At 70.6% G+C, this 44851-nt stretch carries 38 protein-coding genes and 1 pseudogene; 10 read left to right on the top strand and 29 right to left on the bottom strand.

Annotated features, from left to right (window positions below; translation table 11 throughout):
* Both EES43_RS25790 and EES43_RS25785 read left to right on the top strand, forming a co-directional pair.
* Positions 1 to 476, top strand: a 476-nt coding sequence (locus EES43_RS25790; protein ID WP_164493270.1) for a hypothetical protein, incomplete at its 5' end; no start/stop codon positions are given.
* 51 nt (positions 477 to 527) lie between these two features.
* Positions 528 to 1484, top strand: a pseudogene (locus EES43_RS25785) (CocE/NonD family hydrolase C-terminal non-catalytic domain-containing protein).
* Between the two features lie 32 nt (positions 1485 to 1516).
* On the opposite strand, the gene EES43_RS25780 reads toward EES43_RS25785, so the two are convergent.
* From EES43_RS25780 to EES43_RS25740, 9 genes are all read right to left on the bottom strand, one after another.
* Complete coding sequence (locus tag EES43_RS25780) at positions 1517 to 2386, bottom strand: amino acid ABC transporter permease (RefSeq protein WP_124270956.1); 870 nt, start codon at positions 2384 to 2386, stop codon at positions 1517 to 1519.
* On the bottom strand, positions 2383 to 3027 hold the full coding sequence (locus EES43_RS25775) for an amino acid ABC transporter permease (protein WP_124270955.1): 645 nt from the start codon (positions 3025 to 3027) through the stop codon (positions 2383 to 2385). Before EES43_RS25775 ends, EES43_RS25780 begins: the two co-directional genes overlap by 4 nt.
* Before the next feature lie 16 nt (positions 3028 to 3043).
* Positions 3044 to 4003 carry a glutamate ABC transporter substrate-binding protein gene (locus EES43_RS25770; protein WP_241192536.1) on the bottom strand — a complete coding sequence of 320 codons (960 nt, stop codon included), beginning with the start codon at positions 4001 to 4003 and terminating at the stop codon, positions 3044 to 3046.
* A gap of 13 nt (positions 4004 to 4016) precedes the next feature.
* Entirely contained in the window at positions 4017 to 4760 is a 744-nt protein-coding gene (locus EES43_RS25765; protein ID WP_124270954.1) for an amino acid ABC transporter ATP-binding protein, read from the bottom strand.
* 124 nt (positions 4761 to 4884) lie between these two features.
* Positions 4885 to 5325: a DUF6278 family protein gene (locus EES43_RS25760; RefSeq protein ID WP_124270953.1), complete on the bottom strand. Its 441-nt coding sequence runs from the start codon at positions 5323 to 5325 to the stop codon at positions 4885 to 4887.
* 177 nt (positions 5326 to 5502) lie between these two features.
* Entirely contained in the window at positions 5503 to 6255 is a 753-nt protein-coding gene (locus EES43_RS25755; RefSeq protein WP_124270952.1) for a Clp protease N-terminal domain-containing protein, read from the bottom strand.
* 71 nt (positions 6256 to 6326) lie between these two features.
* Entirely contained in the window at positions 6327 to 7106 is a 780-nt protein-coding gene (locus tag EES43_RS25750; protein WP_124270951.1) for an exodeoxyribonuclease III, read from the bottom strand.
* A 39-nt stretch (positions 7107 to 7145) separates the two neighbouring features.
* Entirely contained in the window at positions 7146 to 7793 is a 648-nt protein-coding gene (locus tag EES43_RS25745; protein WP_124270950.1) for an MBL fold metallo-hydrolase, read from the bottom strand.
* Positions 7794 to 7805: 12 nt separating this feature from the next.
* Positions 7806 to 9083, bottom strand: coding sequence for a bifunctional 3-oxoadipate enol-lactonase/4-carboxymuconolactone decarboxylase PcaDC (locus EES43_RS25740; protein ID WP_124270949.1), 1278 nt, complete (start codon positions 9081 to 9083; stop codon positions 7806 to 7808).
* 460 nt (positions 9084 to 9543) lie between these two features.
* On the opposite strand from EES43_RS25740, the gene EES43_RS25735 reads away from it, so the two are divergent.
* The gene (locus EES43_RS25735; protein ID WP_124270948.1) at positions 9544 to 9786 is read left to right on the top strand and encodes a DUF6411 family protein; all 243 of its coding nucleotides are present in this window, start codon (positions 9544 to 9546) and stop codon (positions 9784 to 9786) included.
* Between the two features lie 100 nt (positions 9787 to 9886).
* Here EES43_RS25735 and EES43_RS25730 read toward each other — a convergent pair whose 3' ends face one another.
* From EES43_RS25730 to EES43_RS25690, 8 genes are all read right to left on the bottom strand, one after another.
* Entirely contained in the window at positions 9887 to 10513 is a 627-nt protein-coding gene (locus EES43_RS25730; protein ID WP_124270947.1) for a class I SAM-dependent methyltransferase, read from the bottom strand.
* Between the two features lie 314 nt (positions 10514 to 10827).
* Positions 10828 to 15735 (bottom strand): RHS repeat domain-containing protein, encoded by a 4908-nt coding sequence (locus EES43_RS31780; protein WP_164493267.1) that lies wholly within the window; start codon positions 15733 to 15735, stop codon positions 10828 to 10830.
* Between the two features lie 568 nt (positions 15736 to 16303).
* Positions 16304 to 16900: a hypothetical protein gene (locus tag EES43_RS25715; protein ID WP_124270945.1), complete on the bottom strand. Its 597-nt coding sequence runs from the start codon at positions 16898 to 16900 to the stop codon at positions 16304 to 16306.
* Positions 16901 to 16970: 70 nt separating this feature from the next.
* Positions 16971 to 18137, bottom strand: a complete 1167-nt coding sequence (locus EES43_RS25710; protein ID WP_124270944.1) for an ROK family glucokinase — start codon at positions 18135 to 18137, stop codon at positions 16971 to 16973.
* A 142-nt stretch (positions 18138 to 18279) separates the two neighbouring features.
* The gene (locus EES43_RS25705; RefSeq protein WP_241192535.1) at positions 18280 to 19221 is read right to left on the bottom strand and encodes an ATP-binding cassette domain-containing protein; all 942 of its coding nucleotides are present in this window, start codon (positions 19219 to 19221) and stop codon (positions 18280 to 18282) included.
* Positions 19218 to 20261 (bottom strand): ABC transporter permease, encoded by a 1044-nt coding sequence (locus EES43_RS25700; protein WP_124270943.1) that lies wholly within the window; start codon positions 20259 to 20261, stop codon positions 19218 to 19220. The genes EES43_RS25705 and EES43_RS25700 overlap by 4 nt, the downstream gene beginning before the upstream one ends.
* A complete protein-coding gene (locus EES43_RS25695) occupies positions 20258 to 21238 on the bottom strand; it encodes a sugar ABC transporter substrate-binding protein (RefSeq protein ID WP_124270942.1) in 981 nt (326 codons plus the stop codon). Before EES43_RS25695 ends, EES43_RS25700 begins: the two co-directional genes overlap by 4 nt.
* Positions 21239 to 21556: 318 nt before the next feature.
* Positions 21557 to 22315 carry a GntR family transcriptional regulator gene (locus EES43_RS25690; RefSeq protein ID WP_124270941.1) on the bottom strand — a complete coding sequence of 253 codons (759 nt, stop codon included), beginning with the start codon at positions 22313 to 22315 and terminating at the stop codon, positions 21557 to 21559.
* A 150-nt stretch (positions 22316 to 22465) separates the two neighbouring features.
* Between EES43_RS25690 and EES43_RS25685 the strand changes: the two genes are divergently transcribed.
* On the top strand, positions 22466 to 23479 hold the full coding sequence (locus EES43_RS25685; protein ID WP_124270940.1) for a Gfo/Idh/MocA family protein: 1014 nt from the start codon (positions 22466 to 22468) through the stop codon (positions 23477 to 23479).
* Between the two features lie 112 nt (positions 23480 to 23591).
* Here the strand turns inward: EES43_RS25685 and EES43_RS25680 are convergent, their stop codons facing one another.
* From EES43_RS25680 to EES43_RS25655, 6 genes are all read right to left on the bottom strand, one after another.
* Complete coding sequence (locus EES43_RS25680) at positions 23592 to 24800, bottom strand: cytochrome P450 family protein (protein ID WP_124270939.1); 1209 nt, start codon at positions 24798 to 24800, stop codon at positions 23592 to 23594.
* 80 nt (positions 24801 to 24880) lie between these two features.
* On the bottom strand, positions 24881 to 26053 hold the full coding sequence (locus tag EES43_RS25675) for a cytochrome P450 family protein (RefSeq protein ID WP_124272154.1): 1173 nt from the start codon (positions 26051 to 26053) through the stop codon (positions 24881 to 24883).
* A 475-nt stretch (positions 26054 to 26528) separates the two neighbouring features.
* Entirely contained in the window at positions 26529 to 27839 is a 1311-nt protein-coding gene (locus tag EES43_RS25670) for a carotenoid oxygenase family protein (protein ID WP_124270938.1), read from the bottom strand.
* Positions 27840 to 28139: 300 nt separating this feature from the next.
* Positions 28140 to 29594 carry an MFS transporter gene (locus EES43_RS25665; protein WP_124270937.1) on the bottom strand — a complete coding sequence of 485 codons (1455 nt, stop codon included), beginning with the start codon at positions 29592 to 29594 and terminating at the stop codon, positions 28140 to 28142.
* Positions 29591 to 29857: a hypothetical protein gene (locus EES43_RS25660; protein ID WP_124270936.1), complete on the bottom strand. Its 267-nt coding sequence runs from the start codon at positions 29855 to 29857 to the stop codon at positions 29591 to 29593. The genes EES43_RS25665 and EES43_RS25660 overlap by 4 nt, the downstream gene beginning before the upstream one ends.
* Before the next feature lie 326 nt (positions 29858 to 30183).
* Entirely contained in the window at positions 30184 to 33102 is a 2919-nt protein-coding gene (locus EES43_RS25655; RefSeq protein ID WP_241192727.1) for a helix-turn-helix transcriptional regulator, read from the bottom strand.
* A gap of 149 nt (positions 33103 to 33251) precedes the next feature.
* Between EES43_RS25655 and EES43_RS25650 the strand changes: the two genes are divergently transcribed.
* Complete coding sequence (locus EES43_RS25650) at positions 33252 to 33893, top strand: TetR/AcrR family transcriptional regulator (protein WP_124270934.1); 642 nt, start codon at positions 33252 to 33254, stop codon at positions 33891 to 33893.
* A 63-nt stretch (positions 33894 to 33956) separates the two neighbouring features.
* On the opposite strand, the gene EES43_RS25645 is transcribed toward EES43_RS25650, so the two are convergent.
* Positions 33957 to 34574 carry a dihydrofolate reductase family protein gene (locus EES43_RS25645; RefSeq protein WP_124270933.1) on the bottom strand — a complete coding sequence of 206 codons (618 nt, stop codon included), beginning with the start codon at positions 34572 to 34574 and terminating at the stop codon, positions 33957 to 33959.
* Between the two features lie 290 nt (positions 34575 to 34864).
* Between EES43_RS25645 and EES43_RS25640 the strand changes: the two genes are divergently transcribed.
* The gene (locus tag EES43_RS25640) at positions 34865 to 35695 is read left to right on the top strand and encodes an aldo/keto reductase (RefSeq protein ID WP_124270932.1); all 831 of its coding nucleotides are present in this window, start codon (positions 34865 to 34867) and stop codon (positions 35693 to 35695) included.
* A gap of 40 nt (positions 35696 to 35735) precedes the next feature.
* Here the strand turns inward: EES43_RS25640 and EES43_RS25635 are convergent, their stop codons facing one another.
* From EES43_RS25635 to allB, 3 genes are all read right to left on the bottom strand, one after another.
* On the bottom strand, positions 35736 to 36065 hold the full coding sequence (locus tag EES43_RS25635) for a putative quinol monooxygenase (RefSeq protein WP_124270931.1): 330 nt from the start codon (positions 36063 to 36065) through the stop codon (positions 35736 to 35738).
* 182 nt (positions 36066 to 36247) lie between these two features.
* Positions 36248 to 37438, bottom strand: coding sequence for an allantoicase (alc, locus tag EES43_RS25630; protein ID WP_124270930.1), 1191 nt, complete (start codon positions 37436 to 37438; stop codon positions 36248 to 36250).
* Complete coding sequence (allB, locus tag EES43_RS25625) at positions 37435 to 38784, bottom strand: allantoinase AllB (protein ID WP_124270929.1); 1350 nt, start codon at positions 38782 to 38784, stop codon at positions 37435 to 37437. Before allB ends, alc begins: the two co-directional genes overlap by 4 nt.
* Positions 38785 to 39264: 480 nt before the next feature.
* On the opposite strand from allB, the gene EES43_RS25620 reads away from it, so the two are divergent.
* A complete protein-coding gene (locus EES43_RS25620) occupies positions 39265 to 40065 on the top strand; it encodes an IclR family transcriptional regulator (RefSeq protein ID WP_124270928.1) in 801 nt (266 codons plus the stop codon).
* Between the two features lie 75 nt (positions 40066 to 40140).
* On the opposite strand, the gene EES43_RS25615 is transcribed toward EES43_RS25620, so the two are convergent.
* Positions 40141 to 40443, bottom strand: coding sequence for a DUF5955 family protein (locus tag EES43_RS25615; RefSeq protein WP_124272153.1), 303 nt, complete (start codon positions 40441 to 40443; stop codon positions 40141 to 40143).
* 202 nt (positions 40444 to 40645) lie between these two features.
* Between EES43_RS25615 and EES43_RS25610 the strand changes: the two genes are divergently transcribed.
* On the top strand, positions 40646 to 41293 hold the full coding sequence (locus tag EES43_RS25610) for a nucleotidyltransferase family protein (protein WP_124270927.1): 648 nt from the start codon (positions 40646 to 40648) through the stop codon (positions 41291 to 41293).
* 262 nt (positions 41294 to 41555) lie between these two features.
* Complete coding sequence (gene aceB / locus EES43_RS25605) at positions 41556 to 43175, top strand: malate synthase A (protein WP_124270926.1); 1620 nt, start codon at positions 41556 to 41558, stop codon at positions 43173 to 43175.
* Between the two features lie 130 nt (positions 43176 to 43305).
* Here aceB and EES43_RS25600 read toward each other — a convergent pair whose 3' ends face one another.
* Entirely contained in the window at positions 43306 to 43785 is a 480-nt protein-coding gene (locus tag EES43_RS25600; protein WP_241192534.1) for an ATP-binding protein, read from the bottom strand.
* Between the two features lie 153 nt (positions 43786 to 43938).
* On the opposite strand from EES43_RS25600, the gene EES43_RS25595 reads away from it, so the two are divergent.
* Positions 43939 to 44772, top strand: coding sequence for a helix-turn-helix domain-containing protein (locus EES43_RS25595; protein ID WP_124270925.1), 834 nt, complete (start codon positions 43939 to 43941; stop codon positions 44770 to 44772).
* Positions 44773 to 44851 lie beyond the last annotated feature (79 nt).

Here is a 44851-nt window from a genome sequence, read left to right as displayed (position 1 = left end):
TCGCCCTCGCCGGAGGCATCACCGGAGCCGCCGTCGGCGCCAGGAAAGCACCCGAAGCAGCACGGAAGATCGGCGCGAAATACCAGACATGGAAAAATCCGAAGAAAATCGAGAGCGCTACGCCAGCAAACAAAGAGGAAACTGTGATGCCGGATGAGGTCAAAGTCAAAGACGTGCCACAGGAAGAGCTGCAAAAAGCTATCGACAGCGTCGACTACGATCTGCCCCCACTAGAGGCGGATCGGGACCTGAACCTGATGAGCATATTCAAGGTGCCGGTCCAGAAAGGCGATACAGTACATTGGATACCGCGCACTCAAAGGGACCAGATAGCCGTTGGCTCCAGATTGCTGCATAATTTGCCACCGGAGCCGAAAAGCACGAAGGCGATGATGAGGGAACATCAGCGGAACCTGGAACATTTCGATCCAAATCAAACCTTTACCTCTGATCAGCCTTCGTACGGCTATTTTTAAGGCATACGCGCGGGCGGCGAGCAGTTCGGGAAACCTGGCGGACCAGAGGCGGTGCTACGCACCGCGGCCCCGATCGGCAGCGCCGCCGGCCTGCCGGCCGGGACCGCCCTCGGTAAAGCCCCGGCGGCGACCGCCTCCTCCGTCCGGGGCCCGGCAGGCGTCAGCGCGACGGAACTGACCTTCCACGACATCCCAGGCTCCGGCGGGATCATGCTCAAGGGCAACGTGTTCGCTCCGGCCGGCGCGGCGGTCGGAGCGAAGCACCGTCCCATCGTCCTTCGGGCCGGTCGGGGCCTGCTGCGGGTCGAATATCTGGCGCAGGCGCAGAAATTCGCCGACTCCGGTTACATGCCGGTGAGTTACACCTCGCACGGCTTCTGACTGTCCGGCGGCAAGATCGGCACCGGCCCGCCCGCCCAGCTCAAGTCCCGTACGGAAAACGACTTCGAGGGCTATCCGGACGGGAAGTCGGTGGGCGCGGTGAAGAACCGGATCCCGCTCGACGGCACGAAGGCCCTCCGGGCGAACGTGGACTCCGGAGCGAACGGCGGCATCACGCTGCTGTCCAACGCGCCGGACCAGTTCCTGCTGCCGCCCATGGTTCTCGGTCCCGCTGCTGCCGCGCCCCTTCGCGCGTGTGTGGCAGTCGCCGAAGTAGGCGTCCGCGCAGCGCGTTCGGGGCACGACCTCCCCGCGCACCACGGTCACCAGCACGAAGCCGAGCGGCACCCTCGTCGCGTACCTCTACGACGTGGGGCCACTCGGCGTCGGCAAGCTGGTGAGCAACGCACCGTACACGTTCCACGGGCAGACGCCGGGCCGGCCGTTCGCCGTGGACCTGGAGCTGTACTCCACCGCCTACGACGTACCGGCCGGACACCGGCTCGCCCTGGTGATCGACACCGTCGATCCGCTGTGCATCGAGCACAACCCGACCGGCGCGCAGCTGACCTTCTCCTCGCCCGACACGGACCGAGTCATCTCCCGGTCCCGCTGCGCGAGAAGTGATCACCGGCTGCTGCCGGGCGGGCACTGCCCGGCTACTGCCCTCCCGGCAGCAGCGTCCCTGGTTCGGCCGGGGCCACTCCCACGGCCTTGGTCTTCGGGTTGCGCCGCTGCCTCTTCGCCACGTAGGTGGCGAACCACGAGAGCAGCATGCACATCCCGATGTAGATCGGGGAGATCACCATCACCACAGGGATGAAGGGGAGATCGTAGTCGAGATTCGACGCGATCAGCTTCCCGGCGTGGAGGAATTCCTCGTAGGTGATCAGATAGCCGAGCGAGGTGTCCTTCAGCGCGACCACCAACTGGCTGATGATGGTCGGCAGCATCGCGCGGACCGCCTGCGGGGCCAGGACGAAGGTCGTGACCTGTGTCTTGCGCATGCCCAGTGCGTACGCCGCCTCGCGCTGCCCGCGGTCGACGGAGTTGATGCCGGTCCGGAACACCTCCGCGAGGACCGATCCGTTGTAGAGGGTCAGCCCGGCGACGAGTGCGGGCAGCGGCTGCACCTTGAGCGCCACGAAGATGAAGAAGATCATCACCAGTACCGGCATGGCCCGGAAGAACTCCACCAGCATCGTGGAGATCCAGCGGACCGGCCGGTGCTCGGAGAGCCGGCCCACCGCGAGGACGGCGCCGAGCACGAGCGAGAGGACCGCCGCGTACGCGAACGCCTTGAGCGTGTTGCCGAGCCCGCGCAGCAGCAGTTCCTGGATGCCCTTGTACTCGAAGGGCCGCCACTTGTCCGCCGTGAACTGGTCGGTGTCGAAGAGCAGATAGACGATCCAGCCGACGAGCGCGAGGATCAGCGCCGTCGAGACGACGCCGTAGATCCGGTGACGTCTGCGGGCGACCGGCCCCGGGATGTCGTACAGGGCGTTGGCGGAGGGTGCGGAGCGGGTCATCGGGCGACACCCCAGCGCTTCTCCATCAGGTTGAACACCGCGCTGATGCTCAGCGTGATGATCAGGTAGCCGACGGCGATCCAGACGAAGGACCAGATGATGCTGTATCCCAGTTCGTTGAGCGTCTTGTAGGTGCCGAGCAGTTCGGTGACGCTGAACGCCCCGGCGATCGCGGAGTTCTTGGCGAGCGCGATCAGGGTGGAGCCGACCGGCGGGATCACCGAGCGGAACGCCTGCGGCAGGACGACGGTGCTCAAGGTCTGGCCGAAGTTCATCCCGAGGCTGCGGGCGGCCTCACCTTGGCCCCGGGGCACGGTGTTGATGCCGGAACGCAGGACCTCGCAGATGAACGCGGAGGTGTAGCAGCCCAGGGCGAGCACCGCGAACAGCTGGAAGGGCAGGACCAGTCCGAAGCGCGGCAGGCCGAGCAGGACCGCGAAGAACAGCAGTGTCAACGGGGTGTTGCGCAGGACGGTCACCCACACCGTGCCCAGCACCCGGAAGGAGGCGATGGGCGCGACCCGGAAGGACGCCATCAGGAAGCCGAGGGCGAGCGCCAGGGCCGAGGCGTACACGGTGAGTTCGACGGTGCCGAGGAATCCCTTGCCGTAGAGGGAGAAGTTGTCTGTCAGTACGTCCATGGGTGCGGCCGTCCCCTCAGGTCGCCGGGTAGCGGTCGATGGGCGGCGGCTTCGGCGCGGGCACTCCGGACAGGCCCAGCGTCGCTTCGAACGCCTTCTTCCAGTTGCCGTTCTTCTCGTCGGCCTCCAGTGCGTCGTCCAGGGCGAAGCGCAGCGCTTTGTCGGAGCGCGGCACGCCGATGCCGTACGGCTCCTCGGAGAAGGGCTTGCCGACGACCTTCAGCTCGTCCGGCGCTTTCGCGGCGAAGCCGAGCAGGATGGCGTCGTCCGTGGTCACGGCGTCGACCTGGTAGGTGAGGAGGTTGTCGACGCAGACCGAGTAGGTGTCGTACGCGACGAGCACGGCCTTGGGGTAGTCCGCGGCGATGCGCTGGTACGGGGTGGATCCGGCGGCCGAGCAGACCGTCCTGCCGGCCAGGTCCTGCGGGCCGTGGATGTCGTGTTCGTCGGTGCGCACCAGCAGCCCCTGGCCCGCCAGGTAGTAGGGCCCGGCGAATCCGACGAGCTTCTTGCGCATGTCGTTGATGGTGTAGGTGCCGACGTAGTAGTCGATCTGCCCGTTCTGGAGGGCCGTCTCGCGGTTGGCCGAGGCGATGGTGCGGAAGCGGATGGTGTCCGGCTCGAAGCCGAGCGAGGCCGCCATCATCCGGGCGATCTCGATGTCGAAGCCGGAGTAGACGCCGGTGGCCGGGTCCTTCTCGCCGAGGTAGGGCTGGTCCTCCTTCGCGCCGACCACCAGGTAGCCGCGCTTCTTCGCCTTCGTCCAGGTGCTGGAGGCGGGCAGGGAGAAGCCGGTGTCGACCCGGTAGACCGGCAGCGCCTCGGTCCGCGGGCCCTTGACCGGCGGGCTGCCGTCCTTGCCGCAGCCCGCGGCGAACACGGCGAGCAGGAGGCAGGTGAGGAGGGCGGCGCGGCCGGCCGTACGCCGTCCGCCCGGCCGCGCTCCGCCGGGGCGGCGGAAGATGCTGGTTCGCACGTGGAGCCCCCTGTCAATGCTTGAGGATCTTGGACAGGAAGTCCTTGGCGCGGTCGCTGGAGGGCGAGGTGAAGAAGTCCTCCGGGGTGCGGTCCTCGACGATGCGGCCGTCGGCCATGAAGACGACGCGGTTGGCGGCGGAGCGGGCGAAGCCCATCTCATGCGTGACCACCACCATGGTCATGCCGTCCCGGGCTAGTTGCTGCATGACTTCCAGCACCTCGTTGATCATCTCCGGGTCGAGCGCCGAGGTGGGCTCGTCGAAGAGCAGCGCCTTGGGGTCCATGGCCAGGGCCCGGGCGATCGCCACCCGCTGCTGCTGGCCGCCGGAGAGCTGCGCGGGGTACTTGTCGGCGTGGGCGGAGAGGCCGACCCGCTCCAGCAGTTCCCGGGAGCGCCGGTCGGACTCGTCCCTCCTGCGCTTGCGGACCTTGAGCTGGGCCAGGGAGACGTTCTCCAGCACGGTCTTGTGGGCGAAGAGGTTGAACGACTGGAAGACCATGCCGACTTCGGCGCGAAGCTGAGCCAGGCCCTTGCCCTCCTCCGGGAGGGGCCGGCCGTCGATCGTGATGCGGCCGGACTCGATGGTCTCCAACCGGTTGATCGCCCGGCAGAGAGTCGACTTCCCGGAGCCGGAGGGGCCGATGACCACGACCACCTCGCCGCGGCCGACGGTGAGATTGATGTCCTGAAGAACGTGCAACTCTCCGAAATGTTTGTTGACGTCCCTCAGTTCGATCAACGGATCGACGGCCATGCGCTGCCCTACCCACTTGTCGCTGTGTCGAGGTCAGCGCAAACTATCCATCCCGAAAAGGGACTTCGCACTCGACACGCGCAAATGGTACATAAGGCTGTTTATCTCGATCAGGTGACGGCGGTCAGCTCTCGGCGGACTCCGCGTACACCTGGGAGAGCTCGGGACTGCCCGCCACCGCCCAGTCCAGTCCGGCCGCGACGACGTCGATCTCGCGGCCCGAAGCCAGCCGCACCACCGGCCGGCCGCCCGGCCAGACGTCCCACTCGGCGCCCGGCACGGTGCGCACGACCACGGTGCCGAGGTAGAGACCGGCGTCGTTGCCCAGCCACGGCAGTTCCTCGGGATCGTCGCGCCAGCGCGGCGGTAGTTGGTCGAGCGCGGTCAACGAGGCGGGCGTGTCGTCGAGTTCGAGTCCGTGCTGCCCCGCCCGGACACGCAGCAGTTCGCATTCGGCGAGGAGCTCGGCAACACCGTCGGGATCTGCCTCGACGGCGGCTGCGAGCGCGCCTCCCTGCGTACCACCCTGGCGCTTACGCCAGTTGTCCAAGAAAGGGATGTTCATACCACTAGGGTCCCATCCCTGCCAGGTTCCGCACCACAGGGCGCGCGGCCTTTGCCGTTCCGACACTCCTTGCGCGAACGTCATGGAACAGACGCCCGGGGACTGCCGTTGGAGTCCGGACACGCGTGCGCAGAACCACGGGCCGAATCCGGCCTCCCCGTCCGGCCGGGAAGGGCGTCAGGGCTCCTGCCGCCCCTCGGTGGCCTCGGCCACGGCTGTGCCGACGGCCGCCGAGGCGGCGTCCTTGGCGATACCGAGCCCGCTCAGCACGCCGGAGCCGTCCTCGAACTCCAGCAGGGCCAGCAGGACGTGCCCGGTGCCGACGTGGTCGTGTCCGAGCCGCAGCGCCTCACGGAAGGTCAGCTCCAGGACCTTGCGGGAGTCCGCGTCGTACGGGATCAGCTCGGGGACTACGTCGGCGGCCGGAGGCAGTGCGGCGAGCGCCGCGCCCCGGACGGCCTCCGGCGTCACGCCCAGCCCGGCGAGGGCCCGGGCGGCGACGCCGTCGGGCTGGGCGAGGAGGCCGAGCACCAGGTGGGCCGGGAGGAGTTCGGCGTGCCGGGACGCCTGGGCCTCGTTGTGCGCCGCCATCACGACGTTGCGGGCGCGCGGGGTGAACCGCCCGAAGCCCTGGCTCGGGTCCAGGTCGGAGGCGGGGCCGGTGGTCGCGTCCGGCTTCTTCGGGACGAAGCGCTTCTGGGCGGCCTGCCGGGTCACCCCCATACTGCGGCCGATGTCCGTCCAGGACGCGCCGGAGCGGCGCGCCTGGTCCACGAAGTGGCCGATGAGATGGTCGGCGACGTCGCCGAGGTGGTCGGCGGCGACGACCGCGCCGGAGAGCTGCTCCAGGGCGTCGGCGTGGGTGTTCTTGATGGCCGCGATCAGTTCGTCGAGGCGCACGGACGGCGTGGCGGGAAGAGGCTGCGTCATGCGTCAACCGTAGGTTGACACCTCGGCAGTGTCAACCCGTGGTTGTCAGCGAGACCCGGACCCGGTGCGCCTCAGAGATCCAGGTCGACGACCACCGGCGCGTGGTCGGAGGCCCCCTTGCCCTTGCGCTCCTCGCGGTCGACGTAGCTGTCCTTGACGGCGGCGGTGAACGGGGCGTTCCCGTACGTCAGGTCGATGCGCATGCCCTTGTTCTTCGGGAAGCGCAGCTCCCGGTAGTCCCAGAAGGTGTAGGCGCGGTCGTACTTGAGCGGGCGGGGCGGGACCTCGGCCAGGCCCTCCCGCGTGAGCGCGGCCAGCGCCTCCCGCTCGGCCGGCGTGACATGTGTGGCGCCCTCGAACAGGGCCGGGTCCCATACGTCCTCGTCGGTCGGCGCGACGTTGAAGTCGCCGAGCACCGCGAACGGCAGCGGACCGGCGGCGTCGGCGGCCACCGCCGTACGCAGAGCCTCCAGCCAGCGCAGCTTGTAGGCGTAGTGCGGGTGCTCGACCTCCCGGCCGTTGGGCACGTAGACCGACCACAGGCGCACACCGCCGCAGGTCGCGGAGATCGCGCGGGGCTCCTGCGCCCCGTCGTACTCCGGCCCGCCCGGCAGTCCCGGAACGACGTCCGAGAGGCCGACCCGGGAGAGCAGGGCGACCCCGTTCCACCGGCCGTCGGCGTTGACGGCGGACTCGTAGCCCTGCTCGCGCAGTGCCTCGGCGGGGAACTGCTCGGCGGTGCACTTGGTCTCCTGGAGGCACAGCACGTCGGTGCCGCTGCTCTCCAGCCAGGCCAGCAGCCTCGGCAGTCGGGCGGTGATCGAATTGACGTTCCAGGTGGCGATGCGCATGGCAGTAAACCTAGCCGGTGGCACTGACAGCCGTCGGACTCACAGCTCGGTGACGCCTCCCGGGGCCAGCCGGCCGTGGTCCGCGCCGCCGAGCGCGCCGATCTGGTGGTCGTAGAGCGGCCGGGCGAGGTCGGTCAGCAGGGCGTCGTGGACGTCGATGGCCCGCCGTGGCCCGACCTCGCGGACGTAGTCGATCACCTCGGAGATCTTGTTCCACGGGGCCATCACCGGGAGCATCAGCGTGTCCACGGGGCGATCGGGAACGGTGAGCGCGTCGCCCGGGTGGAAGACCGAACCGTCGACCAGGAAGCCGATATTGGTGATCCTCGGAATGTCCGGATGGATCACCGCGTGCAGCTCTCCGTGGACGGTGACGTCGAAACCGGCGACGGAGAACGCGTCCCCGTGGCCCACGGTGTGCACCCGTCCCGGGAAGGCGGCCGACACCTGCTCGGCGACACTGCGCAGGGTCCAGATCCCGGCCGCCGGATTGGCCTCCAGGGCAGCGCGCAGCCGCGCCTCGTTGAAGTGGTCCGGATGCTCGTGGGTCACCAGGACGGCGTCCGCGCCGACGGCCGCGTCGTCCTCGGAGAAGCCGCCGGGATCGATGACGAGGACACGGCCCTCCTTCGCGATCCGGACGCAGGAGTGGGTCTTCTTCGTGAGCGTCAGAGGCGATGCGTTCATGGGACCATCCTGCTACGCGGGCGGCGTGGTTTCCTCCTGGATCACGGTCTGCGCCACGGCGAAGGCCGCACCGGCCGCCGGAATCCCGCAGTAGACGGCTGCCTGGAGCAGGACTTCCCTGATCTCGGCGGGCGTGAGTCCGTTGCGCAGGGCGGCGCGGGTGTGCGCGGCCAGCGAGTCCAGGTGGCCGGAGGCCACGAGCGCGGTGAGCGTGATGCAGCTGCGGGTGCGGCGGTCCAGCCCGTCCCGGCTCCAGACCTCGCCCCAGGCGTACCGGGTGACCAGCTCCTGGAAGTCCTCGGTGAACGCGTCCGCCGAGGCGTTCACCGCGTCGACGTGGGCGTCGCCCAGCACCTCGCGGCGCACCTTCGTCCCTCTCTCGTACCGCTCGTCCGGCGAGGGGTGCTCCGCGCCGGGCACGGCGGCGGCCGGTGCGATCTCGGCGACCGGGGCGTACGGGGCGGGGGGCGCGACGGGCGGGGCGGCGAGGACCGGCGCGGGGATGGCGGCGAGCGTGTCCTGCCAGGCGGTGGAGAAGTGCGTCAGAAGCAGGTCGCTGACGGCCGCGGGCTGCTCGACGGGGGCCAGGTGCGAGGCGCCCGGGACGAGCGCGAGGCGGGCGTCCGGTATCCCGGCGACCAGCGTACGGGCCTCGGCGGGACCGGTGACCTGGTCCTCCGCACCGACCAGGACCAGGGCGGGCACACCGATCCGCCCCAGCTCCCCGCGGATGTCGAAGGCGGCCAGCGCCTCGCAGGCGGCGATGTAGCACCCCGGATCGGTGGTGCGGACCATCTGCACGGCCCACTCGACGATCGCGGGCTGCGCGGCGGCGAAGCCCGCGGTGAACCAGCGCTCCGGGGCGGTGCGCGCCATCGGCTCCAGACCGTTGGTACGGACGATCACACCGCGCTGGCGGAACTCGTCGGCGGTGCCGAACCGCGGCGAGGAGGCGACGAGCGCGAGCGAGGCGACCCGGTGCGGGTGGCGCAGGGCGAGGTCGGTCCCGATCGCGCCGCCGATCGAGCACCCCGCGTAACCGAAGCGCTGGACGCCGAGCCCGTCCAGGGTGGCGAGCAGCCGGTCGGCCAGCTCGGCGACGGAGGTGGCGGGGTGGGCGGGCGCGCCGCCGTGGCCCGGCAGGTCGTAGCGGAAGATCCGCCAGTGCTGGGACAGCTCGGGTATCTGGCGATCCCACATGTGCCATGTGGTACCGAGGGAGGGTCCAAGGACCAACACAGGCGCGTCGTTCGGGCCGTCCACCTGGTACTTCAACGTTTCGTTGCCCATCTGGCTCACAGTCCTACGCTCCCATGTCTCACAGCCGTCCCCCGCACCCCCCTCCTGCGCACGGTGAGGACCGCCCCACGTCGCAGCGGCTCCACGAAGATCCTCTGCGTCCGGCCTCACGTACCAACGCTCGGTGGTCTTGACGCTGGCGTGCCCCGCCCATCGTGCCAGAAGGCGATCCGGCGCCCCGTCGTCGTCCGGGCAGGTTTCCGGGGTCCGCGGCTGTTCCGGGGCCGGCGGGGCGCAGGTGGGCGGTGAGCCGGAATCCGCCGTCGGGCGGCGTGCGGCCATGCTCCGTGCCTCCGTGCGCAGCTGGGGCGCCTGCCGATCCGACGGCCGGGCCGCCTCAGGGCTCGCCCATGGCGAGGTGGGTCGAGCTGCCCGCCGGGTCCGTGAGTGGAGCGCCGTTCGCCGGGCAGGCGTCAGAGCACACCACCCATCACCCACACAAGGAGATTCGATGATCGTCGTTGGAATAGTCGCCGTCTGCGTCGTCCTGGCCGTGCTGGCCTTCCTCGTCCCGAAGCTCTCCCGCCACCCCGAGCGAGGCACGCAGCGCACGCTGGGCCTGGGGTCGCGCGCCGGAGGCAAGGCCCCCGGTCCGCTGGGGCGCATCTTCAGCAAGCCGTTCCGCAGCAGTTCCAAGGCCGTCGGCCGCAGTGGATCCGCCGGCCGCCGCGCCCGCTGGCACATGCCGTTCTGACCCATGTGCGCGCCTGCGTCCCTTCGGCCCGAGGCGGGGGCCTGCATCCTGGTCAGGCTCCCCGCAAGGGGCCTCTACCGCCACCGAGAAGGCTGAGGACTCACGTGGTGGGGCGGGAGTGCACGCTGACGGCGTAGCCGCACCCCTGGTCGTAGGGATCGCCGTTCCAGGTGGCGTAACGCTGCCGCAGGCTCAGTCCGGCCTCGGTGCACCACTGGTCGAACTCCGTGAGAGTGACGGTCGGCTCCGGCAGCGGCAGGTGGGCCGCGTCCAGCCCCATGCCCGTGACCAGCAGCCCGCCGGGCCGCAGTACGGCGGCCAGTTGCCGGACGACGGCCGCTCCGGTGGCGGGCGCCAGGAGGGGGATGACGTTGCCGGCAGCGAGCGCCAGGTCGAAGTCCGTATCCAGGCCGAGGGAGTCCAGCCGGGCCAGATCTCCGAGGAGCCACTCCAGGGTGGGGGCCTCCCGCCGGGCGACGGCGAGCATCGAGGAGTCGACGTCCACACCGGTGCAGTGGTGGCCCAGCTCGGCGAGCCGGATCGCGATCCGCCCGGTACCGCAGCCGGCGTCGAGCACGCGGGCTGCGGGCTTGAGCAAAGCGGTGCAGAAGGCGGCCTCACCGTGGATGTCCTGGCCGGATTCGGCGAGCCGCGTGAAACGCTGGGCGTACGCCTCTCCGGCCTGTCCGCCCGTCAGTTCGGCCCAGCGATCGCGTTGGCCAGTCATGTTCGGCATGCCTTCCGGTCAGCCTCGCCCAGCGGGAGTGGGGGCGGGGGCACCACACTAGTCACATCAACGGGGTGTTGTGGCGGCTGCGCACAGAGGTGCCATGGCGTGAACTGCCGGAACCCGTCGAAGAAGAACAGGTGAAGGCCGATGCCTGGGACGTTTCAACGTGAGCGGCGGCTTCTCGTCGTTGATCGGCCTACGCAAGCCGCTGAAGGGCTGCCTTACAGAACAGCCGATCCACCCCCGCAGCCCGACGGTATGAGAACCGTCGGGCTGCGGGGCGAGCGCGTGGGCGCTGGCGTGGGCTTCTCCTACCAAGATGCTCGCGGGTAGATGTACGCATCCGTGAACAGCACCTCGGGGCCGGTATCTGTGTTGATCATGTAGAGGGTCGGCACGTACGTCTTTTCAGTGTTGTGCGGCATCCTTCCGACTATTGCGGTCGCGTCGCCCTGACGGGTTGCGAGGCGCGCGTTGATGGAAGCCACGGCGTCCAAGCTTTCATCCCCGAGCGTTGCCGCCGCGTCCTGCGCTGCCCCCAGGTAGACAACGTCTTCCACCGTCTTCCTCAGCTGCCGTACATCCGGATCCGCAGGGTCAACAAATATCCGGGCGAAGTTGGTTTGCCCTTCGGCATCTACTTCCAATACATCGGGGGACGCGGCATTCTTCCCCTTGACCGGCCGGGCCTGATCAAACTTCACAGCATTTTCCATTCGGTCAAACCTGTCCTGCGCTATGGCAGGGTTCCTGTTCCCCCAGTAGCTGACGCTTTCATCGGCCTTGATGGGAACGAAGTGACTGGAGCGGCGACTTCCCAAAAGCTCCGCCAGCTCGGCCGGACCGGAAAGGTTCTGGCGGCCTGATATCTTGTACCCGAGGCGGGTCATCTTGATCAGCTTCGGGGTGTGGACGAGGCCGATGCCCGCGTCGGCGATACCACCAACCATGCCGGCGATGTCGAAGGCGGTGCGGGCGTCTTCTGGGAGAAAGGCACCCCATCCCGCGTTGATGGAGATCTGGTCTGCGGCGGACGGGAGTGTGAGTGCACCGGCGATGACCGCGGCGCCGATGGCGATGCCGCTTCCGCCGCTGAGGACGGTGATGGCGACACCGGCGGCTGCGAGGCCGATTTCGAGATAGGGCATGCCTTCCCAGCCCGCGAAATCGTCCGTGAACCAGTCCCAGACGTCTTCGGGGCTCTGGCCGGTGGGGTCGAACTTGTTGATGGGATCACCGGTGGCGTAGGTGTACGGGTTGAGCATGCCGGCAGCGGGGGTGTCAGCTGCGGTCAGCGCGCCCCGCTCGGAGTCGTACCAGCGGGAGCCGAGGGACTGTAGGCCGGTGGGGATGGTGTACTGGCCGGCGTAGCCGTAGGGGTTCTCGGTGATCGCCCCGGTGCGGGCTACGGCGGGCTGGGCGGGGTCGGCGTTCCCGTTTCTCGGGGTGCCGTAGTCGGTGTACTGGGTGCGGCTGGTGATGTCGCCGTTGGTGTCGAGGGTGTGGGTCTTGTCGCCGTGGCGGTTGGTCAGGTAGTAGGCGGTGTTGGTCTGTCCGTCCTTGGTGGTGAGGGTGCGGGACTCGGTGCCGGCTGCGTTGAGGTGGGTTGCGGTGGTGCCGTCCTGGTCGGTCTCGGTGCCGGGGTTGAAGGTCAGAGTGTGGGTGCGGCCGTCCTTGGTGGTGGTCTGGGTGGCGCGTTCGCCGGTGGGCCGGTAGGTGTTCGTGACGCTGGTGCCGTCGGGGGCGACGGTCTCGGTGAGCTGGCCGCTGGTGTTGTAGGTGTTGCGGGTGCCGTCGGATCCCTGGGTGAGGCGTCCGGCGCTGTCGTAGGTCTGGGGCTTCTCCTGCCCGTCGGTGGTGATCTTCGTAGTGCGGGAGGCGGCGTCCTGGGTGTAGTCGGTGGTGGAGGTCTTCTCCGCCCCGTCCCCGCCGCGGGTGGTGGTCTTCTTCTGCGTGAGGTTGGAGGCCAGGTCGTAGGCGTAGTCGCTCTTGCTGATCAGGGTCCCGCTGCGGGGCTGGTCGCCCTCGGTGACGTGGGACTGGGTCAGGCGTGCCTTGTCGTCGTAGGCGTAGGCGGTCGCGGTGCGTTTCCCACCGACGGTGGCGATGTCGGTGGCGAGCTTGGGCTGAGCCTCCCTGGTGTAGGTGTAGGCGTGTTCGGCGATGACCTGGCCACCGGGCCGGGTGTGCTTCTCGCCCGTGGGCATGCCCGCGTCGTTGTGGGTGTAGGTGCTGGTCGCCCCGTTGCCCCGGTCGATCTTCTCCAGGCGGCCTGCGGCGTTGTGGGTGTAGGTGACCTTGGCGAGTTCCTTGCCGTCGCGGACCTGGACGACCTGGGTGGTACGGCCCGTCTTCTGGTCGTAGGTGTACGTCGTGACCGCACCGGTGTGGTCGGTGACCGTGGCGGGCTTGTTCTCGTCGGTGTAGGTGAACGACGTCTTCTTCCCGCCCGGGTCGATCCTCTCCTTCACGTTGCCGTCGGGGAAGCGGGTGTAGGTGATCTTCGAACCCGCCTCGTCGTCCGCGAACCACTGGGCTGCCGTCTTGCCGGTGACCGGGTCGTAGGACGTGCGCACGTGCTCCTTCTTCGTGCCCGGAGCGTCCTTCGGCGAGGTCCACTCCTCCACCGTTCGACCCACGGAGTCACGCCGCTGGTGCTGCACCGATCCGTCTGCCTGAGTCAGGGACTCCACCAGCCCGTTGACCTTGTTGTAGGACGGGCTCATCGTCCCGCCGTTACCGGGCGCCGTCACCTGCGACGTACGCCCCGAAACGTCGAACGACGTCTTCCAGCCCTCGACGGTCCGGCCCTGTGAGGTCAGGTTCTTCTGCGTCTTGTTCCCGAACGAGTCCTGGACGTAATCCGACTTCACATCCGAGCTGGTGCCGTTCTGCTTCGGGGTGAGGGTGTCAGACTCCGGCAGGCCGGCAGCCGTGTAAGCGTGGTTGACCGTGAAGGAACCGTTGTCGCTCTGGGACTGCTGCGGCTTGCCGAAAGCGTCGAAGGACGTCTCCGTGACCGTCCCCGGAGTACCGTCGCCGAACGCCGTCGCGTTCTTCACCGGGTTGCCCTGATCATCCAGCGTCTGAACGCTGCTCGCCATCGGCCGGTCGGCTCCAGCAAGCGTGGTCTGACTGGTTCTGGTACCCGCGACGTCATCGTGCGTGCTCGCCGTGACAGACCCGTCCGGGGCCGTCACCTTCGACGGACGGCCGAACGCGTTGTACTCCGTCCTCGTCTCACGCCCCGCCGAATCAGTGGTCTTCACCTGCTGGCCGAACAGGTTGAACTCCGCGCCCTGGACCTGCCGGAACTGCCCCTGCGGCAGGATCTCGCCCTGCCCGTCACGCCCGGAAGGCTTGTAGTTCGACTCCTTGCGCACCTCTCGGCCCATCTCGTCAGTCACCGTACGCGACGCGAGACCATCGCTCTCCCGGCGCGTCGTCGTCGACGCACCACCGTTCTTCACCTCATAGGCCACCGTGGTCACGGTCCCGTCCGCAGCCGTCGACTTCACCGGACGGTCCCCCATGTCGTACACCGTGCTCGTTTCGCCCAGGTCAGCGGTCCTCTCCGACAGTGTCGACCCGCTGGCCAGGTCCGACACCGTCGTCGTCTCCACCCCGTCGTCGCCCGTGACCGTGTTCGTCCGACGTCCCACACCCTCGGCGTCCCGCTCGACGCTCGACTCCGTCTTCGTGACAGCCACCCCGACATCGCCGCCCTTCGCGCCGGCGTCACCCGTCGTCCTGGTCGCCTTCACCTCACCGGCCAGCTCACCACCGTGATACTCGAACTCCGCGGTGGACACCGTCTTCAGCTCACCACCGCCCGGACCCGCGGCCTTCGTGACCGACTTCGCGACCGCCTTCCCGTCAGCCGTCAGTGTGCTCTCGGTCACCTGACGCGCCCCCGTCGCGGTGTCCTTCTTCTCCGTCCGCACCGGAAGCGAGTTCGTCCCATACTCCTCGGACGTCTCCACCCCGCCCTGCTTCTGCCACACCATTCGACCCATGCCATCGACGCGCGCCGACACCCGCGCCTCCTTGCGCCGCGAGGAGTCCGCCGGATCGATCGTCGTCACCTTCACCTCGGACGGCATCTGATAATCCCTCGGCGCGTCCTTCACCTTCGGCGGAGCACCATCGGCCTTCTCGCCCGGATAGGTGTACTCCGTGCGGGAGATGTCCTTCGACTGCGAGCCCTGCCTGACCCGTACGACCTCGTCCGTCTGCAGGTGCAGCGCGTTGTAGGTGCGTTCGACTTCCTGCCCATCCTTCTGCGACAACTTCACCCGGTAGGAGAACGACCCGTCGCCCGAGTTCGCCAGCCGGTCCGTCCCATCCCCGCAGTACTGCGGGCAACCCGTCCAGTTCCGGCCGCCGTTCGCCCCGTCAGGGTCCAGACTCAGCGTCACCGGCTCCAGCAGGACCTTTTCCTTCCCGTCCTCGCCGACAGCCTTCACCCCCATCTCCGAGACCGCGACCACACCACCCGAACGCGCCTCGTACTGCTTGTAAGTGAACTCCGAACGCGCACCCGTCGGCGAGACCACAGCCGACGGAAGCGTCAGCCCGGACGTGCCCACCGGGTTGGGGGTGTACTCCACCCGCGTCGTCTGATTCGCCTGGTCCTTGACCGACTCGACCCGGTTCTGCGACAGCTTCAACTCGGATTTCGGCGCCTCGGTCTGCCCCCACCGCTTCGGCGATGTGAACGTGACCGTCGACCCCACATACTTCACTGTCAGCTTTGAACCCCACGGCCCCGTCACTGAAGCCAGACGGTGCTTCCCGTTCACCACGTTCCACGACAGCTTCGTCAGATGGCCCAAGGAACTCTGAACTCCGACAAGGTTCCCCTGCGTATCGAGGAACTGCTTCGAACCGTCTTTCCGCGACTCCAGCGCATACGCATGCTGCACCGGAGCGGAACCAACGGTCCTGGAGACCTTCAGGTCGTCCAGCTTGTAGTTCTTCATCCCCGAAGGATCCGAGTCGTCGAGCACATGCTCACCTGACGGAAGAACCAGAACTCCGCGCTCCACATCCACGAACGGCAACCCCAACGTCCACCCAGCTCCCAGACCGAAACGGTCCACACCCTCCGAAGCCAACTGCTGCGAGAACTGCGCATTCACCTCAAGCCCAGAATCCGCAGGCCCCGGCACACCTCCCATCTTCACCCCGAACCTCACCTGCCCCTTCTGCTCGTCCACCGTCCCGCCCAACGACGACAACGCAGAAGCCAACGACCCCGAGCCCGGACCCGAACCAGAGGCAGCGAAAGCAGTGCTCATTCCAGCAATCCACGGCAGGGAAGCCCCCAGCGCCACAGCAACACACGACGAGACAACGCGGCGGCCGGGGAAGGAATGCGAGACAGGCATGCGAGGCTCCAGAGTTGGATGTCGACTACACCTCCGATGACACACCCAGGCCGCTCGCCAGACCTACGGGATAAACCCTAGTTTTATAAGTCGGTCACCCAATGAATCCGTCCGAACACATGGAGCCCACATCTCGCGCGGGAAGGCGCCCCTCGGAGGGCGTCCCTCGGCAATGCGGATTCGACGACGGAATCCGCCGCGGGAAATGCCGTGGTCACGCAATGAGTCGGTCCGAGCACGGTGGGCTTGTCCGCTCCGGCGATGCGAGACGGCCGGAGCCCGGGCCGCCCGTCCCGGGCAGCTGTCCCCGCCCCAAGGCCCCGTCCCCGTCGGCGCTGGTCTCTTCCGCCCCCGCAGAGGCAGGCTTCTCCCAGGTCAGGCGGTCGCTTTCCCCAGGTCAGGGAGTTGCGGCCGAGACCACGTAGACGACCGGGCTGGCCGGGTCGGTCATGTTGACCGTGATGTTCTGGGTCGGGCGCGGCTTCTTGTTGGTGTGCGTGGTGCTCGCCCAGTAGTCGTTCGCGCCGAAGTACCAGCCGGTGATCTTGATGTCCCGGTCGCTGATGTCGATCGCTCCCGGTTCCAGGGCCGCGCGGCCGGTGCCGAGGCCGGTGAGGAAGCGGTCGAGGCCGGCGGAGGTCGTGCGGAACTTCGCGTACATCCGGCTGGCTTTCCAGTTGTTCGTCTCGTAGTACTGGACGCCGATCGCGTTGCCCGGGATCGGGATCTCGAAGATCCGGCGCTGCATCCGCGAGGGCCAGTCCTCGCGGAGTCCCTGGGCCGCGGCCTCGGCCTCCTTGTCCTTGCCGGAGCGGCGGCTCTGGCTTGCCGAGATCAGCAGGTAGCCGGCCGGGATGCCGATCAGCAGCACGATGATCGTGGCCGTGACGAAGCGCCGCTTGAACACCTGACGGCGGTCCTCGGGCGGCTTGCCCCCGCCGTCGTCCGGCGGATCGGACTGGTGCGGCACGACGGGGTGCTCGGCTGCGATCATGATCAGGTGGTCCCTCGGGTGCTGCGGAGACGGCGTACTGAGGAATGGACGCCGGGCGGGCGGCTGCGGTTCAGTCGACGGTCCGGGTGGACCGCGTGTTGCGGATGGTGCTCGCCGCCTGGTCGTAGATCTGGGCGTACCGCTCGTACCTCTCGACACGGCGCCGGTTGGCCCGGCGGAAGCGGCGGGCGACGAGTCTGGCCAGGTCCGCGGCGCCGACCATACCCGCCTCCGGGCCGAGCTGCGCTTTCGCGATCCGGGCCTCGGGGCGGTAGCCGCGGCCGGTGAGGTGGCGCTTGAAGGCGTCCCGGGCGGGGCCGATGAGGAGGTCGTCGGCGGCGCTGACGCCTCCCCCGATGACGAAGCACGAAGGGTCGAGCGCGGCGGCCAGGTTGGCGATGCCGACGCCGAGCCACTGGCCGATGTCCTGGAGGAGTTCGACGCACATCGCGTCGCCCTCGCGGGCCAGTTCGGTGATGAGCGGGCCGGTGATGTCGGGGATGCTGCCCTTGACCCGGTCGAGCAGGTAGTGGGCGACCGGCGAGTCGGCGGCGGCCAGCTCCCGGGCCTCGCGGACGAGGGCGTTGCCGGAGCTGTACTGCTCCCAGCAGCCTCGGTTGCCGCAGGGGCAGCGGTGGCCCGAGGGCACGACCTGCATGTGGCCGAACTCACCGGCGACCCCGTACTTGCCGCGCTTGACCTGGCCGTCCTCCAGGATGGCCCCGCCGATGCCGGTGCCGAGGGTGATCATGACGAGATGGTCCTCGCCGCGGCCGGCGCCGAAGCGCCATTCCGCCCAGGCGGCCGTGTTGGCGTCGTTGTCGACCATGACCGGGACGACCAGCCGGGAGGCGATGGCGTCGCGCAGGGGCTCGTCGCGCCAGGCGAGGTGCGGGGCGAACAGGACCTTGGAGCGGTCGGCGTCCACCCAGCCCGCCGCGCCGATGCCGACGGCGTGCACGTCGTGCCGGTCGGAGAGGTCCAGGACCAGCTCGACGATGGTGTCCTCGACGACCTTGGGGCTCTTGGACTTGTCGGGCGTCTCGGTCCGCAGCTGCTCCAGGATGTTGCCGTCGGCGTCGACGACGCCCGCCATCACCTTGGTGCCGCCGATGTCGATCCCGACGGTGGGGACACGGGGCGCGGTGAGGTGCGAGCGGCGTTCCCGGGTGCCGACGGTCTTGAGGACGGTGGCGCGGGCGGAGCCGCGGTGGGAGAAGTCGCGGTACGTGCTCATCGTCCCTGCGGGGTCAAGAGGGCCGGTCGGCTGTCGCCTCCGGCGGCGGACGGCGCCCGCCGCGCTCGATTCTGCCACTGCCGGACTCCGGGGACCGGTGGGCGGGGTGGGCGGCGCGGGGCGGGTCGCCGTTCGGAACGGGTCAGCGCGGGTCGCCGTCCACCGGGTGGCCGCCCAGGCGGGTGGGGGCCTGGGCGCGTGCCAGCTCGTGGCTCAGCTCCTCCAGCTCGCTGCCGCCGGCCATCTGCCGGGTCAGTTCGTCCAGCGTGACGTCGTCCTTGGTGTGGCTGCCGGACATCGTTCCGCGCTTGAGGAGGACGAACCGGTCGCCGACGAGGTGGGCGTGGTGGGGGTTGTGCGTGATCAGGACCACGCCGAGTCCGGCGTCGCGGGCGGCGGCGACGTACTTGAGGACCACGCCGGACTGCTTCACGCCCAGAGCCGCGGTCGGCTCGTCGAGGACGAGGACCTTCGCGCCGAAGTGGACGGCGCGGGCGATCGCGACGCACTGGCGCTCGCCGCCGGACAGGGTGCCGATGGGCTGGTCCAGGTCGCGCAGGTCGATGCCCATGCGCAGCAGCTCCGCCCGGGTGGTCTCGCGCATCTTCCGGACGTCGAGGCGCTTGAAGGGCCCGAAGCCGGTGGTGGGCTCGGAGCCGAGGAAGAAGTTCCGCCAGACCGGCATGAGGGGGACGACGGCGAGGTCCTGGTAGACGGTGGCGATGCCGCGGTCCAGGGCGTCGCGCGGGTTGGCGAGCCGGGCCTCCTCCCCCTCGATGAGGAAGCGCCCGGAGTCGGGCCGGTGGAGCCCCGCGATGATCTTGATGAGGGTGGACTTGCCGGCGCCGTTGTCGCCGAGGACGCAGGTGATCTCGCCCGCGTGCACCTCCAGCGAGACGTGTTCCAGGGCCTTGACGTTGCCGTAGAACTTGCTCACGTCGGCCAGCTCGACCAGGGGTTCGTTCGCGGCGGACGGTTCGGTGGCCGCGGGCGGCTCGTTCGCGGCGGGCGGAACGTTGCCGTTGGGCGGCTCGTTGCCCGAGGGCGGCTCGTCGGCCGCCGGGGGCCGGGGGGTGGCCGTCATGCCGTCGCCTCCGCACGCTTGCGCACCCACGCGTTGAGCAGGGTGGCCAGGAGCAGCATCGCTCCCAGGAAGAATTTGAACCAGTCCGGGTTCCACTCGGCGTACACGATGCCCTTGCTGGTCATGCCGAAGATGAACGCGCCGACCGCCGAGCCGATCGCGGAGCCGTAGCCGCCGGTGATCAGGCAGCCGCCGATGACGGCGGCGATGATGTACGTCAGCTCGTTGCCGACGCCCTCGCCGGACTGGACGACGTCGTAGCTGAAGAGCAGGTGCTGTCCGGAGATCCAGGCGGCGAAGGCGACGCCCAGGTAGAGGCCGATCTTGGTCCGGACGACGGGCACGCCGACCGCGCGGGCGGCGTCGGCCTCGCCGCCGACCGCGAAGATCCAGTTGCCGAAGCGGGTGCGGAGCAGGATCCAGGTGGCGATCGCGACGAGCGCGGCCCACCACAGGATGGTGACCTTGAACTCGACGCCGCCGAGGGTGAGCGTGGAGGCGAACAGCGCGCGGGCGGAGTCGAAGCCCTCCATGTCGGCGATGGACTTGGTGGAGACGGTGCCGCTGATGAGCTTGGTGAACCCGAGGTTCAGGCCGGTCAGCATCAGGAACGTGCCGAGCGTGATGATGAAGCTCGGCAGCTTGGTGCGGGTCAGCATGAACCCGTTGAACGCTCCGATGGCGAGCGTGACCAGCAGCGACACCAGGACGCCGACCCAGACGTTGGCGGTCATCTGGTAGCTGAACATCGAGGAGATCAGCGCGGAGCTGGTCACCATCACGCCGGCGGAGAGGTCGAACTCGCCGCCGATCATCAGCAGCGCGACCGGCGCGGCCATGATGCCGAGGGTGGAGGCCGCGTACAGGACGGTGCCGAAGCTGGACGCCTGGAGGAAGCTGTCGGCGACGATCGCGAAGAACAGGAAGACGGCCGCCGCGCCGACGACCGAGCCGAGCTCCGGCCGGCCGAGCAGCTTGCGCAGCGGCGAGGTGCGCACCAGCCGTTCGTCGACGCGCTCCGGGGCGGCGGTGCCGCTCATCGGGTGCCCCGCTCGGTGTATTCGGCCAGCTCGTCGGCGTCGTCGGCGGTGATGATCTGCGGGCCGGTCAGGACGGGACGGCCGCCGCCGAGGACGTTGCGGTTGTAGCGGTAGAGCCACAGCAGGTCGACGGCCTCGTAGCCCTGGAGGTAGGGCTGCTGGTCGACGGCGAAGCCGAGCTTGCCCTCCTGGAGGCCGCCGGCGACCTTGGCGTTCAGGTCGAAGGTGTCGATCTCCGCCTTGCTGCCCGCGGTCTGCTTGGCCTGGACGGCGGCGTCGGCGAACGGCGCGCCGAGCGTGACGACGGCGTCGATGCTCTTGTCCGACTGGAGCTTGGCCTCGATGGACGCCTGGACGTCGGGCATGTTGGTGCCGTCGACGTACAGGTTCGTCAGCGTGCCGTCGAAGGTCTTCTCCGCTCCGGCGCAGCGCTGCTCGTGGCCCACGTTGCCCTGCTCGTGCAGGACGCACAGGGCCTTCTTGCGGCCCCGGCTGTTCAGCTCGTCGCCGACGGCCTCGCCCGCGATGGATTCGTCCTGGCCGATGTGGGTGAGGGCGCCGAACTCCTTGGACTCCGCGGAGCCGGAGTTCACCGTGATGACGGGGATGCCGGCCTTGACCGCCTTGGCGACCACGGCCTTCATGGCGTCCGGCTTGGCGAGCGAGACGATCAGCCCGTCGACCTTCTTGTCGATCGCCGTCTGGACGAGCTGGGCCTGCTGCTGGGCCTCGTCGTTGTGCGAGTAGAGGAAGTTGATGTTGTCCTTGACGGCGGCCTGCTCGGCGCCCTTCTGGACGATGTCCCAGAAGGTGTCGCCGTCGCCCGAGTGGGTGACCATGGCGAAGGTCCAGCGGGGCGTGGTCACCGCGGACCGCCCCTCGGCGGCCTCGGCCGCGCGCTCTTCCGCCCGCTTGCCGCCGGTGCTGCTGCATCCCACGAGGGAGACCCCGAGCACCGCTGCCAGCACGGCGCCCATCGCGCGTACCCCTGTCCGAACCCTTGCCACGACGCCGTGCCCTTCTACTGCTGCTCGCTGTGCTGCTTGACGGGGCCGGGGAGTGTACGGTCCCGGCCCGGCTGCCCAAGTATCCCCGAGCCCCGCCCGCTCCCTCCCGGCAGGTCCGGATGGGTTCGCGTCCTTCGGATGGGGGAGTTCTAGTCCTGCCGCCTGCCCGCGTCAATACTTTGTCCGAACATTCGTACGCGGCGGAGGGGGCGTACGGCGAGCGGAGGCGGGCGCTCCGGGGTGCGGGGAGCGGGTTCAGGGCGGACTCGGCGCGGGCTCCGGGCCGACTCAGGGGCGTACGAGCAGCTGGAATTCGAACGCGTAGCGCGAGGCCCGGTAGACGTGGGCCCCGTACTCCACCGAGCGGCCGGTGTCGTCGTACGCGGTGCGCTCCATGGTGAGCAGCGGCGCGCCCGCCGTCTCGTCGAGCGCGCCCGCCTCCTCGGCGGTGGCGGCGCGGGCTCCGACGGACTGGCGGGCGCTGTGCAGCGTGATGCCCGAGGCGCGCATCATCGCGTACAGCCCGCCGGCCTCCAGATCGTCCGTGGCGAGGTCGAGGAGGCCCGGCGGGAGGTGGTTGCGCAGGAGGGCCATCGGCTCGCCGTGGGCGTAGCGCAGCCGCTCGACGACGTGCACCTCGCTCCCCTCGGGCACCGCGAGCGCGGCGGCTACGGGGGCGGTGGCCGGTTCCACCGCGTTGCGCAGGACCCGGGTGGCGGGGCGCTGGCCGGCCGCCTCCAGGTCGTCGTGGAGGGAGCTGAGCTCCAGCGGGCGGCGGACCTGGCTGTGGACGACCTGGGTGCCCACGCCGCGGCGGCGCACCATCAGCCCCTTGTCGACGAGCGACTGGATGGCCTGGCGGACGGTGGGCCGGGACAGGCCGAGGCGGGCGGCCAGCTCGATCTCGTTGCCGAGCAGCGTGCCGGGAGGCAGCCGCCCCTGTTCGACGGCCGCCTCCAGCTGCTGCGCCAGCTGGAAGTAGAGCGGCACCGGGCTGGTGCGGTCCACGCTCAGCGGCAGCGGCCGGTCGGTTCCTCGTGCGGTCACGGAGCGAGCGTAGTTCGATTGTCCGGACAAAGCCATGGCGGAGCCGAAGCGGACCGCGCTCCCCGCCTGCGCCGTTCGCACTCCCCCGCGTCCTCCATTTGTCAGGACAAACGCTTGACATGATGACCGGGCGAACGCCACCTTGGGGCCATGCGCATCGGACTGATCGGAACGGGACGGATCGGCGCCTTCCATGCGGAGGTGCTGAGCCGTCACCCCGCCGTGGACGGCCTGCTGGTGGCGGACGCCGACCCGGAACGGGCTGCCGCGACCGCCGCCCGGACGGGAGCCGCGGCCGTCACGGTGGGCGGGATGTTCACCGGGGCCGACGCGGGCGTCCCCGACGCCGTGGTGATCTGTTCGGCGACCGCCTCTCACGCCGGTCTGATCGCCCGCGCCGCCCGCGCCGGGCTCCCGGCGTTCTGCGAGAAGCCGATCGCCCTGGACCTGCCCGGCACCCTGGGCGCCCTGGCGGAGGTCGAGGCGGCGGGCAGCGTCCTCCAGCTCGGATTCATGCGGCGCTTCGACGCCGGGTACGCCGCCGCCAGGGCCGCGGTGCGCGAGGGCCGCCTCGGCCGGCTGCACACCGTGCGGGCCGTCACCTCGGACCCGGCGCCGCCGCCGGCCGCGTATCTGCCGCTGTCCGGCGGGCTGTACCGCGACTGCCTGGTCCACGACTTCGACATCCTGCGCTGGGTGACCGGTCGCGAGGTGCGCGAGGTGTACGCCACCGGCTCGGACGCGGGGCCGGGGATGTTCCGGGCGGCGGGCGACGTGGACACGGCGGCGGCGCTGCTCACCCTGGACGACGGGACGCTCGCCACCGCCACCGCGACCCGGTGCAACGGCGCCGGTTACGACGTGCGGATGGAGCTGGCCGGCGAACTGGACCAGATCGCCGTGGGGCTCGACGACCGTACGCCGGTGACGTCGGCCGAGCCGCTGGGGCCCGGCGCTCCGGTGAAGCCGTGGCCGGGCTTCCTGGAGCGGTTCGCCCCGGCGTACGAGGCGGAGCTGGACGCGTATCTCCGCGTGGTCCGGGGCGAGCTGGCCAATCCGTGCGACGGGCGGGAGGCCCTGAGCGCGCTGAGGATCGCCGAGGCGTGCGAGGTCTCCCGACGCGAACGCCGGCCGGTGGCGATGGCGGAGATCCCCGGCGGCTGAGCCGGGCCCCGCCCGCCCCTCAGGCCGCCCCGGCCCCTCCTGCCGCCCCGGCCCCTCCTGCCCTTCCGGCCGCCCTCGCCTGGCGCCCCGGCGACCCCACCCCTGACCTCGCCTACCAGGCCACCGGCAGGCTCAGCGGCCCCCGCATCAGCATCCCGGTCCGCCATCGCAGTGTGGCCGGGTCCGCGGTGAGCCGCAGGTCCGGGCAGCGTTCCAGCAGGGCGCGGAGCGCGGTCGCCGCCTCGATCCGGGCCAGCGGCGCGCCCAGGCAGTAGTGGATGCCGTGCCCGAAGGCGATGTGCCCCCGGGCGTCGCGGGTGATGTCGAAGCGGTCGCCGTCCGGGTAGCGGGCGGGATCGCGGTTGGCGTCCGACATCGCGACCAGCACCAGCTCTCCCCCGCCGGGGATCACCGTGCCGCCGACCTCGATCGGTTCGGTGGTGAAGCGGTACGTGGGCGTCTCGACCGGCCCCTCGAAGCGCAGGATCTCCTCCACCGCGTTGTGGATCAGACCGAAGTCCGCTCGTAACAGGGCCAGTTGATCCGGATGCGCCAGGAGGTTGTGCACGCCGTTGGTGATGAGGTTGACGGTCGTCTCGTGACCGGCGACCAGCAGCAGCCAGGCCATGCCGATCAGTTCGTCCTCGGACAGCCGGTCGCCGTCCTCGTCGGCGGTGTGGATCAGCGCGCTCAACAGGTCCTCGCCCGGGGCTTTTCGTTTGTCGGCGAGCAGCCCGGCCACGTACGCGGTCATCGCCCGCGCCGAGGAGGCCCGTACGGACGGGTCGACGGAGGAGACGGCCTGGCCGGACCAGGTGCGGAAGTCCTGCCGGTCCAGGAAGGGCACGCCGAGCAGTTCGCAGATGACGGCCATGGGCAGCGGGAAGGACAGCGCCTCCACCAGGTCGGCCTCGCGGCCGGGGGCCGTGAGCATGGCGTCCAGCAGTCCGTCGGTCATCTCCCGCACCCTCGGGGCCAGAAGCTCCATGCGCCGCGGGGTGAACTCCCTGGCGACGAGTCTGCGCAGCCGGGTGTGGTCGGGGGCGTCGCGGCTGAGCATCGAGGTGCCCGCGGAGACCTTGCTGACGCCGAGGGACGGCGACGCCCGGTCCCAGTCCTTGGCGAGCCGCTGGTCGGCGAGGAGGGCGCGGCCGGCGTCGTATCCGACGACGAGCCAGGCGTGGGCGCCCTCGGGGATGCGGACCCGGTGGACCGGGCCCTTCGCCCGCAGGGCGGCGTAGACGGGATAGGGGTCACGGGTGAACTCGTCGCCGAGCGCGGCGAGGTCGACCGGGGCTGGAGCTGGAGCTGGAGCGGTCAACGCGGTGTCCTTCCGTCGGAGGATCGGAGGATCGGAGGATCGGAGGATCGGGAGGCGGGAGCGGCGACGGGGGCCGGGCCTCACCAGCGCACGGGCAGCCGCCGCACCCCGCGCATGAGCAGGCCGGGCAGCCACTCCGGCTCCCCGCCGTCCGGGTCGCGGGCGAGGCGCGGGCAGCGCTCCAGCAGGGCCCCGATCGCGATCCGGGCCTCCATGCGGGCGAGCGGCGCGCCCAGGCAGTAGTGCGCGCCGTGGCCGAAGGCCAGATGCCCCTGGGGCGCACGGCGGATGTCGAAGACGTCCGGCGCGGGGAACCGTTCCGGGTCGCGGTCGCCGGAGGCCAGGGCGACGAGCACCGGTTCGTCGCGCGGTACGAGGGTGGAGCCGACGCGCACCGGTTCCCGGGTGAAGCGGAACGTGGCCGTCTCCACCGGCCCGTCGTAGCGCAGCATCTCCTCCACCGCGCCGTCGAGCAGCCCCGGATCGGCGCGGAGGAGGGCGAGTTGGCGGGGATGGTCGAGCAGGGCGCGGACGCCGTTGGAGATCAGGTTGACGGTGGTCTCGTGCCCGGCGACCAGGAGCAGGAAGGCCATGCCGACCAGCTCGTCGCCGGACAGGCCGTCGCCGCCCTCGTCCCGGGTCCGGATCAGGGCGCTCAGCAGGTCGTCGCCGGGCGTGCGGCGTTTGGCGTCGATCAGTTCGACGAGGTAGGCGCTCATCGCGCCGACCGGGTCGCCCGCGCGCTGCTGCGGGGTGGGTGTGACGATGCCGTTCGACAGGGTGCGGAAGGTGTCGCGGTCGAGGTCGGGGACGCCGAGCAGTTCGCAGATGACGGTCATCGGCAGCGGGAAGGCCAGCGCGTCGACGAGGTCCGCGCTGCCCGCCGGCACCATGGCGTCCAGGAGTTCGTCGGTGACGCGGGCGACGCGCGGGCGCAGTTCCTCGATCCGGCGGGCGGTGAACTCGCGTACGACCAGCCGCCGCAGCCGCGTGTGGTGCGGAGCGTCCAGCTCCAGCATGTTGGCGCTGATCGGGTTCTCCGGGGCGACCCAGCGCCCGGAGGTGCGCCAGTCCTTGCCGAACCGCGGGTCCGCGAGGACCGAGCGCGCCTCCTCGTACCCGACGACCAGCCAGATCCGCTCGAAGCCCTCGGTGCGGACCGCGTGCACCGGGCCCTCGGCGCGCAGCCGCGCGTAGTACGCGTACGGGTCCGCCGTGAAGTCCGGCAGGTTCCGCAGATCGAGCACGTCCATCGTGACGCCCCCCTTCCGTCCGGTCCGCCCAGCGTAGGCCGCCGAAGCCCCAGTCGCCTCCGTCGAGCGGTACCGCGTCGTCACGGCCCGGCCCGGACGAAGGAGTGCGGTGAGCCGGTCGAAGTGGTGCTCGTCGATGATGCGCCCGCAGGAGTCCGCGCGTTGCGGGGCGCGGCCGAAGAGTGCGCGTACCGCGTCGGGCAGCTCGATCTCCGGGATCTTCGCGGTTTGACGGTCTGTCAGTACGTGGTCGGGAGCGACGCAGGTCTGCCCGGCGTTGATCACTCGGTCAGGGCAAGGCGTTCGGCGCCGAAGCAGAGATCGGCGTCCTGGTCGACGAGGTGGGCCCCGAAGGAGGTGATCGGGGCCCACACTCGAACCAGGGCCCTGCCCTGGCAGGGGGGCTCCTCCGTCTTGGGACGCAGGAGCCCCCCTCGGCCGCACGCTGATCCGCCGAGGTTTCGCGGGACAGCCCTCAGGCCTCGCGGTCGCCGAGCCAGTTGCCGTGGAATCCGAACGGGACACGGGTGGGCAGATGGACGGTGGCCACGGGGTCGGCACCGACGTTGTCCGCGTCGAGGAGGACCAGGTCGCTTCGGTCGGTGGCGGCGTCGTAGACGTACGTGGCGAGCCAGCCGGGGCCGCCGGCGTTCTCGTCGGCGGGGACGAACGCGGCCTCGCCGGGTGTCCGGCCGGCGCCGAAATCGTGTGCGGAGGCGGCGCCGGTGGTGAGGTCGTACCGCACCAGGGCGTTTCCGGTCGTGATGTGGCCATGAGAGGAGCTGAGACCGATCAGTCGGTCGTCCGTGCGCGGGAACTCGCCGACGCGGTCGTCGACCTGCTCCTCACGGACCGTGCCGGCAACGGGATCGATGGTCCACTTCCACAGAACGGCCGATATGTCCCCGGCCTCGCTGTCGTCAGCGGGCTTCCGCCACAGTTCGGGGTAACGCATGGCGTGCAGCACGACGGCGCCGCCGGGCGCGTCGTAGGCGTTGAGTGTGTGGAAGACGTAGCAGGGGTCGATGTCGAACCACCGGACTTCGCCGTAGGGGTCGTCCCGACGCAGCAATCCGAACCGCGCGGTGTAGTCATCGTCCCAGGTGAAGGGCATCGTCGTGCCCGTCCTGGCGATCTGGAGGTTGAAGACGACGGGCAGGTCCATGAACACGATGTGATCGGCGGTGAGCGCGAAGTCGTGCATCATCGTGGCCTTGGGCACCTCGATGGGCCTACTGATCGTCAGGGTCCCACCCGCGTCGGCGCGATAGTAGGTGAGGTGAGATGCCTGTCCCCGACCGAAGAAGTGCAGTTCCCCGGTGACCGGGCAGGTCTTCGGATGGGCCGTCATGGCCGTGCCCAGTCGGCCGTCGAAGTCGTAGGGGCCCTTGGTGTCGAGGTCGCACGTCAGCTCGTACGGAAGAGCTGACTCGACCAGCGCGAGGGTGCGGCCGGCGTGCCGTACGACATGGGTGTTGGCCGTGCCCGCGGTCAGGTTCTGGTTTCCCTTGTCGTCGCGCAGTCGCGCGCCGTCGGTGAACCGGGTGGTGCGCACCCAGCGGTTGCGGTAGGAGACGGCGCGTCCGTTCTCCAGGCGGACGCCGTGGACCATGCCGTCGCCGAAGAACCAGTGCCCGGAGGCGGCGTCGGCGGGGTTGGGCCCGTTGCGCAGGTACCAGCCGGACAGTTCGGGCGGGAGGGTGCCGGTCACCGGCAGGTCGTGCGCGGTGAGTTCCTCGGTGACCGGCGCGTAGTTGCCGGACAGATGCTGCGGAGTCGGATTCATGGGGTCACCTCAAGGACGGGGTTCGGGACGAGGCAGGGGCCGCTCCGGCTCCTGCGAGGAGGGCTGGTCCGCTGCGAAGGGCTTCAGGCCGCGTGCAACGTGACCGGAATCCGGCGGACCCCTCGTGGGGACGTGCATGATGGGTCTCTCCTTTCGCCTCTCGTCGCCGTGCGGCGTTGGGAGGGCAGGGGGTTCCACGGCGGGGAATCGGGCGGCTTCCGTGAACCGGCTGTCCGCCGCAGCGGTGGCGTCGGCCGTTCGCACGGCCCCGCGGACCTGGCGACGGAGGGGCCGTGGAATTCAGTCCGTCATGTCGGGCTTTCCCTTGGCCAGGAGGAACATCGCTGCCACCAGGCCCGCCGCGAGGACCGCGGCGGCGACGAAGTACCCGTACTGGATGGCCTTGGCCATGTCGTGGAGGCCGTCGGCGGGCGCGACCGGGTACAGCCGGATGACCGCGCCGATGACGGCCACCCCGAGGGTTCCGCCGAGCTGGCGGACGGTCTGGACGATGCCGGATGCCTGCGGGCGGTCGGCAGCCGGTACGCGGCTGAGGGCGTCGGTGTTGACCGGAGAGATGACGAGCCCCAGCCCGAGACCGACCAGGATCATGCCGGGAACACTGGGCAGGTACGCGACCTCGGTGAGGCCCAGGGCCCACAGGAGGGTGCCGGCGGTCGTCAGGAACAGCCCGGTCAGCAGTGGAGGTCGCGGTCCTGAGCGGTCGTACCAGCGTCCCGCTGCCTGGGCGCCGAGCATGAGCGGCAGGATCAGTGCCAGCGAAGCGCAGCCCGAGCGGACCGGGCCGTATCCCAGCAGGTTCTGCGTGTACAGCGACGAGTACAGCACGAGCCCGAGCATGCTGAACTGCGTGGCCAGCAGCACGATGACGTTCCCGTTGAAGCTGCGGAGCCCCAGCAGCCTGATCTTCACCAGAGGGTCGTCGGAGCGCAGTTGCGTGATGATGAAGAGAGCGGTCAGCGACACTCCGGCGGCCAGAACCAAGAGGGTGCGGGCTGAGCCCCATGTCCACTCGGACGCCTCCTGAAGCCCGTAGACGGTAGTGCCGACTGCGAGCACGAGCAGCAGTGTCTGAGGGACGGACACCGACAGCGCCGGTTGTGCGGGGTTGGCCGGACAGGCCCGTCGTATCAGCAGGAGAGCGGCGAGGCCGACGGGTACGTTCAGCCAGAACACCGCACGCCAGCTGACCCATTCGGTCAGCGTTCCGCCCAGAAGGGGGCCGAGAGCCAGAAAGAGCTGGCCGATGCCCGCGTACAGGCCCATGGCGCGGCCACGCATGGAGACGGGGAAGGCATCCATCACGATGCTTGAGCCGACGGGCATCATCAGCGCCGCCCCGAGGCCCTGGGCGATGCGGCCCAGGATGAGCCAGGCTGGTCCGACCGCGGCGGCCGGTGCGAGCCCGCACAGTGCGGAGGCCGCGAAGAAGACGCAGATGCCGATACGAAACGTGGTGACCGGCCCCAGTTTGGTGCCGAGCTTGCCTGCCATGGCAACGGTCGCCGCCATGGCCAGGACGTAGGCGTTGATGACCCACTGCTGCCCGCTCGCCGACAACGACAGGGACTCCGTCATCGTCGGCAGTGCCACGGTGACCACGGTCTGGTCCAGCATGATCATGGCCAGTCCGCCGGTCATGGCCACGAGCGCCGTCCAGGCCGCGCGGCTCGGCCGGCCTGAGAGGGGCTCCTGATTCGGGGTCGTGCTCGTACGCGCGTGCTGTGCGGTCATGCTCGTACTCGCGTCTCTGTCCGCAGCTCCGAGCCGGCTCCCCCGTCGGTGACGTCCGTGCCCCGGAGCGGGCCGTGGACGGCCGCTCCGGCGGCGTCGGCGGTCTTCACGCCATCGATGGACGAGCGGCTCAGGAACAGGGGGCCGGGTCCAAGGCAGGCGGCCGGTGCCGCCCGGTCCGAGGCGTCGACGCCGAGAGCGGCGCTACTCGCCGCGAACAGGTCGCGGGGGGCCGGGCCGAGCAGAGGAAGGGCGACTCTCACGGTTATTCTCCGATAGCGGAACGAGTGGTGCATCGCCATGCTGGCCCGCGCGGCAGGACTTGACATCCGTCGAATGACAGAGATCTCGGGGCCATCCGCGAGAGACCGTGCCGCACGCGGCGCACTGTGGGCGTGTCGGTGCGGCAGGCCGCTTCCCGCCGTTCATTTCGTCCGCCGGCGGGGAGACGCACGCCGGGGCGGAGGTCCGGCCGGACCTCGCGGCCGGGGGCCGGTCCGGGAGACCGTATGGGCCGCGGACGGGGCCGCGTCGGTGGGCTCAGTTCCCGCACCGCGCGGGTCACGGCCGCCGAGGCCGGGCCGGCCCCTCAGGGCTGACGCTGTGACAGTGCGCGGACCGCGGCTGCGAGTTCGATACGGGTGGCCAGGCCGAGCTTGGCCAGGCTGTGGGAAACGTGTGTCTGCACCGTGCGAGTCGAGACGGACAGCGCGCGAGCGATGTCCGGGCCGGACAGGCCGGAGGCGACCATCTCGCAGACCTGGGTTTCCGTGGAGGTCAGGGCGTCCCACCCCGTGAGCGGGCGAGGACGGTTGCGGGTGTCTTTCAGGCGTACGTCGAGGGAGCGCAGTCGTCCCTTGATCCTTCGGGCGACACCGAACGCGCCGACCTGCGAGGCGCATTCCAGAGCCCGCCGTGCGTACTGCCGTGCCTGATCCTTGGAAACCCCCTTCGCGGAGGCCACCGCCGCCTCCTCCCACCCGGTCAGCGCCGTGAGCGTCTCGCCCGCCGAGTGCGCGTCCACCGCGGCGGCGCGTGCCTTCGCCGTCGCGACGTCGACGTCCGGACAGGCGAGCGCCTCCGCCAGGTGCACCGAGGGCGCGAGCGCGGGCGGCAGCGGACGCGGCAGATGCCGCAAGTCCTGGGCGATCGCCGTGCAGAAGTCCTCGTCGCCTCCCAGGCGCGCTGTTCGGCTGAACTCCGGTGCCACGGTGGCGAGCCACGTGTACGCATGCCGCTCGGTCGCGGTTCGCCACAGGGTACGGGCCAGACGTGCGGCCTCCGCGTGCCGTCGGCGGGCCCCCAGCAGCGACACCTCTGCTCGCCCGGGTTCCGGAAGGCCGAATATGAGCGGCCTCGGCTCGCTGTGCCAGTCCGCGAGCCGCGCCTCGGCCGCGTCGGGATCGCCGCGCAGGACATCGATCATGGCTCGTGATCCCACGGCGTGCGAGGTCCAGGCGAACTCCGTCGAGTCCGCGAGTTCCAGACCGGCGTCGAAAGCGGCGGCCGCGTCGTCCAACCGGCCTGCGTTCATGTCGATCGATCCGCGCAGAAGTTGCTGAGGGAGGCTTGGCCAATGGGCCGCACGCTCTTCCGTCAGCCGCTGGACCTCCCGCATGGCGTCGTAGGCCGCTCGCGGGCCGTTGGCTGAGAGTTCGACGAACGGAGGCCAGATGTGGCTGGAAGCTCCTTCATCCGCGTAGGCATCGGACGACGAGTTCCGGCGCGAAGCCTCCCAGGCCAGTTCCACGGCCAGATGCGGGGACCCGGTGAGACACAGGCGCACTGCCTCCGAGGCCAGGCCGGTCGGCGTCAGGGTGAGCGGATCCGCGGTGAGTGGCCGCAGAGCCAGGGGCTCCAGACCGCCGAGCTGCGTCAGCTGGCGGCGGTGCTGTTGCAGGACGTCACGCGTATGCGAGGACGACGCCTCACCAATGGTCCTGTTCACCAGGGAAAGGGCCTCCTCCGCCTCGCCCTGGGCGGTCAGTGCGAAGATCAGCACCCTCCGGAGCTCTTCGACCTGCCGCGGCTCGGCGGCATGACTGAGGGCCGTGCGCGCCACGGTCTTCGCCTGGCTCGTCCGACCCGAGCGGGACAGCGCTCGCGCCCGTCGGATGGCGAGCGCCGCACCGGCCGTCGAAGGCCCCGTCGCCCCCGTGTGAACGGCCAGCAGGTCCGCCTCCACGGCCGGGGCGTGGGCGAGTTCGTGCTCGGCGTCCTGGACCGCTGAGAGGACTGCCTTCGCAGTGGCTCCGGATGCGATCACGTGCCGGGTGCGGTCGGGGGCGTCCGCCCGCCGGGCAGCGGCGTCGTGCAGCACCCTCAGCAGCGGGGCGGGGACGGTCCGCTCGACGGCGTCGCGGTACCCGGCATGGGTGAAGCCCAGCAACCCGTCGGCGTCGAACGACGCCATTCCGCGGTCGACCAGTACCCGCACGGCCTCCACGACCCTGATCGGCTCCCGTCCCGCGATCTCCGCGATCTCTTCGACCGCCGCGGGCCGCCCGAGGACGGCGGCGATCCGTGCGACCTCTCTGGTCAGGCCCTCCAAGGTCTGCACGGCGGTCGTGACGGCTTCGTCCAGGGAGCGCCGGACCATGCCGTCCGCCTGAGGACCGGGAGACAGGTCCAGAAAGGCACCGGCGCTGAGAACGCCGGCGCGGTCCAGGTCGTCGAGCAGGGTGATCAGGCGCAGGGGGTTGTCCCGGTGCGGCGACAGTGCCGAGCGCAAGCGGCAGGTCGGCCTTTTCCCTGTGCGCTCGAGTACCAAGGCGTCGAAATCCGTCGCGTCCAATGACGGAAGCACGGTCTCGTGGACGACGGGGCTGGACAGCAGGCGCTTGAGGTATTCCCGCTCGGGGCTGGGCCGTCGGCCCACGAGCAGGGCGAGCGGGAGATGACGGGATGCCGCCGCCATCCGGTTCAGCACGGCCAGTGAGGCGGCGTCGGCCTCATGCGCGTCGTCGATGACAAGAACCAGCGGACCTGTCGCGCACAGCGCGTCGAGACGTGCCAGCAACCTGTCCTCGGCGTCCGCCGGTAGCGGGGACCCAAGGTCCAGGCCGAGAAGGCTGTTCGCCAGCCCGTACGGCCCCCTGTCCACCAAGTGAGCTGCGCCGACCTGGCGGAGTGAGGTCGCGGCGTCCGACAACCCTTCTCGCAGCTCGGAGCACACACCGTGCAACGTCCGGCTCTTACCCGCACCGGTCGCACCCGTGACGACGAACGCCGACGGTCCCTGCGAGCCGGGGGTGAGGGCACGGCCCAGGCCCTGAGCAAGGAAGGCTCCCACGTCGCGACGACTGCTCAAGGCGGTTCCCTCATGGTGACAGCCTAAGTCCACGGGCCGGCGGCGTGAGCCCGTCGGCCCGCGCCACCCCGGAGGGCCAGGCGATCCCTCAAGGGTCGTTCCTCCCGGACACAGGGATACCGCGGGCCTTGCCGACGCCCTCTGAGGGCTCTCCCGTAATCCCTGGTGGATCAACGTACGGCGTCGGATGCGGTGCATCACACGACGGAGGAGCGTCCGCATACTGGACGTATGCGGACGTTCCGGTGACGCGGCAAGGTGCCGTAGCTGTCGTCGCACGCCCGCCGGGGACGGCGGGACAGCCCTTAGACTGACGCCTCGATAACCCTGAGGCACGGAGTGGTCACATGGCGGCAGTGCGGGCGGACGGGCGCGTCGAACGCGGCAATCAGACGCGGCAGTTGATTCTCGGACGAGCTGTGCAGATCGCGTCGGTCGAAGGGCTGGACGGGCTGTCCCTCGGGCGGCTGGCCACCGAGCTGAAGCTGAGCAAGAGCGGGGTCTTCGCGCTGTTCGGCTCGAAGGAGGAGCTTCAGCTCGCCACGGTGCGCGCCGCGGTCGCGGTCTTCGTCGACCACGTGCTGCGGCCCGCGCGCTCGGCGCCGCCGGGGCTCGGCCGGGTCCGGCGGCTGTGCGAGGCGTGGATCGCCTACTCACGCGACCGGGTCTTCCGCGGCGGCTGCTTCTTCTACGCGGCCACCGCCGAGTTCGACGCCCGCGGCGGCCGGGTCCACGACGCCCTGGCCTCCGCCCAGACCGGCTGGGTCACCTTCGTCGAGCAGACGATCGAGGAGGCGCGGGCCGCCGGAGACCTGGACGCGGACACCGACGTGTGCCAGCTCGCTTTCGAGCTGATCGCCTTCCTGGAGCTGGCCAACGCGGAGTCGGTGCTCCAGCACAACGGCCTGGGATACGCCAAGGCCGAGCGGGCGATCCTGGCCAGACTGCGCGGCGCGGCGACCCGCCCCACCGCGCTGCCCGCACCGTAGGACCCACCGTGGGACCGCCTCCGGCGGCGCGTACGGCGTACGGCGAGGGCGCACGTGCTCCGGCTACGCGCCGACCGTGCCGAACCGGGCCGGTCCCGCGGGCCGGTAGGTCCGGATCTCGACTCCACGGGCCGTGGTGCGGCCGGAGACCGGCTCCAGTGCGGTCGGCGCCCCGCCCTCCGGGAAGAAGCGCCGGCCCGAGCCGAGCAGCACCGGGAAGACGATCAGGCGGTAGACGTCGACGAGCCCCGCCGCGTGCAGGGCGCGGGCCAGCCGGCCGCTGCCGTGGACCTGGAGCTCGCCGCCGCTCGTCCGCTCCTTGAGCCGGGTCACCTCGGTCACGAGGTCACCCGCGACGACGGTGGTCCCCGCCCATCGCGGGTCCTGGAGCGTGCTGGAGACGACGTACTTCGGCAGTCCGTTCAGGCGCGCGGCGATCAGGTGGTCCTCGTCGGTGATCTTCGGCCAGTACGCGGCGAAGATGTCGTACGTGCGGCGGCCGAGGAGGAACGCGGCGGAGCGCCGGAAGCCCTCGTCCAGGAACCGGCCCAGGTCCTCGTCGGCGTACGGGGCCACCCAGCCTCCGTGGGCGAAGCCGTCTCCGGTGTCCTCGTCGGGCGCGCCGGGGGCCTGGTACACGCCGTCGAGGGACAGGAAAGTGGTGAGTGTCAGATCGGCCATGGCACAGCTCCTTCGTCCGGCGTCCGCACCGCCCCGGCGTCGTCGGGGGCCGGCGGTCGCACCTCGTGGTCTCTGCCCTTCTATGACCGCACGACCGGCGGCGACTCATCGGTCCGACGCCCCGGCGGAACGTCGAGCTGCCCCGTCCCGGCCGCGCGCCTACGCTGACCGGGACGGGCACCGACGGCCGGACGGCGGCGGGAGGGCCGGACGGGACAGACGGGCAGACGGGCGTCCGGCCGGACGAGGCACACGGCCGGACGGGACGGACGGGAAGGACATGACGGACCATGGGCGAAGCGCCGGTTCACACGCTCGACGACGGCACCACGCTTCCTGCGGTGGGCCTCGGCACCTATCCCCTGGACGACGCGGCGGCCGAGGAGGCCGTCGCGGGGGCCCTGGGGCTCGGCTACCGGCTCGTCGACACGGCACTGAACTACGGCAACGAGACCGGTACGGGCCGGGGCATCGCCCGCAGCGGCGTGGAGCGCGAGGACGTGCGGGTCACCACGAAGGTGCCCGGACGGCACCACGGGTACGAGGAGACGCTGGCCTCGTTCGAGGAGTCGCGCGCCCGGCTCGGGCTCGACTACGTCGACCTGTACTTGATCCACTGGCCGCTCCCCCGTCTCGACAAGTACGTGGAGACCTGGAAGGCGATGATCAGGCTCCGGGAGGACGGGCTGGTCCGCTCCATCGGCGTATCCAACTTCACCGCCGCTCATCTGGAGCGGCTGGAGCGGGAGACGGGCGTGCTGCCGTCGGTGAACCAGATCGAGCTGCATCCGCTGCTGCCCCAGGAGGAGCTGCGCGCGGTGCACGCGGCGAAGGGCATCGTCACGGAGAGCTGGAGCCCGCTGGCCCGGGGTCGCGAGGTGCTGGAGGACCCCTCGATCGCTGCGGTCGCCGCGGACCACGGGGTGAGCCCCGGCCAGGTGGTGCTGCGGTGGCACACGCAGATCGGCGCGGTGCCGATCCCGAAGTCGGCGGACCCGGGGCGGCAGCGGGAGAACCTGGACCTGTTCGGGTTCGAGCTGACGGAGCAGGAGCTGACCACGATCACCTCCGGGCGGCGCCGGCGGTTCGGCGGCGATCCGGACTCGCACGAGGAGTTCTGACCTCGGTCAGCAGCCAGCAGTCAGCGGCCGGCCGCTCCGGTCAGCGGTTGCGCGGGGTGACCTCCGTCATCCGGGACCATTGATCGCCGGGTACCTCGACGTTGATGATCTCGGGGATCTCGGCCACCATCTCCGACATCGTCTCGATCGCCGCCTTGAAGTGGTCGGAGTTCACGTGCGCCTCTCCGGCCGCCGCGTCGGCGAAGGCTTCGAGCAGGACGAACTCGTTCGGGTTCTCCACGCTGTAGGACCAGTCGAAGAAGAGGTTGCCGGGCTCGCTGCGGGTGGCGACGGTGAAGTCCTCCAGCGCGGGAAGCCAGTTGTCGCGCTCGGCGACGAGGGCGGTGAACTTGACGGCGATGAAGATCATGGTTGCTCCTGGTCGGGACGTCGGGTGGTGCGGCGCTGTGCCGGCGGGCCGCTCGCCGCACCCCGACCAGGGTGACACACCCTCAGGTACGGGCCGGTCGGGCACACCGCGATGCCCCGCGATCGCGGTGCGCGCGCCGGGGCAGCCCCTGTACTCGCGGTACGTGCGCCCAGCGGCCCCGCTCAGCCGCCCAGTTCCCGGTGCCGGGCCGCCAGGTCCGCCGCGCCGTCGTCGGTGAGCGAACCGTGCAGCCGCAGGCGGGAGATGCCGCCGTCGGGGAAGATGTCGATCCGCACGTGCGTGCCGCAGGCCGGCCGCTCCAGGGCGAAGCGGTGGTTGGTGTCGGGCTGGAGCCGGGTACGGGGCAGGATCTCCGTCCACGCGTCTCCGCTCCCGTTCCCGGCACCGCTTCCGCCGTCGCCGCTGCTGCCGTCGCCACTGCCGCTGCCGCCGTCACCGTCACCGTCGCGGATCGACAGGCTCGCCCAGCCCGCCGCGTTGCCCTTGAGGTAGGCGGTGTCGATCTCGACGGCCCGGATCTCCGACCGCGCGGCGAGCCGGTAGCGGATCCAGTCGTTGCCCCGGTCGCGCCTGCGGCGCGTCTCCCAGCCGTCGTCCATCTTCCGTGAGCGGCCCGGCTGGATGGTGTTGGCGGCCGGGGAGTAGAAGCGGTCGGAGGCGTCCTCGACCCGGCCGCCGTTCTCCAGCGCCGCCAGGTCGAACGTACCGAGGGCGGTCAGCCAGGCGGGGTCGGGGGCGACCTCTCCGTACACGCGCAGCCGGGCGATGCCGCCGTCGGGGTGCTGGTTGACCCGCAGGTGGGTGAAGCGTTGCTCGGCGTCGACGGCGAAGCCGTTGGCCGCGTGGCCGCCGACCGCCGTGCGCGGGACGAGCGTCGTCCACTTCACGTCGGGGGCGAGCAGATCCTCGGGGGACGGGGAGCCGGGCAGCGAGACCGCTTCGACGGACACGGCCTGCGGGTAGTTGCCCCGGAAGTGCGCGGTGTCCACGACGATGCCCCGCACGACGCCCGGCGCGCCGAGGCGGACGAGCGCCCAGTCGTGGTCGTCGGCGGCGGGGTGCGGCTCGGCGGCGGACGCGCCCCGGCGGCGGCGCGTCTCCCAGCCGTCCATGATCTTGCCCTTGTGGCCGAAGTGCTCCGGGTCGAACACGGCGGGTCCGGGCTTGAGCAGGTTCTCGCGCTCGGCGAAGAACTCGTCGTTGGCGGCGATGACCCCGGCCCCGAGGCGGCGGTCGGCGAGGTCGACGAGGTGGGCGAAGGGGAAGTCGGCCGTGCGGTGGTCGGCGTACGGGTCGCCGCCCCCGTACGGGCGGGCGTCGCCGGTGAAGCGCGGTGTCGCGGCGTCCGTCATGATCGGTCGTTCCTTTCGAGGAGGCGGCCGGCGGGTTCGGCGAGGACGCCGTCCGCCGCGATGCGGACGCCGCGCAGCCAGGTGGAGCGCACGACCCCGTGCAGGGTCCGGCCGGCGTAGGCGGTGACCTGGTTGCGGTGGAACAGTCCGGCGGGGTCAACGGTGAAGGCCGCCTCGGGGGCGAGGACCGCGAAGTCGGCGTCGCGGCCGGCCTCGATGGCGCCCTTGCGGGACAGTCCGGCGAGCGCGGCCGGGGCGGCGGACATCCAGCGGGCGACGTCGTCCAGGCCGTGGCCGCGCCTGCGGGCCTCGGTCCAGACGGCGGGCAGCCCGAGCTGGAGGGAGGAGATGCCGCCCCAGGCGGAGGCGAAGTCCGGGGTCTTCAGGTCCGTGGTGCAGGGCGAGTGGTCGGAGACGATGCAGTCGATGGTGCCGTCCGCCAGCCCGGCCCACAGGGCGTCCTGGTTGGCGGCCTCGCGGATGGGCGGGCAGCACTTGAACTCGGTGGCCCCGTCCGGGACCTCCTCGGCGGTCAGGGTGAGGAAGTGCGGGCAGGACTCGACGGTGACGCGGACGCCCTCGCGCTTGGCGGCGGCGATCAGCGGCAGGGCGTCGCCGGAGGACAGGTGCAGGACGTGGACGCGGGCGTTCAGCCGCCGGGCGTGGGCGATGAGCCCCGCTATCGCGGTGTTCTCCGCGTCGCGCGGCCGGGAGGCGAGGAAGTCGGCGTAGGCGGGTCCGCCGCGCTGCGGGGCGTCGGCGAGGTGGCCCGGGTCCTCGGCGTGCACGATGAGGAGCCCGCCGAATCCGGTGATCTCCGCCATGGCGCGGGCCAGCTGCTCCTGGTTGAGCTCCGGGAACTCCTCCACCCCGGAGGGCGACAGGAAGCACTTGAAGCCGAAGACCCCGGCCTCGTACAGCGGGCGCAGGTCCTTCGTGTTGGCCGGGATCGCGCCGCCCCAGAAGCCCGTGTCGACGTGCGCCTTCGGTGCGGCGACCCGCTGCTTGATCCGCAGGTGCTCGACGGTGGTGGTCGGCGGGAGCGAGTTGAGCGGCATGTCGAGGAGCGTGGTGATGCCGCCCGCCGCCGCGGCCCGCGTGGCGGTGTGGAAGCCTTCCCACTCGGTGCGGCCCGGGTCGTTGACGTGGACGTGCGTGTCGACCAGTCCGGGGAGCAGGACGTCGTCGCCGAAGTCCTCCCGCCGCGCGCCGCCGGGCGTGTCGGCGTCGTACGGCAGGACCGCGTCGATCACACCGCCCGCGACGGCGACGGAGGCCGGACGGATGCCCTCGGGGGTGACGACGCGCGTCGAGCGCAGTAGCAGGGTCACGTCCGGATCGGACACCTGTGCTCCTTCACACCAGTTCACACCAGTTCACACCAGTTCACTCCAGGAATTCAACGAACTGTTGAAACTATCGGGAGTCTTCACGCGCGCATCACCCTCGTCAAGACCCACCCTGCCGCGCCCGGAGACGGCGGACCACCGGTGACTCGACGGATCGCCCGCCCGTCGCCCCACCCTTCACCCCACCGATCGCACCATCGAAGACCCCGTCGAAGACCTCGCCGAATACGTCTCCGAATACCTCCCCGAAGACCTCGCGCGCCGGACCTCTGGAGATTTCCACAGAGTAAAAGTCTCCTTTCGGACTGCGGAAGGTAAGTTGGACGGGGAGAGGCGTCGCCGAACCGCCCCGCCGACCGCCGACACCGGGGCGGAACCGTCCCTGACCGGCCCGGACGGCCCCCGGGGAGCTGTGGGCCGATCGGGGACCGCCCGGTAGGCTGCTGCCTCGCCTTCCGCTTCGAAAGGACCGTTGACGTGCCGCCGTCCCACGCCAGCACTGCCGACTCCAAGCCCTCCGGTTCCAGCGGTGGGGTGCAGTCCCTTGAGCGCGCCTTCGACCTGCTGGAGCGGATGGCCGACGCCGGGGGCGAGGTCGGACTGAGCGAGCTGTCCGTGAGCAGCGGACTGCCGCTGCCGACCATCCACCGGCTGATGCGGACGCTGGTGGTCTGCGGTTACGTTCGCCAGCAGCCCAACCGGCGGTACGCGCTCGGGCCCCGGCTGATCCGGCTCGGCGAGTCCGCCTCCCGGCTGCTCGGCACCTGGGCCCGCCCCTACCTCCAGCGACTGGTCGAGGAGACCGGCGAGACGGCGAACATGGCTCTGCTGGACGGCGACGAGGTCGTCTACGTCGCCCAGGTCCCCTCGAAGCACTCGATGCGCATGTTCACGGAGGTGGGCCGCCGGGTCCTGCCGCACTCCACCGGCGTCGGCAAGGCGCTCCTCGCACACACTCCGGCCGACGAGGTCCGCTCGCTGCTCGCCCGGACGGGCATGCCCGCCGCCACCGAGAAGACGATCACCACGCCGGAGGGCTTCCTGGAGGCCCTGGAGCAGGTACGCCGGGCGGGTTACGCGGTGGACGACAACGAGCAGGAGATCGGGGTCCGCTGCCTGGCGGTCCCGGTCCCGAACTCCCCCACCTCGGCGGCGATCTCCATCTCGGGTCCGGCGGGCCGGGTCACCGAGCCGGCGACGGAGCGGATCGTGCCGATCCTCCAACAGGTGGCGAAGGAACTCTCGGACGCGCTCGCGAGCAGCGGCCCGAGCGCCTGAGCCCTGCTCCCCGCCCGGCCGCGTGATCCCGGAGCCACGCTGGTGATCCCGGAGCCACGCTTGTGAGCCCCGGGCTCAGGTGCGCGGCGGCTCCCCGAAGAGGTCGACCGCGTTGCGCACCTCGCGCAGGCCGGCGGCGAGGGCGCTGACCGAGCCGATGGAGCCGGCGATCAGGAGCAGCGACCGGCGCAGCCGGGGAATCTCCGGCACGCCGCGCACGGCCATGGCATCGAGTGCCGCCAGCTCGTCCTCGGCGATCGGCCGGTCCGGGAAGTCCACGGGAAGTCCGGCCAGTTTACGGCGGAGCCGGGAGACGGCCGTACGCAGCTCCGCCACCCTCGGGTCATCAACGCTGCCGGTGATCCGCTTCTGCCCCACGCTTCGCAACACAGCACTCCCCCTCGCGCACATCTGTGCCGGTGTGTCCCCCGCGCCCAGGACCATGACCAAGTGCCTGGCGCTGCGCGCAAGTTAACGCCATGACAGGGCGTGTGCGCCACTCTACAGACAGAAATCAGGGTTCCCCCTGAGAGTGACTTGCGCGTCGCCTGTGCGAAGGGGCCGGTGGTATCCAGGGAACATGGCTTCTGACACTTCACCTCCGCGGGTCGCCGGGGTGCTGCTGGCCGCCGGAGGCGGTCGCCGGCTCGGCGGGCGGCCCAAGGCGCTGCTCGAAGACCGCGGCAGTCCTCTCGTCGAACACGCCCTGCGCTCGCTGCGCGAGGGCGGCTGCGGACCGCTCCACGTGGTGCTGGGCGCGGGGGCCGACCGGGTGCGCGCCCGCGCCGACCTCGCGGGCTGTGTGGTGACACTCAACCCGGACTGGGAGCGGGGCATGGGCACCTCGCTCCGGCTGGGCCTGGCCGCACTGGCGGACACGGCGGCGAGGGACGTGACGGCGGCCGACGAGGCAGTGGACGGGTCGGCGGACGCGGCGCTCGTGCTGCTGGTCGACCAGCCGGGGATCGGGGCCGAGGCGGTGGCCCGGGTGCGTTCCGCCTGCCGGTCGCGGGCGGATCTGATCGCCGCCGCGTACGGCGGAGAGCGCGGGCATCCAGTGCTGTTCGGCGCTCAGCGGTGGGCGGACGTGGCGGCCGGCGCGGTCGGCGACAAGGGAGCGCGGGAGTACCTGCGGGAGCACCGCGACGCGATCAGGCTCGTGGAGTGTTCGGACGTAGCTCAGGCGTACGACATCGACACGCCGGAGGATCTGAGCCGTCTGGAGTGACGTGGCGGGACGCGCGGCCCGTGGTGGCGGCGGCACTCCGCGCCACGTCGGGCCGTTTCCGTCGCCCCGGAGGGTCTCGACATCAACAAACCATTGAACTTCCACTATGAGAAAACTACTATCCACTGGTCAGAAGCCCGTCGGAAGCCCTCCCACCTCAGACGGCACTCACGGCCGCCCTCCCCGAGCCCTGGCACGCCGTGCCGTCTCAGGCGTCCCGGCGGCCGTGCGACGCCGCCGCCCGCTGAAGGAGTGACCGCTCATGCCCGTACCAGCGCCGTCCACGCCGGCCATCGTCGATGCCGAGCCCCTGCCCCGGCAGGAAGAGGTCCTGACCGACGCGGCCCTCGCGTTCGTGGCCGAGCTGCACCGGCGGTTCACCCCGCGCCGCGATGAGCTGCTGGCCCGGCGCGGTGGGCGACGCGCCGAGATCGCCCGCACCTCCACGCTGGACTTCCTGCCCGAGACGGCGGCGATCCGCGCGGACGAGTCCTGGAGGGTCGCGCCGGCCCCGGCCGCTCTGAACGACCGCCGGGTGGAGATCACCGGTCCGACCGACCGCAAGATGACCGTCAACGCCCTGAACTCGGGCGCCCGCGTCTGGCTCGCCGACTTCGAGGACGCCTCCGCGCCCACCTGGGAGAACGTGGTCCTCGGCCAGCTCAACCTGAGCGACGCCTACGCGCGCCGCATCGACTTCACCGACGCCGGGTCGGGCAAGTCGTACGCGCTGAAGTCCGCCGACGAACTGGCCACGGTCGTCATGCGCCCGCGCGGCTGGCACCTGGAGGAGCGCCACCTCCAGCTCGACGGCGTCACCGTGCCCGGCGCGCTCGTCGACTTCGGCCTGTACTTCTTCCACAACGCCGAGCGCCTGATCGCCCTCGGCAAGGGCCCGTACTTCTACCTGCCGAAGACCGAGTCGTACCTGGAGGCCCGTCTCTGGAACGACGTCTTCGTCTTCGCCCAGGACTACGTCGGCATCCCGCAGGGCTCGGTCCGCGCGACCGTCCTGATCGAGACGATCACCGCCGCGTACGAGATGGAGGAGATCCTGTACGAGCTGCGTGACCACGCCTCCGGGCTGAACGCCGGCCGGTGGGACTACCTCTTCTCCATCGTCAAGAACTTCCGTGACGGCGGTGCCAAGTTCGTCCTGCCGGACCGCAACGCGGTCACGATGACGGCCCCGTTCATGCGGGCCTACACCGAACTCCTCGTCCGGACCTGCCACAAGCGCGGCGCGCACGCCATCGGCGGCATGGCGGCCTTCATCCCCTCGCGGCGCGACGCCGAGGTCAACAAGGTCGCCTTCGAGAAGGTCAAGGCCGACAAGGACCGCGAGGCGCACGACGGCTTCGACGGCTCCTGGGTCGCCCACCCCGACCTGGTCCCGATCGCGATGGCCTCCTTCGACGCGGTCCTCGGCGAGAGGCCGAACCAGAAGGACCGGCTGCGCGAGGACGTCTCGGTGGCCCCGGGCGACCTGATCGCCATCGACTCCCTGGACGCCGTGCCCACGTACGACGGCCTGCGCAACGCCGTCGCGGTCGGCATCCGCTACATCGAGGCGTGGCTGCGGGGCCTGGGCGCGGTCGCCATCTTCAACCTCATGGAGGACGCGGCCACCGCCGAGATCTCCCGCTCCCAGATCTGGCAGTGGATCAACGCGGACGTGGTCTTCGAGAACGGCGAACACGCCACCGCGGACCTGGCCCGCAGGATCGCCGCCGAGGAACTGGCCGCCGTCCGCGAGGAGATCGGCGAGGACGCCTTCGCCTCCGGTACGTGGCAGCAGGCCCACGACCTCCTGCTCCAGGTCTCCCTGGACCAGGACTACGCGGACTTCCTCACGCTGCCGGCCTACGAGCAACTGCGCTGACACCCGCCGGACCGTCCCGGGGTCGCCCCCGAACGCCCCGGGCGGCCCCGGGCCGCGACTGCCGCACCTCGCGACCCGCCGCACCTCGCGCCCACCGTGCCGGGGTGCGGCGGGCGCGCACGTACCGGGTTCAGGGCCGTGTACGCACGCCCGGCGGGCCGATCTCCGCCCACACCGTCTTGCCCGGAGCGCCTGGCCGGGGGGTCACGCTCCAGCGGTCGGCCAACTGTGCGACCAGGTAGAGCCCGCGGCCGGATTCCACGTCGGGTGCGGGCGTGGTCTCGCCCGGTGTGCGGGGCAGGTCCGCGCCGCGCGTGTCGGACACCTCGACGCGCAGCACCGGCCCGTACGCCTCGGTCAGCCGGAGGTGGAAGTCGCGTCCGGGCACCCGGCCGTGCCGCGCGGCGTTCGCGGCCAGTTCGGCGGCGATCAGGGTGACGGTGTCGTTGAGGCCGGAAGCGTACGGATGGCCCCACTCGTCCAGGCGGAGGGAGACGAGCCGCCGGGCGAGCCGGGCGCCGCGCGGGGTGGCCGTGAAACGCATCGCGAACTCCCGGGTGGCACGCACCGGTTCGGGCCGTCCCACGGGAGGGGTAATTGCTTCGTTCATGAGGAAAACCCTGGCCGTACCCCGCTAGCGTGACCAGCAGGAACGCGCTGACGGACCAGGGCTGTACGGCGATGCGGCGCGCGCTGTACGCAAGGTGGTGCGTGACGTGCGTACGGCGGAGTCACCGACGGGACGAGCGCGGAGGTACGGGCCATGGCGGAGCGGGATCAGCCGGATGCGGCGCACGAGCCGGGGACGGGCGTGCTGGCCTTCTTCGGCCGGCAGCTGAAGCTGTTACGGGTCGCGGCGGGGCTGGAGCGCCCGGAGTTCGGCTCCATGACCGGTTACTCGGCCTCCACCATCGCGGCGTTCGAGCAGGGGCGTCGGATTCCGCCGGGCAAGTTCATCGACCAGGCCGACGAACTGCTGCGTGCGGGCGGCGTCCTGAAGGCAGGCAAGGACGAGGTGGCGCGGGCGCAGTATCCGGCGTTCTTCCGGGACGCGGCGCGGCTGGAGGCGGAGGCGGTCGAGTTGTGCGCGTACGACACGCTCCTCATCAACGGGCTCCTCCAGACGGAGGAGTACACGCGTGCGCTGCTGACCGAGCGGCGGCCCCTGCTCGACGAGGCGACCATCGAACAGCGCGTCGCAGCGCGGCAGGCCCGCCAGGACATCTTCAACCGCTGGCCCGCGCCGCTGCTGAGCTTTGTGATGGAGGAGCACGTCGTGGCCCGAGGGCTGGGCGGCCGTGCGGTGCGCCGGGGGCAGTTGGAGCAACTGCTGCTGATCGGCCAGAAACGCAACGTCGAACTCCAGATCATGCCGACCGACCGCGAGGACAACGCGGGCGTGGATGGCCCGTTCACCGTGATCACCCGGCAGAACAGCGACCAGATCGGCTACCTGGAAGTGCAGGGCCGGAGCACACTGGTGAGCGACCGGGAAGAGTCCCGCGCGCTGGCGGCCCGCTCTGGGATCATCCGAGCGCAGGCTCTCACTCCGCGTGAGTCTCTGGCCTTCATCGAAAAGTTGCTGGGAGAGGTATGAACGTCGAAGTGACCACGGAAACCGCCGACGCGCCGCACTGGTTCAAGAGCAGCCACAGCGGAGCCGAGGGTGGGCAGTG

The organism is Streptomyces sp. ADI96-02, from assembly GCF_003846185.1.
GTDB lineage: Bacteria > Actinomycetota > Actinomycetes > Streptomycetales > Streptomycetaceae > Streptomyces.
Note: the sequence above shows the minus strand (reverse complement) of the source record. Positions and strands in the feature narration are given on the sequence as shown.

Bases quoted from the DNA above. Each gene is read 5' to 3' on its own strand.
- EES43_RS25780 (WP_124270956.1), bottom strand. From the start codon at position 2,386: ATGACCCGCTCCGCACCCTCCGCCAACGCCCTGTACGACATCCCGGGG.
- EES43_RS25775 (WP_124270955.1), bottom strand. From the start codon at position 3,027: ATGGACGTACTGACAGACAACTTCTCCCTCTACGGCAAGGGATTCCTC.
- EES43_RS25765 (WP_124270954.1), bottom strand. From the start codon at position 4,760: ATGGCCGTCGATCCGTTGATCGAACTGAGGGACGTCAACAAACATTTC.
- EES43_RS25760 (WP_124270953.1), bottom strand. From the start codon at position 5,325: ATGAACATCCCTTTCTTGGACAACTGGCGTAAGCGCCAGGGTGGTACG.
- EES43_RS25755 (WP_124270952.1), bottom strand. From the start codon at position 6,255: ATGACGCAGCCTCTTCCCGCCACGCCGTCCGTGCGCCTCGACGAACTG.
- EES43_RS25750 (WP_124270951.1), bottom strand. From the start codon at position 7,106: ATGCGCATCGCCACCTGGAACGTCAATTCGATCACCGCCCGACTGCCG.
- EES43_RS25745 (WP_124270950.1), bottom strand. From the start codon at position 7,793: ATGAACGCATCGCCTCTGACGCTCACGAAGAAGACCCACTCCTGCGTC.
- EES43_RS25740 (WP_124270949.1), bottom strand. From the start codon at position 9,083: ATGGGCAACGAAACGTTGAAGTACCAGGTGGACGGCCCGAACGACGCG.
- EES43_RS25735 (WP_124270948.1), top strand. From the start codon at position 9,544: ATGATCGTCGTTGGAATAGTCGCCGTCTGCGTCGTCCTGGCCGTGCTG.
- EES43_RS25730 (WP_124270947.1), bottom strand. From the start codon at position 10,513: ATGACTGGCCAACGCGATCGCTGGGCCGAACTGACGGGCGGACAGGCC.
- EES43_RS25715 (WP_124270945.1), bottom strand. From the start codon at position 16,900: ATGATCGCAGCCGAGCACCCCGTCGTGCCGCACCAGTCCGATCCGCCG.
- EES43_RS25710 (WP_124270944.1), bottom strand. From the start codon at position 18,137: ATGAGCACGTACCGCGACTTCTCCCACCGCGGCTCCGCCCGCGCCACC.
- EES43_RS25705 (WP_241192535.1), bottom strand. From the start codon at position 19,221: ATGACGGCCACCCCCCGGCCCCCGGCGGCCGACGAGCCGCCCTCGGGC.
- EES43_RS25700 (WP_124270943.1), bottom strand. From the start codon at position 20,261: ATGAGCGGCACCGCCGCCCCGGAGCGCGTCGACGAACGGCTGGTGCGC.
- EES43_RS25695 (WP_124270942.1), bottom strand. From the start codon at position 21,238: ATGGGCGCCGTGCTGGCAGCGGTGCTCGGGGTCTCCCTCGTGGGATGC.
- EES43_RS25685 (WP_124270940.1), top strand. From the start codon at position 22,466: ATGCGCATCGGACTGATCGGAACGGGACGGATCGGCGCCTTCCATGCG.
- EES43_RS25675 (WP_124272154.1), bottom strand. From the start codon at position 26,053: ATGGACGTGCTCGATCTGCGGAACCTGCCGGACTTCACGGCGGACCCG.
- EES43_RS25670 (WP_124270938.1), bottom strand. From the start codon at position 27,839: ATGAATCCGACTCCGCAGCATCTGTCCGGCAACTACGCGCCGGTCACC.
- EES43_RS25665 (WP_124270937.1), bottom strand. From the start codon at position 29,594: ATGACCGCACAGCACGCGCGTACGAGCACGACCCCGAATCAGGAGCCC.
- EES43_RS25655 (WP_241192727.1), bottom strand. From the start codon at position 33,102: ATGCACCGCATCCGACGCCGTACGTTGATCCACCAGGGATTACGGGAG.
- EES43_RS25650 (WP_124270934.1), top strand. From the start codon at position 33,252: ATGGCGGCAGTGCGGGCGGACGGGCGCGTCGAACGCGGCAATCAGACG.
- EES43_RS25645 (WP_124270933.1), bottom strand. From the start codon at position 34,574: ATGGCCGATCTGACACTCACCACTTTCCTGTCCCTCGACGGCGTGTAC.
- EES43_RS25640 (WP_124270932.1), top strand. From the start codon at position 34,865: ATGGGCGAAGCGCCGGTTCACACGCTCGACGACGGCACCACGCTTCCT.
- EES43_RS25635 (WP_124270931.1), bottom strand. From the start codon at position 36,065: ATGATCTTCATCGCCGTCAAGTTCACCGCCCTCGTCGCCGAGCGCGAC.
- alc (WP_124270930.1), bottom strand. From the start codon at position 37,438: ATGACGGACGCCGCGACACCGCGCTTCACCGGCGACGCCCGCCCGTAC.
- EES43_RS25610 (WP_124270927.1), top strand. From the start codon at position 40,646: ATGGCTTCTGACACTTCACCTCCGCGGGTCGCCGGGGTGCTGCTGGCC.
- aceB (WP_124270926.1), top strand. From the start codon at position 41,556: ATGCCCGTACCAGCGCCGTCCACGCCGGCCATCGTCGATGCCGAGCCC.
- EES43_RS25600 (WP_241192534.1), bottom strand. From the start codon at position 43,785: ATGAACGAAGCAATTACCCCTCCCGTGGGACGGCCCGAACCGGTGCGT.
- EES43_RS25595 (WP_124270925.1), top strand. From the start codon at position 43,939: ATGGCGGAGCGGGATCAGCCGGATGCGGCGCACGAGCCGGGGACGGGC.